Source organism: Aquimonas voraii, from assembly GCF_900101825.1.
Classification (GTDB): Bacteria; Pseudomonadota; Gammaproteobacteria; order Xanthomonadales; family Xanthomonadaceae; genus Aquimonas; species Aquimonas voraii.
Genome location: NZ_FNAG01000005.1, coordinates 114,883 through 172,171, shown reverse-complemented (window position 1 = coordinate 172,171; position 57,289 = coordinate 114,883). Strand labels below are relative to the sequence as shown.

Annotated in this window: 47 protein-coding genes, 1 tRNA gene and 1 riboswitch (1 of these 49 cut by a window edge); of the genes, 27 read left to right on the top strand and 21 right to left on the bottom strand. The window is 69.7% G+C overall.

Annotated features, from left to right (window positions below):
* Window positions 1-56: 56 nt before the first annotated feature.
* Window positions 57-728 (top strand): alpha/beta hydrolase, encoded by a 672-nt coding sequence (locus BLP83_RS10585; RefSeq protein WP_091242556.1) that lies wholly within the window; start codon window positions 57-59, stop codon window positions 726-728.
* A complete protein-coding gene (gene zapE / locus BLP83_RS10580; RefSeq protein WP_091242336.1) occupies window positions 725-1,837 on the top strand; it encodes a cell division protein ZapE in 1,113 nt (370 codons plus the stop codon). The genes BLP83_RS10585 and zapE overlap by 4 nt, the downstream gene beginning before the upstream one ends.
* Window positions 1,838-1,901: 64 nt before the next feature.
* Here zapE and BLP83_RS10575 read toward each other — a convergent pair whose 3' ends face one another.
* Window positions 1,902-3,563: a Na/Pi symporter gene (locus tag BLP83_RS10575; RefSeq protein WP_091242333.1), complete on the bottom strand. Its 1,662-nt coding sequence runs from the start codon at window positions 3,561-3,563 to the stop codon at window positions 1,902-1,904.
* Between the two features lie 9 nt (window positions 3,564-3,572).
* Window positions 3,573-4,115 carry a GNAT family N-acetyltransferase gene (locus BLP83_RS10570; RefSeq protein ID WP_091242330.1) on the bottom strand — a complete coding sequence of 181 codons (543 nt, stop codon included), beginning with the start codon at window positions 4,113-4,115 and terminating at the stop codon, window positions 3,573-3,575.
* Window positions 4,116-4,271: 156 nt separating this feature from the next.
* On the opposite strand from BLP83_RS10570, the gene BLP83_RS10565 reads away from it, so the two are divergent.
* Both BLP83_RS10565 and BLP83_RS10560 read left to right on the top strand, forming a co-directional pair.
* Window positions 4,272-4,886, top strand: coding sequence for a helix-turn-helix transcriptional regulator (locus tag BLP83_RS10565; RefSeq protein ID WP_176764127.1), 615 nt, complete (start codon window positions 4,272-4,274; stop codon window positions 4,884-4,886).
* 99 nt (window positions 4,887-4,985) lie between these two features.
* Window positions 4,986-6,083: a PQQ-dependent sugar dehydrogenase gene (locus tag BLP83_RS10560; RefSeq protein ID WP_091242326.1), complete on the top strand. Its 1,098-nt coding sequence runs from the start codon at window positions 4,986-4,988 to the stop codon at window positions 6,081-6,083.
* A gap of 60 nt (window positions 6,084-6,143) precedes the next feature.
* On the opposite strand, the gene BLP83_RS10555 is transcribed toward BLP83_RS10560, so the two are convergent.
* A tRNA-Met gene (locus tag BLP83_RS10555) sits at window positions 6,144-6,220 on the bottom strand.
* A gap of 210 nt (window positions 6,221-6,430) precedes the next feature.
* On the opposite strand from BLP83_RS10555, the gene BLP83_RS10550 reads away from it, so the two are divergent.
* The 3 genes from BLP83_RS10550 (at window position 6,431) to bfr (ending at window position 7,959) form a co-directional block, all read left to right on the top strand.
* The gene (locus tag BLP83_RS10550) at window positions 6,431-7,039 is read left to right on the top strand and encodes an RNA pyrophosphohydrolase (protein WP_091242554.1); all 609 of its coding nucleotides are present in this window, start codon (window positions 6,431-6,433) and stop codon (window positions 7,037-7,039) included.
* A gap of 78 nt (window positions 7,040-7,117) precedes the next feature.
* Window positions 7,118-7,300 (top strand): (2Fe-2S)-binding protein, encoded by a 183-nt coding sequence (locus BLP83_RS10545; protein WP_091242323.1) that lies wholly within the window; start codon window positions 7,118-7,120, stop codon window positions 7,298-7,300.
* A gap of 188 nt (window positions 7,301-7,488) precedes the next feature.
* The gene (gene bfr, locus BLP83_RS10540) at window positions 7,489-7,959 is read left to right on the top strand and encodes a bacterioferritin (RefSeq protein ID WP_091242320.1); all 471 of its coding nucleotides are present in this window, start codon (window positions 7,489-7,491) and stop codon (window positions 7,957-7,959) included.
* A gap of 131 nt (window positions 7,960-8,090) precedes the next feature.
* Here the strand turns inward: bfr and BLP83_RS10535 are convergent, their stop codons facing one another.
* Together BLP83_RS10535 and BLP83_RS10530 are read right to left on the bottom strand one after the other, a co-directional pair.
* Window positions 8,091-10,562: an ATP-binding protein gene (locus tag BLP83_RS10535; protein ID WP_245680013.1), complete on the bottom strand. Its 2,472-nt coding sequence runs from the start codon at window positions 10,560-10,562 to the stop codon at window positions 8,091-8,093.
* A gap of 2 nt (window positions 10,563-10,564) precedes the next feature.
* Complete coding sequence (locus BLP83_RS10530; RefSeq protein WP_091242318.1) at window positions 10,565-13,237, bottom strand: EAL domain-containing response regulator; 2,673 nt, start codon at window positions 13,235-13,237, stop codon at window positions 10,565-10,567.
* A gap of 206 nt (window positions 13,238-13,443) precedes the next feature.
* On the opposite strand from BLP83_RS10530, the gene BLP83_RS10525 reads away from it, so the two are divergent.
* The 4 genes from BLP83_RS10525 (at window position 13,444) to nudC (ending at window position 16,120) form a co-directional block, all read left to right on the top strand.
* The gene (locus BLP83_RS10525; RefSeq protein WP_143006645.1) at window positions 13,444-14,187 is read left to right on the top strand and encodes a DUF6776 family protein; all 744 of its coding nucleotides are present in this window, start codon (window positions 13,444-13,446) and stop codon (window positions 14,185-14,187) included.
* A gap of 52 nt (window positions 14,188-14,239) precedes the next feature.
* Window positions 14,240-14,653: a bactofilin family protein gene (locus tag BLP83_RS10520; RefSeq protein ID WP_091242550.1), complete on the top strand. Its 414-nt coding sequence runs from the start codon at window positions 14,240-14,242 to the stop codon at window positions 14,651-14,653.
* Between the two features lie 155 nt (window positions 14,654-14,808).
* Window positions 14,809-15,168, top strand: coding sequence for an iron-sulfur cluster insertion protein ErpA (gene erpA, locus BLP83_RS10515; protein WP_091242313.1), 360 nt, complete (start codon window positions 14,809-14,811; stop codon window positions 15,166-15,168).
* A 19-nt stretch (window positions 15,169-15,187) separates the two neighbouring features.
* A complete protein-coding gene (gene nudC, locus BLP83_RS10510; RefSeq protein ID WP_091242311.1) occupies window positions 15,188-16,120 on the top strand; it encodes an NAD(+) diphosphatase in 933 nt (310 codons plus the stop codon).
* Window positions 16,121-16,165: 45 nt separating this feature from the next.
* Here nudC and BLP83_RS10505 read toward each other — a convergent pair whose 3' ends face one another.
* The 5 genes from BLP83_RS10505 to BLP83_RS10485 form a co-directional block, all read right to left on the bottom strand.
* On the bottom strand, window positions 16,166-17,026 hold the full coding sequence (locus BLP83_RS10505) for a ParB/RepB/Spo0J family partition protein (RefSeq protein WP_091242308.1): 861 nt from the start codon (window positions 17,024-17,026) through the stop codon (window positions 16,166-16,168).
* A gap of 12 nt (window positions 17,027-17,038) precedes the next feature.
* Complete coding sequence (locus tag BLP83_RS10500; RefSeq protein ID WP_091242548.1) at window positions 17,039-17,827, bottom strand: ParA family protein; 789 nt, start codon at window positions 17,825-17,827, stop codon at window positions 17,039-17,041.
* Between the two features lie 68 nt (window positions 17,828-17,895).
* Window positions 17,896-18,555 carry a 16S rRNA (guanine(527)-N(7))-methyltransferase RsmG gene (gene rsmG / locus BLP83_RS10495; protein ID WP_425389004.1) on the bottom strand — a complete coding sequence of 220 codons (660 nt, stop codon included), beginning with the start codon at window positions 18,553-18,555 and terminating at the stop codon, window positions 17,896-17,898.
* A gap of 81 nt (window positions 18,556-18,636) precedes the next feature.
* Window positions 18,637-19,086 (bottom strand): SPFH domain-containing protein, encoded by a 450-nt coding sequence (locus BLP83_RS10490; protein WP_091242305.1) that lies wholly within the window; start codon window positions 19,084-19,086, stop codon window positions 18,637-18,639.
* A 224-nt stretch (window positions 19,087-19,310) separates the two neighbouring features.
* Entirely contained in the window at window positions 19,311-19,952 is a 642-nt protein-coding gene (locus tag BLP83_RS10485) for a TetR/AcrR family transcriptional regulator (RefSeq protein ID WP_091242304.1), read from the bottom strand.
* 104 nt (window positions 19,953-20,056) lie between these two features.
* Between BLP83_RS10485 and BLP83_RS10480 the strand changes: the two genes are divergently transcribed.
* The 4 genes from BLP83_RS10480 (at window position 20,057) to BLP83_RS10465 (ending at window position 26,567) form a co-directional block, all read left to right on the top strand.
* Window positions 20,057-21,187: an efflux RND transporter periplasmic adaptor subunit gene (locus tag BLP83_RS10480; RefSeq protein WP_091242302.1), complete on the top strand. Its 1,131-nt coding sequence runs from the start codon at window positions 20,057-20,059 to the stop codon at window positions 21,185-21,187.
* Window positions 21,188-21,193: 6 nt separating this feature from the next.
* Window positions 21,194-24,259, top strand: a complete 3,066-nt coding sequence (locus BLP83_RS10475) for an efflux RND transporter permease subunit (RefSeq protein WP_281187124.1) — start codon at window positions 21,194-21,196, stop codon at window positions 24,257-24,259.
* Between the two features lie 195 nt (window positions 24,260-24,454).
* Window positions 24,455-25,108, top strand: a complete 654-nt coding sequence (locus BLP83_RS10470) for a protein-L-isoaspartate O-methyltransferase family protein (protein WP_091242299.1) — start codon at window positions 24,455-24,457, stop codon at window positions 25,106-25,108.
* A 37-nt stretch (window positions 25,109-25,145) separates the two neighbouring features.
* Window positions 25,146-26,567 carry a TolC family outer membrane protein gene (locus BLP83_RS10465; RefSeq protein ID WP_091242297.1) on the top strand — a complete coding sequence of 474 codons (1,422 nt, stop codon included), beginning with the start codon at window positions 25,146-25,148 and terminating at the stop codon, window positions 26,565-26,567.
* Window positions 26,568-26,654: 87 nt separating this feature from the next.
* Here the strand turns inward: BLP83_RS10465 and BLP83_RS10460 are convergent, their stop codons facing one another.
* The 6 genes from BLP83_RS10460 to def form a co-directional block, all read right to left on the bottom strand.
* Window positions 26,655-27,083, bottom strand: a complete 429-nt coding sequence (locus tag BLP83_RS10460) for a CBS domain-containing protein (RefSeq protein WP_091242294.1) — start codon at window positions 27,081-27,083, stop codon at window positions 26,655-26,657.
* 204 nt (window positions 27,084-27,287) lie between these two features.
* Window positions 27,288-29,426 carry a sensor histidine kinase gene (locus tag BLP83_RS10455; protein WP_091242291.1) on the bottom strand — a complete coding sequence of 713 codons (2,139 nt, stop codon included), beginning with the start codon at window positions 29,424-29,426 and terminating at the stop codon, window positions 27,288-27,290.
* Window positions 29,423-29,977, bottom strand: coding sequence for a DUF4390 domain-containing protein (locus BLP83_RS10450; RefSeq protein WP_091242289.1), 555 nt, complete (start codon window positions 29,975-29,977; stop codon window positions 29,423-29,425). Before BLP83_RS10450 ends, BLP83_RS10455 begins: the two co-directional genes overlap by 4 nt.
* Window positions 29,943-31,229, bottom strand: coding sequence for a 16S rRNA (cytosine(967)-C(5))-methyltransferase RsmB (rsmB, locus tag BLP83_RS10445; RefSeq protein WP_091242542.1), 1,287 nt, complete (start codon window positions 31,227-31,229; stop codon window positions 29,943-29,945). Before rsmB ends, BLP83_RS10450 begins: the two co-directional genes overlap by 35 nt.
* A gap of 65 nt (window positions 31,230-31,294) precedes the next feature.
* Window positions 31,295-32,230, bottom strand: a complete 936-nt coding sequence (gene fmt, locus BLP83_RS10440; RefSeq protein ID WP_176764126.1) for a methionyl-tRNA formyltransferase — start codon at window positions 32,228-32,230, stop codon at window positions 31,295-31,297.
* 44 nt (window positions 32,231-32,274) lie between these two features.
* Window positions 32,275-32,784 carry a peptide deformylase gene (gene def / locus BLP83_RS10435; RefSeq protein WP_218121237.1) on the bottom strand — a complete coding sequence of 170 codons (510 nt, stop codon included), beginning with the start codon at window positions 32,782-32,784 and terminating at the stop codon, window positions 32,275-32,277.
* 218 nt (window positions 32,785-33,002) lie between these two features.
* Between def and BLP83_RS10430 the strand changes: the two genes are divergently transcribed.
* The 5 genes from BLP83_RS10430 to BLP83_RS10410 all read left to right on the top strand — a co-directional run bounded on the left by BLP83_RS10430 (window position 33,003) and on the right by BLP83_RS10410 (window position 39,668).
* A complete protein-coding gene (locus BLP83_RS10430) occupies window positions 33,003-34,154 on the top strand; it encodes a LysM peptidoglycan-binding domain-containing protein (protein WP_091242535.1) in 1,152 nt (383 codons plus the stop codon).
* A 5-nt stretch (window positions 34,155-34,159) separates the two neighbouring features.
* Window positions 34,160-35,284 (top strand): DNA-processing protein DprA, encoded by a 1,125-nt coding sequence (gene dprA, locus BLP83_RS10425; RefSeq protein WP_176764125.1) that lies wholly within the window; start codon window positions 34,160-34,162, stop codon window positions 35,282-35,284.
* A gap of 34 nt (window positions 35,285-35,318) precedes the next feature.
* Complete coding sequence (locus BLP83_RS10420) at window positions 35,319-35,795, top strand: DUF494 family protein (protein WP_091242285.1); 477 nt, start codon at window positions 35,319-35,321, stop codon at window positions 35,793-35,795.
* Between the two features lie 126 nt (window positions 35,796-35,921).
* On the top strand, window positions 35,922-36,983 hold the full coding sequence (locus tag BLP83_RS10415; protein ID WP_091242283.1) for an RDD family protein: 1,062 nt from the start codon (window positions 35,922-35,924) through the stop codon (window positions 36,981-36,983).
* A gap of 198 nt (window positions 36,984-37,181) precedes the next feature.
* Window positions 37,182-39,668, top strand: a complete 2,487-nt coding sequence (locus BLP83_RS10410) for a DNA topoisomerase I (RefSeq protein WP_091242279.1) — start codon at window positions 37,182-37,184, stop codon at window positions 39,666-39,668.
* A gap of 100 nt (window positions 39,669-39,768) precedes the next feature.
* On the opposite strand, the gene thiC is transcribed toward BLP83_RS10410, so the two are convergent.
* Window positions 39,769-41,664: a phosphomethylpyrimidine synthase ThiC gene (gene thiC / locus BLP83_RS10405; RefSeq protein ID WP_091242276.1), complete on the bottom strand. Its 1,896-nt coding sequence runs from the start codon at window positions 41,662-41,664 to the stop codon at window positions 39,769-39,771.
* Window positions 41,665-41,742: 78 nt separating this feature from the next.
* Window positions 41,743-41,839: riboswitch (TPP riboswitch) on the bottom strand.
* A gap of 68 nt (window positions 41,840-41,907) precedes the next feature.
* Complete coding sequence (locus BLP83_RS18320) at window positions 41,908-43,764, bottom strand: hypothetical protein (protein WP_143006642.1); 1,857 nt, start codon at window positions 43,762-43,764, stop codon at window positions 41,908-41,910.
* Window positions 43,765-44,094: 330 nt separating this feature from the next.
* Here BLP83_RS18320 and BLP83_RS18315 point away from each other — a divergent pair, with 330 nt between their 5' ends.
* From BLP83_RS18315 to BLP83_RS10390, 3 genes are all read left to right on the top strand, one after another.
* A complete protein-coding gene (locus tag BLP83_RS18315) occupies window positions 44,095-44,697 on the top strand; it encodes a YkvA family protein (protein WP_143006641.1) in 603 nt (200 codons plus the stop codon).
* Window positions 44,698-44,738: 41 nt separating this feature from the next.
* On the top strand, window positions 44,739-45,140 hold the full coding sequence (locus BLP83_RS10395; protein ID WP_091242273.1) for a hotdog fold thioesterase: 402 nt from the start codon (window positions 44,739-44,741) through the stop codon (window positions 45,138-45,140).
* A gap of 126 nt (window positions 45,141-45,266) precedes the next feature.
* On the top strand, window positions 45,267-46,109 hold the full coding sequence (locus BLP83_RS10390; protein ID WP_091242269.1) for a pirin family protein: 843 nt from the start codon (window positions 45,267-45,269) through the stop codon (window positions 46,107-46,109).
* Window positions 46,110-46,530: 421 nt separating this feature from the next.
* Here BLP83_RS10390 and BLP83_RS18310 read toward each other — a convergent pair whose 3' ends face one another.
* Window positions 46,531-47,736 carry a magnesium transporter gene (locus BLP83_RS18310; RefSeq protein ID WP_176764124.1) on the bottom strand — a complete coding sequence of 402 codons (1,206 nt, stop codon included), beginning with the start codon at window positions 47,734-47,736 and terminating at the stop codon, window positions 46,531-46,533.
* Between the two features lie 52 nt (window positions 47,737-47,788).
* Window positions 47,789-50,809, bottom strand: a complete 3,021-nt coding sequence (locus tag BLP83_RS10370) for a ligand-binding sensor domain-containing diguanylate cyclase (protein WP_176764123.1) — start codon at window positions 50,807-50,809, stop codon at window positions 47,789-47,791.
* Window positions 50,810-50,960: 151 nt separating this feature from the next.
* On the opposite strand from BLP83_RS10370, the gene BLP83_RS10365 reads away from it, so the two are divergent.
* The gene (locus BLP83_RS10365; protein WP_091242529.1) at window positions 50,961-51,788 is read left to right on the top strand and encodes an alpha/beta fold hydrolase; all 828 of its coding nucleotides are present in this window, start codon (window positions 50,961-50,963) and stop codon (window positions 51,786-51,788) included.
* A 32-nt stretch (window positions 51,789-51,820) separates the two neighbouring features.
* Here the strand turns inward: BLP83_RS10365 and BLP83_RS10360 are convergent, their stop codons facing one another.
* On the bottom strand, window positions 51,821-53,956 hold the full coding sequence (locus BLP83_RS10360) for a sensor domain-containing protein (RefSeq protein ID WP_091242258.1): 2,136 nt from the start codon (window positions 53,954-53,956) through the stop codon (window positions 51,821-51,823).
* Window positions 53,957-54,182: 226 nt separating this feature from the next.
* Here BLP83_RS10360 and hemW point away from each other — a divergent pair, with 226 nt between their 5' ends.
* The 3 genes from hemW to BLP83_RS10345 form a co-directional block, all read left to right on the top strand.
* Window positions 54,183-55,346 carry a radical SAM family heme chaperone HemW gene (hemW, locus tag BLP83_RS10355; protein ID WP_176764122.1) on the top strand — a complete coding sequence of 388 codons (1,164 nt, stop codon included), beginning with the start codon at window positions 54,183-54,185 and terminating at the stop codon, window positions 55,344-55,346.
* Window positions 55,347-55,470: 124 nt separating this feature from the next.
* Complete coding sequence (locus tag BLP83_RS10350; protein WP_091242254.1) at window positions 55,471-55,653, top strand: CPXCG motif-containing cysteine-rich protein; 183 nt, start codon at window positions 55,471-55,473, stop codon at window positions 55,651-55,653.
* A gap of 96 nt (window positions 55,654-55,749) precedes the next feature.
* Window positions 55,750-57,289, top strand: the 5' portion of a protein-coding gene (locus tag BLP83_RS10345; protein ID WP_091242251.1) for a DUF7452 domain-containing protein. The gene runs 521 nt beyond the window's last position; only the first 1,540 of its 2,061 coding nucleotides appear in the window; the start codon lies at window positions 55,750-55,752; the stop codon falls past the right edge of the window.

Here is a 57,289-nt window from a genome sequence, read left to right as displayed (position 1 = left end):
CAGCCGCTTGGACAGGCGCCCCGATCCCCTTCCTCCGTGATCCGCCGATGACCGCCGTGACTGCCCCCGCCCAGTTTCCGGACAGCACCGCCGAACTGCTCCTGCCCGGCCCGGCCGGCGCACTCGAAGTCGTCACCGATGTGCCGGAGCCGGAGCTGGCCCGGGCCGGCACGGCGATCCTCTGCCACCCGCATCCGCTGCACAGCGGAACCATGCACAACAAGGTGGTGACCATGGCCGAGCGCAGCCTGCGCGAGCTCGGCCTGCGTACGGTGCGCTTCAATTTCCGCGGCGTCGGGGCCTCGGAAGGGCAGTACGACGACGGCCGCGGCGAAACGCTCGACCTGCTGGCGGTGGCGGAGTGGGTGCACAAGGTGCGTCCGAACGACGCGCTCTGGCTCTGCGGCTTCTCCTTTGGCAGCTACGTGGCCCTGCTCGGCGCCCGCCATCTGCCAGTGAGACAGATGATCTCCATCGCACCGCCGGCCGGGCGCTGGGATTTCTCGGCCGTGCTGCCGCCGACCTGCCCCTGGCTGGTGGTGCAGGGCGAAGAGGACGACGTGGTCGAGCCGCAGGCCGTCTACGACTGGGTCGACAGCCTCCCGGAAAGGCCGACCTTGGTGCGCATGCCCGAGACCGGACACTTCTTCCACCGTCGCCTGATGGACCTCAGAGGCGCGATCAAGAACGGCGTGCGCGCCAACCTGCCGCCGCTGCTGAATCCGTGAGCGCGGCGGCGCCGGCCCAGGCTGCCCCGACAGGCCCGACCCGCGCCTATCTTGACGGCGCCGCCGCCGGCCGTTGGCTGCAGGACCCGGCTCAGCTCGCCGCCCTGCGCGAGCTGGAGCGCATCCACGCCGCCCTGCTCGATCCGCCGAAGGCCGGGCTGCTCGACCGCCTGCGCGGGCGCCGGCCGCCGCCGCCGCGCGGGCTGTACCTCTGGGGTGGGGTGGGCCGCGGCAAGACCTTCGTGGTCGATCTGTTCTACGAGCAGCTGCCGATTGCCGCCAAGCGCCGCGTGCACTTCCACCGCTTCATGACCGAGGTGCACGAACGCCTGCGCGCCCTGCCCGGCCGCTCGGATCCACTTGCCGAGGTCGCCGAAGACCTGGCCGACGAGATCCGGCTGCTTTGCCTCGACGAGTTCTTCGTGGTCGACATCGGCGACGCGATGATTCTCGGCCGCCTGCTGCAGCACCTGATCGCGCGCGGCGTGTGCCTGGTCACCACCTCGAATACGGTGCCGGACAATCTCTATCGCGACGGCTTGCAACGCGAACGCTTCCTGCCGGCGATCGCCCTGCTGAATGCGCACTGCGTGGTCCATGAGATCGCCAGTGCCACCGACTACCGGCTGCGTAATCTGCGCCAGGGCCGTACTTGGCTGGTGCCGGACGACGACAGCGCCGAAGCCGAGCTGCACGCACTGTTCGAGCGCCTGACGGTCGAGGCCGAGCCCGGCGGCGCGCCTTGCGAGATCAATGGGCGGACGGTCCCCTGCCGGCGCCAGGCCGAGGGCGTGGCCTGGTTCGACTTCGCCGCGCTCTGCGAAGGCCCGCGCGCGGTCGCCGACTACATCGAACTGGCGCGCGACTTCCACACCGTGCTGCTGTCCGGCCTGCCGCAGCTGGATGTGAGCCGCGACAATGCGGCGCGCCGCTTCGTGCACCTGGTCGACGAGTTCTACGACCGCGCCGTCAACCTCGTGGTCGCAGCCGCTGTGCCGATCACTGGAATCTACGTCGGCGAACGCCTGCGCCACGAGTACGAGCGCACGACCAGTCGCCTGATCGAGATGCAGAGCGAGGATTACCTCGGCCGCGAGCACCGTCCGTGAGGCGTGCGAGTGAGCGCTCCCGGCTCGATCGTGTCAGGTCCCGGAGGCCGATTCGCGCTGAAGCTCAGCCCGAGGCCGCTTCGACCACACCGAGGCTCGCAGGCTCCAGCAGATGGGCGTTGAGGGCCCGCAGCAAGGCCTTGGCCGATGAGTGCAGCTCGCGATTCACGTTGAAGAGCGTCGACAGCTCCAGCTCGTCCAGCTGTCGCTGGCCCGCGCTGCGATAGAGGTCCGCAAGCACGCGGTCGCGGGTCTCGCGGATCTCGTTGCGCAGATGCGAGAGTGCCTCGACCGTGCTGGTTTCGGACTGGTCAGGCTGCAGGCCGTCGAGGCGCTGGTAGAACTGCTCGGCCTGCCGTTCGAAGCGCTGCAGCCAACGATCGGTCGGCTCGCGCAGAGCCATGCGCAGATCAACGAGATTGCCGCGGATGTCCTTGATCGACTTGGCCGAGATCACCGCATCGCGCACCGCCTGCAGCTGGGCGTTCAGACGCCGCAGCAGCTCGGCCGGCAGTTCGCGGGTCTCAAGCTCCAGCACGTACTCGGCGAGTTCGCCCTCGAGTCGCTTCAGGCGCTCGTAGCGATCACCGTAGCTGCGCCTGCCGTCGGCCGGGTCGCGCGCGTCCACGTCCAGCCAAGGGCTGCGCTCGGGCGGGTGCAGGCGCAGGGCGTAGCGGTTGAGGCCGATCGCCATGCACAGGCCGCGCCGGGCCTCCTTCTCGACCGCTTCGACCGCCGCCTCGGGCACCTCGGGACCAGCGCCGTGCAGGTAGCGGTTGACCTGCAGTTGAGCGCCCTGGAAGCGCGCCTGCAAGACGCGCGCAGTCCTGCCGATGAGGGGCCAGACCAGCACGATGCCGAGCACGTTGTAGCTGGTGTGGAAAGCCACCAGCCGCAGCAGGGGATCGGCCAGTGCCGGCAGGAGGGCCAGCGCGCCCAGCAGTGGCTGGATCAGCAGCAGGGCCAGCAAAGCCTTGAACAGGTTGAAACCGACGTGGGCCGCGGCGACGCGTTTCTTGTCGGGACTGCCACCGAAGGCACCGATCAGGGCGGTGACGGTGGTACCGACGCCGGTACCGGCAGCAAAGGCTGCAGCCGCTTCCAGACCCAGCACCCCGCCGTGAAGGGCTGAGAGCGCGATCATCATCGCCGCCGAACTGGACTGGATCACCGCGGTCACGCCGATGCCGAGCAGGGCCATTGCCCACAGCGGCAAGTTGGCGAATGGACTGACATCGAACTGGGCCGCGAACTCATCCACGCCCTGCTTCATCAGGTCGAGGCCGAACAGCAGCAAGCCGAGCGCCACAACCAGGGCGGCGAACTCGCGCAGGCGCGCGCCCTTGGGCAGCAGCACACTGCCCAGCCCGCCCACCCCCAGCAGAGCCAGGGCGAGCGAGGACAGATCGAGCTTGAGGCCAAGCGTGGCGACCAGCCAGCCGGTGGTCGTGGTGCCCAGATTGGCGCCCAGGATGACTCCGATCGCGCCAGCCAGCGGCAGGATGCCGGCGCCGACGAAGGCCAGCACCAGCAGTAAGACAAGCGAGCTGCTCTGCACGATCGCGGTCACCGCGGTGCCGACGGCAACGCCGCGAAACGGAGTGTTGGCGTGATCGCGGACGAAACGACGGAAAGTGACGCCGGCCAGGGCGGAAATGGCCTCTTCCAGCAGCTTCATGCCGAGCATGAACAGGCCCAAGCCAGCGAGAAGGGGCAGCAAGTCCATGGGCGGGCTTCAGGCCGGAGGTGGGGCAAGTATGCCCGGCTCGGCGGCCGGCTCACCCTCGGCAAGACGTTTCTGCAGCCAGGCGACGTCCCACCAGCGGCCCTGCTTGTAGCCGGCGCGCTCGAACACGCCGACCGGCCGGAAGCCCTCGCGCTGATGGAAGGCGAGGCTGCGGGGGTTGGGCTGGACGATCACCGCCAGCGCATTGAAATATCCGCGGGCGGCAAGCCGCGGCAGGAGGCGGCCGTAGAGCGCGCGGGCCAGCCCCTGCCCCTGCGCGACCGGCGCGAGATAGACCGAGACCTCGCAACTGTAGCGGTATGCAGCGCGCTCTCGATGCGGGCCGCCGTACGCATAGCCGAGGGCCTCGCCTCCCTCTTCCGCCAACCACCAGTCCCAGCGCGCGCGCGACGAAGCGATCCGCCCGGCAAAGGTCTCGACGCTGGGACATTCCAGCTCGAAGCAGTGGCCCGGGGCCTCCACCCAGGGCCGGTAGATCGCCAGCAACCGCTCGGAGTCCGTGGTTTCGGCGGGGCGCAGGATCAAGCTCACGGTGTGCGGCTCCCTACCATGGTCAACAGGCGAATGTGATCGATCTCAAGCGTGGGCTGCGCCGCCGAGTCCAGACTGGCACGGTCTTCGGCGGACGATTGTGCGATGACCTGCGCCTCCTGCCAGCTCCAAACACCCACGCGGATTGCGCTTGCCGTGCAGCGACCGCTGTTGCGGCGTGGAGTGCTGGCCTGGCTGGACGAACGTTTTCCGCAGGCAGAGGTGGAGGTGGTCGAGGACATTTCCCAGCTGTTGCCGGCGCTGCAGCTGCGGCGCCCGCGTCTGCTGCTGACCGAGGCCTGGGTGCTCTCCCGGGTAGCGATTCCCCCGGCCCTGCTGCCGCGCGTGCTGCTGTTGGGCCCGGGTCCCCAGGTCTGCATGCCGCCGCGGCCAGAGCACCTTGCCTTCTGCGCGCAGATCGGCGACGGGCTCGATGAGTCGACCCTGTGCGTTGCCTTGGAGCAGGCGATCGGCTGCGAGCGCCCGCATGCCATCCACTGCGCCAGCGACGCCTGCGAACTCCGCATCCGCCTGCAGCCCGCCACGCTGGGCCTGAGCGCGCGCGAGATGGAAGTGTTCCAGCGCCTCGGGGCCGGTGAAGCGCCGCGCGAGATCGCGGCCGCACTGGGCCTGTCGGTGAAGACGGTCGAGCACTACCGCGCACAGATCAAGGACAAGCTCGCGTTGCGCGATTCGCGCGAATTGCTGGAGTTCGCCGTGCTCTGGCTGCGCGGCCTGGCCAGCCGCCCCTCGCAGCTGCGCGGCCAGTGAATCGGCGCGCCGGGCCTCGGCCCCTGCGCGCGCGCCTGCACCTGCCGGCCACCCTCGGCACCGCTATGCTGGAGCGCTCCCTGGTCCACAAGGCTTCGCATGCGCTCCGGTCTGCTGATGCTGCTCGCCCTGCTGTTCGCGCCGTCGACACGCTCGGAGACCGCCGAACTGCGCGTCGAGACCCTGGCCGAGGGCCTTGAGCTGCCCTCCTCGGTGGCCGAACTGCCCGATGGCCGCCTGTTGGTCAGCGAGCGTGCGGGGCGCCTGCGGCTGTGGACGCCCGCGGGCCTGTCGGCGCCGCTCGCCGGCCTGCCCAAGGTCCGCTTCGCCGGCCAAGGCGGCCTGCTGGAGGTGCTGCCCGACCGCGACTTTGCGGACAACCGCGCCGTATACCTGAGCTATGCCGCCGGCAGTCGTCGCGCCAATGGCACCCGGCTGGCGCGGGCGACGCTCGGTGAGGCCGGCCTGGTCGATCTGCGCGAGATCTTCGTCGCCCGCCCCGACAAGCCCACCGACGCGCACTTCGGCGGACGCATGGCGCAGCTCGCCGACGGCAGCCTGGTGCTGACGCTCGGCGACGGCTTCAGCCTGCGCGAGTCGGCGCAGGATCTGCGCAGCCACCTTGGCAAGCTCGTGCGGGTGAACCCTGACGGCAGCGTGCCGGCAGACAACCCCTTCGTCGGCCGCGAGGACGCCCTGCCCGAGATCTACAGCCTGGGCCACCGCAACGTGCAGGGCATCGCTTTCGATCCTGCGCGGGCGACCCTGTGGTCGCATGAACACGGCCCGCGCGGCGGCGATGAGCTGAATCGCATCGAGCCCGGCCAGAACTACGGCTGGCCGGTGACCACCGCGGGCCTCGACTACAGCGGCGCGCAGATCAGCCCCTTCATCGACTACCCCGGCATGCGTGCACCGGTGCACGGCTGGACGCCGTCGATCGCGCCATCCTCGCTCGCCGTCTACCGCGGCTCGGCCTTCGCGCAGTGGCAGAACGACCTGCTGGTGACCGCGCTGGCGGGACGCGCCCTGCATCGCCTGCGTCTGGACGCGGACGGCCGCGTGCAGGAGGAAGAAGTCCTGTTGCGCGATCTCGGTGAACGTCTGCGCGATGTGCGCGTGGATGCCCAAGGACGCGTGCTGGTGCTCACCGACGGCGCCAGAGCGCGCCTGCTTCGACTGTCGCCTGCGCCGTAAGCCTTCTCTGCTCTCCGCCATTCGCGCACAAAAAACCCCGCGTATTCGCGGGGTTGTATGTGGTGGCTATGGGTGGACTCGAACCACCGACCCCAGCATTATGAGTGCTGTGCTCTAACCGGCTGAGCTACATAGCCACGGGCCATCGAGCGCGCAGAGGCCACCCGAGGGCCGCGCATTTTGCGCGCGCAGGTGCGCGTGGTCAAGCGACAGGAGACGGCGCCGGGCCATGGCTCGCCGCGGTCCCGCGCTAGGGTTCAAGTTGCCGTGGGTCGAAGCGCGCGTGTTGTGGCGCTTCCTGCCGGTGTGGCACAGTCCCCGGCATCTTGAGTTTGGAGCCCCGTTCCGTGATTGATCCGGACGGCTATCGCCCGAACGTCGGCATCATCCTGATGCACTCCACCGGCCAGGTGTTCTGGGCGCGTCGGGTGACCCGCGATGGCTGGCAGTTCCCGCAGGGCGGCATGAACAGTGATGAAACCCCGCTGGAGGCGATGTACCGGGAGCTGGACGAGGAAGTGGGCCTGAAGCCCCACCACGTCGAGCTGCTCGGTGCGACCCCCGGCTGGCTGCGCTACCGCCTGCCGCGACGCTGCGTGCGTCCGGGCAAGCGCCCGCTGTGCATCGGCCAGAAGCAGGTGTGGTTCCTGCTGCAGCTGACGGCGCAGGAGTCCGAGGTCCGGCTCGACGCGCACGACACGCCCGAGTTCGACAGCTGGCGCTGGGTCGACTTCTGGTACCCGTTGGAGCACGTCGTCAGCTTCAAGCGGCGCGTCTATGCCCAGGCGCTGAAACACCTCGCGCCCTATGCCGAGCGGGCCAGCGGTGCGCAGCTGATGCCGCTGGCGCCGCCGACTCTGGAGGCCGATGTCGCTGTACCCCGGCGCGAGCGGCGAGCCGCTGCGCGTGAAGCGGCGGGCCTGGGCGGTCGCTCTCCGGTGGGCGCCGGACGCTGAGGGCACCGAAAGAATCGTTGTTGACACTCATTCGTATTTGCGTTGGAATGGCGCCAGTTCCCAGCTCGGGCCCCAGCCATGTACGTCTGCCTGTGCCACGGCGTCACCGACAAGGCGATCCGCGAGGCCGCACAAAGCGGCGTCGAGGGCTTGGACGAGCTCACGGCCACCACGGGCTGCGGCGGCAGCTGCGGTTGCTGCAAGGAGCTCGCGCTGCAGATCCTGGACGAACACCGCAGCGTCCTGCCGATGGTGGTTTGAGGGCCCCCGCACGGTCCTTCCTCCCATTGCCCGTTGGCAGCAGCCTGGCGCGGACCCGGCCGCGTCGCCTGGCAGATTCCGGCTCCTCCCCTTGACCGCCCGGGCGTGAGAATGCTTCCGATTGGGCTTTCGCCCTGAGCGAGCCAGCCCCGCTAGAGTAGGCGGCCAACCCACCCGGGAGACGCCCCATGAAAGGCGACAGCAAGGTCATCGAGCATCTGAACCGCGCGCTCTACAACGAGCTGACAGCGATCAACCAGTACTTCCTGCACGCCCGCATGCTGCACAACTGGGGGCTGAAGGAGCTGGGAGATCACGAATACCGCGAGTCGATCGACGAGATGAAGCATGCCGACACGCTGATCGAGCGCATCCTGTTCCTCGAAGGCCTGCCCAACCTGCAGCAGCTGGGCAAGCTGCTGATCGGCGAGAACCCGAAGGAAGTGCTGGAGTGCGACCTCAAACTGGAGCAGGCGGCTGTGCCCGATCTCAAGGCCGGCATCGCCCACTGCGAGCAGGTCGGCGATTACGTTTCGCGCGATCTGCTCACCGACATCCTTGAGTCGGAGGAAGAGCACATCGACTGGATCGAGACCCAGCTCGACCTGATCCAGCGGCTGGGCGAGCAGAACTATCTGCAGACCAAGCTCGGCGGCTGATCGCCGGCAGCGACGAGATCCAAGGGCCCGCTCCATGCGGGCCCTTGTGTTTCAGGGGACACGTCCATCAGCGGCGAAGGCGGCCGCGCATGCGCCCGGCACTTCGCATCGGGCGCAACCCGCGCGAACCGCTAGGACAGCAGGGCGCGCAGGGCACTCTCGACGCGCAGGAACTCGGCAACGAGACGCGCCACCAGCACCTGCGGCTGACTCAGGGTGCCGGCCCTGCCGCCGTGCTCGATCTGGCGCGCCAGTTCAGACATGTCTAGTGCCCCCAGGTTGGCGCTGGTCGACTTCAGCGAGTGGGCCGCGGCGATGAGGGTAGGCGTATCGCTGCTGTCGGCAGCCGCCTGCAGACGCTCCAGGGTGCGCGGGGTGTCTTCCAGGAAGACCCGGATCAACGACAGGAACTCGGGCCCCATCACCTCGCGCAGATCCTCGACCACTTCGGTGTTGAGCGCGGGCCCACTGGCGGTCGCAAAGCTCGGCGTCGCCGCAGCTGCTGGGCGTGCGCCGGTGGCCGGCGCAGCCGCCGCCGCTGGCGCCGCAGGACGCGGCGGGGCGGCAGCAGCGGGCGCCGGGCTGGGGCTGGCGGTGTCGCGATAAGGCGAACGCGCCAGCCAGGCGGCCAGCGTCGCATTGAGTCTGGCGCGGTCGAGCGGCTTGGTCAGGTAGTCGTCCATGCCGGCATCGAGGCACTTCTCGCGATCGCCGATCATGGCGTTGGCGGTCATCGCGATGATCGGCAGCCGCGGCAGCCCGGCTTCGGCCTCGATCTGGCGGCGCCGGCGCGCCGCCGTGTAGCCGTCCATGACCGGCATCTGGCAATCCATCAGGACCAGCGCGTAGCGGCCCTGCTTGAGGCGCTCCAGGGCTTCCTGACCGTTCTCGGCGGAATCGACCTCCAGGCCGGCGAGGCTGAGGATGCGCATCGCGACCTGGCGGTTCACCGGGTTGTCTTCGACCAGCAGGGCGCGACCGCTCAGGGCGCCGGCGGGCGCGAGCTGCGCGGCGACCGGGACCACCGGCGCCGGCGCACTCGGCACTGCGGCGGGGGCAGCGCGACGCGGCGGCTCCGCGGCAGCTGGCGGGGCCGCTGCGGGGCTCGGCCGCGGCGCAGGCACCGGGTCGATGTGGACATCGGCAAGCGTGCTCACCGGCAGGCTGGCGGTGACCTCGCCCTCCATGATCTTGGCCAGCTGCCGGCGCATCTCGGGCTCTGGAAGGGCGCGCGCCAGCGGCAGCGAACGCCCGCCCTCGGCGAGGTCGGCCGGCGCCGGCTCATCGCCCTTCAGGTAGACGATCTGCAGTTTGGCCAGTGCGTCCTCGCGCAGGATGCTGCGATGCAGGCCCACCGCCGTGGTGCGCACGCTGACCAGGTCCACAAGCAGGAGGTGGAAGGCCCAGTTGCCGGAGCGCTGGGCGGCGGCGCGCAGCTTGAACAGGGCGTCCTGCGCACCGCTGGCGTGGACCAGGGTCACGCCCCAGTTCGAGGCGGCGAGTGCGAGTTTGCGTTGGAGGGCGGCATCGGCGGTCACCAGCAGCACGCGCGAGCCGCCGAGTTCACGACGCTCGACCTCCATGTCGCCCACCGCCTTCAGCAGCGGCACCTGGAACCAGAAGGTCGAGCCACGGCCAGGCGTGCTGTCGACCCCGATCTGTCCGCCCATGAGATCGACAATACGTTTGCAGATGACGAGGCCGAGGCCGGTGCCACCGAAGGTACGCGTGGTGCTGGCATCGGCCTGCGAAAAGGCCTTGAAGAGGCGGGCTGCGGCCTCGGGGGCGATGCCGACGCCCGTGTCGGTGACTTCGAAGCGGATCTCGTGGTGGGTGCGCGTCTCGCCACGGCGGCTGACCATCACCGAAACGCTGCCGCGCTCGGTGAACTTGATCGCGTTGCTGAGCAGGTTGGTGAGGATCTGCCGCAACCGCACCGGATCGCCGCGCATCGCCAGACGCACCGCCGGATCGATCTGCATCGACAGGCGCAGGTTCTTCGCGTCGGCCGGGGTGTCCATCAGGCGCATGACGCCGTCGAGCACCTCGCGCAGGTTGATGCCGACGGTTTCCAGTTCGAGCTTGTTCGCTTCGAGCTTGGAGTAGTCGAGGATGTCGTCGACGATGCGGAGCAGCTGCTGGGCTGACTGCAGGGCGGTGTTGAGGTAATCGCGCTGGTCGTCGCTGAGGCGCGTGGACAGCAGGATGTCCAGCAGCGGGATGATGCCGTTCAGCGGCGTGCGGATCTCGTGGCTCATGGTGGCGAGGAACTCGCCCTTTGCCATCGTCGCCGCCTCGGCCGCGTGCTTGGCTTCCGAGAGCTCGCGCTCGAGCTTGCGGGCCTGCGCCAGCTCCTCCTTCAGGTGCGCGAGTTCGGCCGGATCCGCCAGCAGCGAGGGCTCGCGGCGGGGGCCCGTTGGCGCCGGGGCGGAAGCGGAGGCACTGCCGAGCAAGCCGCCCAGGGCGGCCGCCAGGCCCCCGCCGACGGCGAGCGCGGCGGGCAGCGCGCCCGTCACGTCCAGCGGCAGCAGTACCAGGAGGCCTGCAGCCGTCGCGATGAACCCACCGCCGACCACCAGTGCACGGGAAAGGGCGGGCGACACGCTCAGAGCACCGCCGCCTGGAAATCGAACTCCAACTCGCGCGCGGCCTGCTGCACCAGGTTGCCCTGGATGTAATCGATGCCGCTCATCCACAGGGTGGCCGCCGCCTGGGCGTCCTCGACGCGCTGACCGATCACCTGCAGCCCATGGCGGTGGCCCAGTTCCACCAGGCCGCGGAGTTCGTCACGCAGGGCCGGGGTCTGCGCAGCAGCCAAGTACTTGGGCGCCAGTTTGACGAAGGACAGCGGCAGTCGCTTGAGCAGGCTTTGAGCCGAACTCTCACCATCGAAGCGGCTCAGGCAGAACTGCACGCCCAGCGGCATCAGCTCGCGGCAGAAGGCCTCGACGGCCTCGGCGCGGGCCTCGACATCCTCCAGCGGCAGTTCAATCACCAGGGTCTCGCCCGGCACCTGGCGGGCGGCCAGCTGGGCGCGTATCCACTCCGCCTGGCCGGGCGACAGCAGGCTGCCGGCCGACTGGCTGACGAACAGGCGCACCGGCCGCGCGCCGCTGCGACGCTGGTCGATCATGCGTACGGCCTGGGTCAGCACCCAGCGGTCGACCTCAAGGATCAGGTCGGCGCTTTCGGCCAGCGGCACGATCGCCGCGGCCGGATGCAGACGGCCGTGGTCGTCGCGCAGGCGCAGCAGGGTCTGGTACTGGGCATCGTCACCCCCCTGCAGGGCCACGATAGGCTGGTAGAGCAGTTCGAAGCCGTCGGTGTCGATGGCGTTGCGGATCAGGCCCAGCAAGGCGCTGGTCTGCGCCTCGGCGGCGCGCTGCGGCGGGGCGAAGCGGTGCACGCCGCGGTCGCCGCTACGCGCCTCGCGGGCGGCGCGCTCTGCAGCATTGAGCATGGCGCCGGCGTCGGCGAAGTTGTGCTTGAAGGAGGCGATGCCGGCCACGGCGCGCAGCCGGATCGGCTTGCCTTCGGCCTTGAAGGGATGGGTGATGAGGGTGTTGCGCAGGTCCTGCGCAAGCCGTTCAAGAGCCGCCTCGTCGCGCTCGTGCGAGTAGACGACGAAGCAGCCGTCGCTGTAGCGGCAGGCCAGGTCGCCCTCACCGATCCCCTGACTGATCTGGCTGCCGGCTTCCGCCAGCAGCTGCTCCAGCGTGGTGAGGCCATAGCGCTCGCGCAGCTGCGGCGCGCCTTCGATCTCAAGGAACAGCAATCCGCCCGGCTGGTTGCGGACGTTGTCCGAGGCCAGGGTCTCGGCCAAGCGGTCGAGCATGTAGCTGCGCCGGTGCAGCCCGGTGACCGGGTCACGAGGATCGCGCAGCTGGGCGCGCTCCTGCACCGCGCGGGCGCGGCGCACGCGGTTGTTGACCGCGGCGATCAGGTGCTTGGGCCGGATCGGCTTGGACAGGAAATCGTCGCCGCCGGCCGACAGCGCCTCGAAGTGCTTGTCCTGGTCGCTCTCGCCGGACAGGAAGACGATCGGCGTGTGCAGGAACTCCTCACGCTCGCGGATCAGTGCGGTCAGCTCGGTGCCGTCGCAGTGAGGCATGTAAAGGTCCATCAGCACCAGGTCGGGCCGGAACTCCTCCATCGCCTGCAGCACATCGAAGGCCTCGTGCACCGAACGCACTTCCATGCCGGCGTTGCGCAGGATCGACTCCGCGAAAAGCGCCTGCGAGCGGTCGTCCTCGACCACGAGGATGCGGTAGGTGGCCTCGCCCGCCGACACCAGCAGCTCGGCCAGCTTGGCCATCACCGCCTCGGCGCCCTCCGGCCGCACCAGCAGGGCATCGGCGCCGGCACGCCGCGCGACCAGCCGCGCCGGGATGCTGTCCTCGTTCGAGATCACCAGCATGGGCAGACGCGTGGCGGTGCGCTCGCGGGTGGCGCGCAACACCGCACCCACGCCTTCGATCTCGTTCATGAAAGCGGCGTCCACGATCACCAGATCGGGCGCCAGCGCGTTGAGAATTTCCTTGAGCTCCGCGGGCGACTCCAGCAGCTCCAGCTCGTAACCCTGGGCTTCGAGGCGCTGGTCGAGTTCGCAGGCCAATTCGCCGCCATCGGTCAGGTGGTAGATCCGCCGGCCGCTGCCGGGCCGGACGGTGGGCGTCACCGCGCGAGCCGGTCTGGCCTGGGCGGCTGCGGTGTCCGCGGAGACTGGCGTACGCAGGAGGGGCGCAGACGGCTCAAGGTCCGCTGTCTTCGGCGTCGCGGAGGTCGCAGCAGGCACCAGGGCTTCCGCCGCGGGCGGGGCATCGCCCGCCCAGCGCCGCCAATAGTTTGGCGGGGGTGTCTCGGCATGCAGCGGGCCCTTGGGCTCGGTCGCAGCGGGCGCGGCCGCCACTTCCTCACGCGCGGCGGCACTCGGCAGCTCATCGACCACGGCTTCGCCCGCGTGCGCAGCCAGGCTGTCGAGCAGGGCCAGCAGATGACCGTTGCCGGCTTCGTCCGGCAGACCGCCGGAGTCGGCCAACTCGTCCAGCAGGGTTTCGAGCATCAGCAGCTGCTCGCTGGCTTCGAGCGCTCCGTAGCGACCGCTGGCGCCGGCGAGCCGCTGTACGTCCTCGTGCAGCAGGCTCAAGCCGTTGATGTCCCAGCCTTCAGCGCAGAATCGCCGGGCGCGCCGGCAGAGCGCCTCGATCCGCTTGGGCAGATGGCGCAGGAAGGCGAGTCGGAGTTCGGTGCGCTGCTGGCTTTCGTCCTGCGCGTACATGGCTTTCCAAGGCTGCGTTCACGGTAGACGCCCGCCGGAGACGCCAGATGTCCCGGGATGCGCCCGAACTATACCCACACGCACGGCGCGCGGGCAGCCATGGCGGAATGCAGTTTCTGTGCTCGCGGACCGGGTTGTGCCGGGCCCGTGTGTAAACCGGCGCTGCAGCCCCGATAATCGACGGCCCCGTCATGGCTGCGAAACGCATGAGTTCGGACAGTCCCTTCATCATCGTCCCCCGCGAGGCGGCCCGGCAGCGCCGGCGCTGGCCGCTTCTGGTCCTGCTGTGGGCGCTCTCCCTGATGGCTGTGGCTTGGAGCGTCGACCACTGGCGCCCCGGCCAAGCCGGGGCGCAGGGCGAGTCGCCCGCGGAGCTGCGCGAGACGATCTCCAGTCTGCAGGCGCGCCTGGACGACTTGCGTCAGCGCAACCTGAGGCTGAAGCGTTCGGACGACATCAGCCGCGAGGCCAATCAGCTGTTGCAACGGGACATCGCCGAGCGCGACGAGCGGATCGCCTCGCTGGAAGCCGATGTCGCCTTTTACGAGCGCCTGGTGGGCGGCAGCGGCCAGCGCCAGGGCCTCTCGATCCACAGCCTGAGCCTGCAGCCCGAGCCCAGCGGCGCCTGGCACTTCCGTCTGACCCTGACCCAGAACGTCAAGAAGACCCAGCTCTCGCGCGGCACGATCTCGATCCGGATCGAGGGCGTGAAGGATGGCGAGATGGCCGAACTGGGCTGGTCCGAGCTCACCGATGCAGACAGACCGCGGCCGCAGTTCGCCTTCAAGTACTTCCAGCAGATCGAGGGCAATGTCCTGCTGCCAGCCGGCTTCACTCCGCATCGGGTGCAGGTGGGCATCGAGGGCGAAGCCGGCCGAGCCGAGCGCGGCTTTGCCTGGGCCGAGGTCGTCCCCGGCGCCGATCAGACCGAGGCCGGGCCGACATCCTGAGGCCTCGACCCGCTGGAACCCCCGAATCCTTACTTCCAAGAGAGGCATGACCATGTTCGGAAGCGACAAGAGCAAGCAGGGACGCCCCAGCAGTACCGGCGTCGAAACCCTGATCGGGCCGCGCGTGGTGATCCGCGGCGATGTCCATTTCAGCGGCGGCCTCTACATCGAGGGCCGAGTCGAGGGCGCGGTGATCGCGGACGAGTCCGACCCGAACGCTCTGGTCACGCTGGCAGAGCGCGGCAGCATCGAGGGCGAGGTTCGCGCGCCACACGTCGTGGTGAATGGCCAGCTGCACGGCGACATCCACTCCAGCCAGCGGATCGAGCTGGCGGCCGCGGCGCGGGTCGAGGGCAATGTCCACTACCACACGGTGGAGATGCAGGCAGGCTCGATGCTGACCGGCCGGCTCATCCATGTCGGCGCCGAACCCAAGCGCCTCGGCGGGCCGGAAACCAGCGACTGAGGCGGTGGGCACCTGCCGGAACACCGCACAGCCCAGGCGAGAGAGCCGCGTTCAGCCGGAGACGACATCCGCCTGGCCGCGCTGGCTTAGGCTTGTAGGCTGAACGTTCCGTCGCCATCTCCGACCCCGTCCCCCCGCATCGCCCGAAGGCCGCCATGTCCAGCGCTCCGAGCTACCAGACCATCGACGCCCCCCTGCTGTTCACCGATTCGGCCGCGGCCAAGGTGCGCAGCCTGATCGACGAGGAAGGCAACCCCGAGCTGAAGCTGCGTGTCTACATCACCGGCGGCGGCTGCTCCGGATTCCAATACGGCTTTGAGTTCGACGAGAACCAGGCCGAGGACGACCTGGCGGTGGAGCGCAGCGGCGTCACCCTGCTGGTCGACCCGCTGAGCCTGCAGTACCTGATGGGCGCCGAGGTCGACTACACCGAGAACCTGTCCGGCGCGCAGTTCGTCATCCGCAACCCCAACGCCAAGACCACCTGCGGCTGCGGCTCTTCGTTCTCGGCCTGAGCCCGGGCTGCTTCGGACGATGAACCTGCCGCCGGAGCGTAGCCAGCGCAACCTGTTCACCGCGCTGGCCCTGGACCGTGCCGGCGAGCGTCGCGAGGATGCCGCGTGGCTGGCCGAGGCCTGGTTGCGCGGCCGCGTGCTGTGCGTCGACTTCGAGGGACGCGCACTGCTGGAGAACGGCCGCCTGCTGCACTGGCCCTCGACCCGCTTTGGCGAAGCGAGGCCTGTCGATGCGAGCTTCCTCGGCCTCGAGGGCGAAATGCCTTGGTTCGCCCTGCCCGCCCAGATGGGCGCAGAGATCGATGTGCCGGAACACAGCCAGTGGCTGGGCCTGCGTGAAGCCGCCGCCCAGCTCTCCACGTTCGAAAGCGGCCTGTTCGCCTATGCCAAGGCCCTGCTGCTGTGGCAGACCCGCGCCCGCTTCTGCGGCGCCTGCGGCCAACCCACCGTGCTGCGGCGCGCCGGCCACAGCGCGCGCTGCACTTCGCGAGACTGCGGCCTGGAAGTGTTCCCGCGCCTCGATGCGGCGATCATCGTGCTGGTCGAGCACGAGGGCCGCTGCCTGCTCGGTCGCCAGGCCGGCTGGCCGGCCAAGCGCTACTCGACGCTGGCAGGCTTCGTTGAGCCGGGCGAGTCGCTGGAGGACGCGGTGCGCCGCGAGGTCATGGAGGAAGCCGGCGTAGCCGTGGCGCACTGCCAATACCACAGCTCGCAGCCCTGGCCCTTTCCGGCCTCGCTGATGCTCGGCTTCATCGCCCAGGCATCGAATGCGCAGATCGCCATCGGCGAGGAGCTTGAGGACGCGCGCTGGTTCGAGCCCGAGGTGCTGATCGAGGCCATCGAACAGGGCGAACTGCGACTGCCTCCGCCGATCTCGGTGTCGCGCCGGCTGATCGAGGACTGGCTGGAGTCGCGCGGCTGGCCACTGCCGGCGCATCTCGCTCTGCGCTGAGCGGCGCGCGGCCGACCCCGCCCATGGGCAGCGGGATGGAGCGGATCAGCGGCGGATTTTCTCCAGGATGCCTTCCAGCTCGTCGAGGCTGAAGTACTCCACCACCAGCTTGCCGCGGCCGCCGCGGCCGTGCTGCACGGCCACCTTGGCCGAGAGCAGCTCGCCAAGCTCGCGCTCGAGGTTCTGGATGTCAGGATCCGGCTTCTTCGGCGCCGGCGCGGGCTGGCTCTCGCCGCGCTGGATGGCCTGCACGCGGCGCTCGATCTCGCGCACGGACCACTGCTCCTCCGCGGCCTGGCGCGCCAGCGCCTCGGCCTTGTCCGCCGGCAGGGTCAGCAGCGCGCGCGCATGGCCCATCTCGATGCGACGCGCCTCGACCAGCTTGCGGATCGGCTCGGGCAGTTCCAGCAGGCGCAGCAGATTGCTGACCGCGGCGCGCGAGCGGCCGACCGCTTCCGCCGTCTGCTGGTGGGTCAGCTGGAACTCGTCGATCAGGCGCTGCAGGGCCAAGGCCTCCTCCAGCGGATTGAGGTCCTCGCGCTGGATGTTCTCGATCAGCGCCATCGCCAGCGCGGCATGGTCGTCGCTCTCGCGCACCACGCAGGGCACCTCGCGCAGCTCGGCGAGCTGGGCGGCGCGCCAGCGGCGCTCGCCGGCGATGATCTCGTAGCGGTCGCGTGCGATCGGGCGGACGATGATCGGCTGGATCAGGCCCTGCGCGCGAATCGAGTCCGCCAGCTCCTGCAGGCGCTCGCGATCCATGTGGCTGCGCGGCTGGTACTTGCCCGGCTGCAGGGCTTCGATGGGCAGCTCGCGCAGGCGCTCCGGCTCCGCGTTGGAGCGTTCGTTGCCGCCGCCCAGCAGGGCATCGAGGCCGCGGCCGAGGCCGCGCTTCTTGGCACTCATGTCAGGCCTTGGTCAGTGGTGTTCGGTGTGCGCCGCGGGATGCTTCTCGCGACGGATCATCTCGCCGGCCAACCCGAGGTAGGCGATGCTGCCGCGCGAGGCCCGGTCGTAGCTGATGATGCTCTGACCGTGACTGGGCGCCTCGGCCACACGCACGTTGCGCGGGATCATGGTGCGGAAGACCTTGTCGCCGAAATGCTGGGTCAGCTGCGCGGACACATCGTTGGCGAGGTTGTTGCGCACGTCGTACATGGTCCGCAGGATGCCCTCGACTTCCAGCTGCGGGTTCAGCCGCGACTTCACCGCGCGGATCGTGTCCATCAGCGCCGACAGGCCTTCCAGCGCGAAGTATTCGCACTGCATCGGCACCAGCACGCCATGGGCAGCGGTCAGCGCGTTCAGGGTCAGCAGGTTCAGCGAGGGCGGGCAGTCGATCAGGATGTACTGGTAGCGGTCTGCAACCTGGGCCAGGCACTCCTTCAGGCGCTGCTCGCGCGCCATGGCGTCCATCAGCTTCACTTCGGCCGCGGTCAGGTCGGTGTTGCCGGGCAGCACGTCGAAGCCGCCGGAGGAACCAACGATGGCCTCGGCGATCGGTACTTCCTCGAGCAGCACATCACAGCCGGTGTGGGGGACCTCGTTCTTCTCGACGCCGCTGGCCATGGTGGCGTTGCCCTGCGGGTCCATGTCGACCAGCAGCACGCGCTTGCGCGCCTCGGCCAGCGCCGCCGCGAGGTTGACCGCGGTCGTGGTCTTGCCGACGCCGCCCTTCTGGTTGGCGATTGCGATGATCCGGGCCATCTCGACTCCGTGCTGTGCTGCCGTGCCGTCCGCCTGCGCCATCGCCGCAGGATGCGTGCCGTCGCCGCTCATGCCATCTCCCGCTTCAGCACCAGCAAGTGGCGCTCGCCTTCGACCTCGGGCACCTCCAGCCGGCGCGAGCGCTCCAGCCTCCATGTCGGGGGCAGCGCCGCCAGCTCCTCGGCGGGCCACTGGCCCTTCATCGCCAGCAGCCGGCCCTCGGGCTTGAGCAGGTGCCCGCCGAAGGCGATGAGCTGGGCAAGACTACCCAAGGCGCGCGCCGAGAGACAGTCATAGCGGCCGGGCTCATCGACCTGCTCGGCGCGACAGTCGAACACGCGCACGTTGGCAAGCTTCAGCTGGCGAACGACCTCGCGGAGGAAGCGCGCCTTCTTGCCCACGGGCTCGACCAGGCTGACCGCGAGCTGCGGGCGCACGATCGCCAGCGGAATCCCGGGCAGGCCGGCACCGCTGCCGATGTCGACCAGGGCGCCCTCGGCGGGAAGATCGGCGAGGATGCTCAGGGAGTCCAGCAGGTGCAGGCCCAGCATCTGCTGTGGATCGCGCACGGCGGTGAGGTTGTAGGTGCCGTTCCAGCGCTGCAGCAGCGCCAGGTAAGCCAGCAGGGGCTCCGCCAGGCTTGCATCCACGCCCAGCCGCAGCAGGCCCTCGCGCAGCCGTGGCGCGAGCGCGGCGATCTCGCCGGGCAGTTCGGGAAGGGTAGTCAAGCGGGGGAGGGTGCCTTGCAGGGGGGCGCAAGTATCGGCACGCCGCCGGAGTGACGCAAATCGCTGCCGCCGGAGCTGGGCTCAGGCGCTGGCCGGAAGCACGCAGCGAACCACCCGCAGGCCACGGCTCGCCAGCGCCTCGTTGAGCTGCTGACGCACCTGCTGGTCGAGCCCCGGGGCGTCGGTCTGCGGCAGCGGCAGTCGGCTCAGCGTCTCGCTGGCGGTGCGCTGCACATACTGGTCGATCGACTCCAGTGCTTCGCCGGTCTGCCGCGGATCGATGATCTGGTAGTACACCGCACCGCGCACCGAGGCCTGACCCACCGGCACGGTGTGACCGATCAGGCGCACACGTTGGCCCACGCGCTCGATCAGGGGCAGGACGAAACCCAGTCCCGGAGGCAGGGTGCGGGCATAACGGCCGAAGCGGCGGACCGTGTAGGCGCAGCCCTCCGGCACCCAGCGCAGGCCGGCCAGCAGAAAGGCCAACAAACCCAGCGGCGCGGCGATGATCAGGGCTGAAAAGCTCATTGCATCAAACCTTTGCGAGGCGATTTGCAGAATCACGGTGAGCTTGCGAGGCCAACAGCCTAACCCGCCTGCGATTAACGGCAAATTTACTCCCGAAGAATGCAACCAACTGTGACGCGACGTGCAGATGCGCGCGCAGGCCCCCCCCCGATCGCCAGCACAGGCACGGGAAGAACGTATGCAGGTGGACAACCGGCGGCCAAGCCGCCAAGCAGCGCGGCGACTCAGGCCCGAGGGCTGTAGGCACGCAGGAACAGCTCCAGCACGCTTTCGATGTGCTCGGGGCCTTCGCACTCGCTGCCGCAGAGCGGACAGCCGATCAACTGGCGCATGTGCGCCTCGCCCTTGATCAGGCAGAAAAAATGCCCGGCGGCACGGCGCGGGTCGGGCACATCCAGGCTGCCGGCACGAGTGGCCGCGGTCAGGAAGGCCTCGAAGGCATCAAGAATCCTGCGCGGCCCGGCGGCGTAGAAAAGCTCGGCGAGCTTGCCATTCGACTCGCCCTGTGCCGCCATCATCCGGTAGAAGCTCACCGACTCGGGCGACAGGATCAGACTGTGGAAGCCGGTCGCGATCGCCCGCAGCTGCTCGCGCATCGGACCGCGGCCAGGCTCGGCGCGGAACACCGACTCCGGCAGCTGCTCCTCGCACTTGGCCTTGACGGTCTCGGCGAACAGCGTGTCCTTGTCGCTGAAATGGCTGTACACCGTGAGCTTCGACACCCCGGCCTCGGCAGCGATGGCGTCCATGCTGACGCCATCGAAGCCGCGCAGCGGGAACAGGCGCTTGGCGGCATCGAGGATGGCGGCGCGCTTCTCGGGGTCCTTGGGACGGCCTGGGCCTTTGGCGGAGCGTTGGACTTGCATGGATCTAGTCTAGCGGCACTCACAAATAGAATACTGGACTGGTCAGTATTTTAATTCTAGGCTTCGCCCCACGAATCCCGTTCTTCTCCTATCGAGTCCTCGCCATGGACACGCTTTCGCGCGCCTCCTGCGCCCCCGCCGCGCTGATCCCCGCCCTGAAACTGCTGGCCCTGAGCCTGCTGCTGGTCGGCTGCAGCCCTGAGCCCAACCTGCCGGACCCGGTGCGCCCCGCCATCGTTGTGCAGCCACAGGCCGACGAAGCCGGCTTCAGCGCCTATGCCGGCGAGGTGCGCGCGCGCCACGAGCCCGCCCTGGCCTTCCGCGTCGGCGGCAAGATCAGCCGGCGCCTGGTCGAGGTCGGCGAACGCGTGGCCCGCGACCAGCCCCTGGCCGAACTGGAACCCCAGGACCTCGGCCTGCAGGTCGAGGCCAATCGCGCCCGGCTGGCGGCAGCCGAGTCGGAGCGCGCGCTGGCGCAGTCCGAGTTCACGCGCCAGCAGTCGCTGCGCGAGCGTGGCCTCACCAGCGCTTCTGCTTTCGATGGCGCGCAGGCGCGGCTGCGCGCCGCCGAGTCGCAGGTCGAGGCGGCACGCGCCCAGCTTGAAGTGGCGCGCAACCAGGCGGGCTACGCGGTGCTGCGCGCTCCGGCAGCCGGGGTGATCGCGCAGCGCCTGGCCGAGGCCGGCCAGGTGGTCGCCGCTGGCCAGCCGGTGTTCGTACTGGCCGAGGACGGCGAGCGCGAGGTGGTGATCGCGATCCCGGAGCACGCGATTGCCGACGTCAGCCTCGACCAGCCGGTGCAGATCCAGCTGTGGTCGCAGCGCGAGCGCGCGCTCAGCGGCCGCATCCGCGAACTGGCGCCGGCGGCCGATGCCGCCTCGCGCACCTACGCCGCCAGCGTCGCCATCGCCGACACCACCGAGGGCGTCGAACTCGGGCAGAGCGCGCGGGTGTTCCTGAACGGCGCCAGCAGCGCCGAACTCAAGCTGCCGCTGGGCGCGGTCTCGGCCAGCGAAGGCCAGGCCTTCGTGCTGCGCTTCGAGCCGGCCAGCGGCACTGTGCACAAGCGAGCGGTCAAGCTGGGCGCCTACGGCGAGACCAGCGTGCCGGTGCTGGAAGGCATTGGCGCGCAGGACTGGATCGTCGCCGGCGGCGTGCACCTGCTGCGCGACGGCCAGGCGGTGCGCCCAGTCGACCGCGACAACCGTCCGCTCGATCTTGCTGCCGGGCAGTAAGCCATCATGATCGGCTTCAATCTCTCCGAATGGGCCCTGCGCAACCGCAGCCTGGTGGTCTACGCCATGCTCGGGCTGGCGCTCTTGGGCATCGTTTCCTACGGCCGGCTGGGCCAAAGCGAGGACCCGCCCTTCACCTTCAAGGTGATGGTGGTGCGCACCCTGTGGCCGGGCGCTTCCGCCGAGGAAGTCGCGCGCCAGATCACCGACCGGGTCGAGCGCAAGCTCATGGAGACCGGCAACTACGAATTCATCCGCGCCTACTCGCGCCCGGGCGAGTCGCTGGTGCAGTTCGTCGCGAAGGATTCGCTGCGCTCGAAGGACCTGCCCGAACTCTGGTACCAGGTGCGCAAGAAGGTCGGCGACCTGCGGCCCAGCCTGCCGGCTGGCATTCAAGGACCGTTCTTCAATGACGAATTCGGCGACACCTTCGGCAACATCTATGCGCTGTCGGGCGAGGGCTTCGACTACGCCACGCTGAAGGACTACGCCGAGCGCCTCGAGCTGGAGCTGATGCGCGTGCCCGACGTCGGCAAGATCGAACTGCTCGGACTCCAGCAGGAGCGCATCTGGATCGAGCTCAGCAACACCAAGCTGGCCGCGCTCGGCCTGCCCCTGGCAGAAGTGCAGCGCGCGCTGGACGAGCAGAACGCAGTCGCCGACGCCAGCTTCTTCGAGACCCCCGGCGAGCGCGTGCGCCTGCGCGTGTCGGGCCGCTTCGACGATGTCGAGGACATCCGCGGCTTCCCGCTGCGCGTGGGCGACCGTGACTTCCGCATTGGTGATGTGGCCGAGGTGTTCCGCGGCTTTTCCGACCCGCCGGAACCGCGGATGCGCTTCATGGGCAAGGACGCGATCGGCATCGCCGTATCGATGCGCCGCGGTGGCGACATCATCCGCCTCGGCGAGCGCCTCGAGGACGAATTCCAGCGCCTGCAGCAGACCCTGCCCGTGGGCATGAGCCTGCAGAAGGTTTCGGATCAGCCGGCAGCCGTGCGCGCCTCGGTGCGCGAGTTCGTGCAGGTCTTGGCCGAGGCCGTCATCATCGTGCTGCTGGTGAGCTTCTTCTCGCTCGGCTTCCGCACCGGCCTGGTGGTGGCGCTGTCGATCCCGCTGGTGCTGGCGATGACCTTCGCCGGCATGCACTACTTCGGCATCGGCCTGCACAAGATCTCACTGGGTGCGCTGGTGCTGGCACTGGGCCTGCTGGTCGACGACGCGATCATCGCGGTCGAGATGATGGCCATCAAGATGGAGCAGGGTTTCGACCGCCTGCGGGCCGCCGCCTTCGCCTGGACCTCGACGGCCTTCCCGATGCTGACCGGCACGCTCATCACCGCCGCCGGCTTCCTGCCGATCGCCACCGCCAACTCCAGCACGGGCGAGTACACGCGCTCGATCTTCGAGGTGGTGACCCTGGCCCTGGTGGTGTCGTGGATCGCCGCCGTGGTGTTCGTCCCCTACTTGGGCGACCGCCTGCTGCCCGACTTCCACAAGGGCGGCCAAGCGCATGCGCCCGATCCCTACCAGAAGCCCTTCTACCAGCGCTTCCGCGGTGTCGTGGCCTGGTGCGTCGAACGCCGCTGGACAGTGATCGCGGTGACGGTGCTGGGGTTCGCCGGCTCGCTGGCGCTGTTCCGGCTGGTGCCGCAGCAGTTCTTCCCAGCCTCGTCGCGGCTGGAGCTGATGGTCGACTTCAAGCTGGCCGAGGGCAGCTCTCTGGCGGCTACCGAGGCCGAGGCGCGACGCTTCGAGGCGCTTCTCGCCCAACGCGAAGACATCGAAAACTACGTGGCCTACGTCGGCACCGGCTCGCCGCGCTTCTATCTGCCGCTGGACCAACAGCTGCCGCAGACCGGCTTTGCGCAGTTCGTGCTGCTGACCCGCTCGATCGAAGAGCGCGAAGCCCTGCGCGGCTGGCTGCTGGAGAACCTGCCCCAGCTGTTCCCGCAGGTGCGCACCCGCGTTTCAAGGCTCGAGAACGGTCCGCCGGTGGGCTACCCGGTGCAGTTCCGCGTCTCCGGCGAGCACATCGACGTGGTGCGCAGGCACGCCCACGCCGTGGAGGAGCGCATGCGTGCACATCCCGCCCTGTTCAACGTGCACCTCGACTGGGAGGAGCCGAGCAAGATCGTGCGGCTGGAGATCGAACAGGAGCGCGCCCGCGCGCTCGGCGTCAGCTCGGCCCAGCTCGCCCTGTTCCTGCAGGGCTCGCTGTCGGGCACGCCGGTCAGCACCCTGCGCGAAGACAATGAACAGGTCCAGATCCTGCTGCGCGGGCCGGCCGAGGAGCGCGCCAGCCTGTCCATGCTGGGCAGCCTGGCGGTGCCGACCAGCCGCGGCGGCAGCGTGCCGCTGAGTCAGATCGCGCGACTGGAGTACGACTTCGAAGAGGGCATCGTCTGGCATCGCAACCGCCTGCCGACGGTGACCGTGCGCGCGGATATCGTCGACGGCGTGCAGCCGGCCACCGCGGTCGCCGAACTGGCACCGCGGATGGCCGAGCTGCGGGCCGCACTTCCGTCCGGCTACTTGCTGGAGGTTGGCGGATCGGTCGAGGATGCCGGCCGCGGTTCGCGCTCCATCGCGGCCGGCATGCCGCTGTTCTTCGGAGTGGTCTTCACCCTCCTGATGCTGCAGCTGCGCAGCTTCGGCAACTCGGTGATCGTCCTGCTGACGGCGCCGCTGGGCCTGATCGGCGTCACCGCCTTCCTGCTGCTGTTTGGCCGGCCCTTCGGCTTCGTCGCCATGCTGGGCACCATCGCCCTGGCCGGCATGATCATGCGCAACTCGGTGATTCTGGTCGACCAGATCGAACACGATCTCGCAGAGGGCGTCTCGCCGGTAGAAGCGATCGTCGAGGCGACAGTGCGGCGCTTCCGGCCGATCGTGCTTACGGCGTTGACGGCGATCCTGGCGATGATTCCGCTGTCGCGCAGCGCTTTCTTCGGACCGATGGCGGTGGCGATCATGGGCGGCCTGCTGGTAGCCACGGCGCTCACCCTGCTGTTCCTGCCCGCCCTGTATGCCGCTTGGCACCGGGTCCGTCCGCTGTCGGCCACCCGCGCATGACTCGGCCCCTGCCTTCGGTCACGGTGACTTTCCGCACTGCGGTCGGGGCGACGGGTCGGGCAAGGTGCGGCGTGCATGGATGCGGGGTTCGGGCCGCCCCGCGCCGCGGCGTCATTTGGCGGAGCACAAGGCCAGCGCCTACAATCGGCGGTTACGCGCCCGCGCGACGCGGGCCCCCGCAGGCAGGACACGAACATGGCAGTTGATTTCGAGCAGGCCCGTTTCGCGATGGTCGAGCAGCAGGTCCGCCCCTGGGAGGTGCTGGACTTCCGCGTGCTCGACGTCATCGGCTCGGTCAAGCGCGAGGATTTCGCGCCCGCCCGGCACCGCAAGCTCGCCTATGCCGACCTCGCCCTGCCGCTGGAGCACGGGGAGTTCATGCTGAAGCCGGTGATCGAAGGCCGCCTGCTGCAGGCGCTGGACCTGGCCCCGGAGCATGAAGTGCTGGAAATCGGCACCGGCTCTGGCTACCTGACCGCCTGCCTCGCCCGCTTGGCGCGCGCCGTCCACAGCATCGACCTGCACCCTGACTTCATCGACCGTGCCCGCACCCGGCTGCAGGCCGCTGGGCTGGTCAACGTGAGTCTTGAAGCCGCCGATGCGCTCCAATTCCAGCCCGGCCGCCAGTTCGACGCCGTCGCCATCGGCGGCGCCGTCGCCGAGCTGCCCGAGCGCTTCCTGAGCTGGGTGCGCCCGGGCGGCAGGCTGTTCGTCATCCGCGGCCACAGCCCCGTGCAGGAAGCGGTGCTCTATACCCGCGCCGAGCACGGCTGGGCGCTGGAAAGCCTGTTTGAAACCGACGTCCCCTACCTCCACGGCGCCGAGCCGGTGCAGCGCTTCGCGCTGTAGCCCGCCCCTCGCGCCCACGCTCGCCAAAGGAACTGCCATGCGACTGCCCAGCCTGCGTCCCCTGAGTTTCGCCCTCGCCCTTGCTGCCGCCAGTAGCGCGGGTGCCGCCGATCTGATGCAGGCCTACGAGCTCGCCCGACAGAGCGACCCGCAGCTGGCCGCCGTCGAGGCGCAGCGCATGGCCACCGGCGAGGGCGTGGTACAGAGCCGTTCGGCCCTGCTGCCGCAGTTGGGTGCCTCGGCGGGTTTTTCCGACAGCTCGGGCAAGAGCTCGCGCTTCACTTTCACGGAAAACCCGGACGGCGGATTTCTGTTCGGTCGTGAGGTCTCGCGCAGTGAGACACGGTCGAAGGACTGGGGTATCAATCTGCAGCAGAGCCTGTACGACCACAGCAACTACACACGCCTGCGGGCCAGCCGCTCGCGGGCCAGCGCCGCCGATGCCGACTACGATGCGGCCGTCGACGGCTTGGCTCTGCGCGTCGCCCAGGCGTACTTCACCACGCTGACGGCAGTCGACAGCTTGGTGTTTGCTCGCGCCGACGAGCGCGCCGTGAAGCGCCAGCTGGACCAGGCCGAGCAGCGCTTCGAGGTCGGCCTGACCGCGATCACCGATGTGCACGAAGCACGCGCCCGCTACGACGCCTCGCGCGCCGCCGCGATCAATGCTGCCAATGCGCTTGACGATGCCCGCGAGGCCCTCGCCGAGCTGACCGGGCAGTACCTGCAGAACCTGCAGGGCCTCGACGAGAACTTCAGTCCCGTGATGCCGGAGCCCGCCGATCTCGACCAGTGGGTGCAGACAGCGCTCAACGAGAACCCCGTGCTGCGCTCGCGCGCCCTGGCGCTTGAAGCGGCCCAACAGGACATCGCGACCGCGCGCTCCGCCCACCTGCCGACGCTGGGACTCACCGCCGGACGCAGCGGCGGCCCCACCAGCTGGGGGGAGGCGATACTGGCCTCGGGTCTCACCCGACCGACCAGCAGCGACAGCCTGGGCAGTTCGATCAGCTTGAATCTGAGCATCCCCCTGTACACCGGCGGCCGCGTGCAGTCCCAGGTTCGCCAGGCGGTGTACACGCGTGACGCCAACGAGGACCGCCTGGAGCAGGAGCGCCGCGCGGTCACCCGCCAGACCCGCAACGCCTACCGCGCGGTGCTGGCCGGCATCTCCGAGATCGAGGCCCGCGCCCAGGCCCTGGTGTCGGCGCGCAGCGCGCTGGAAGCCACCGAGGCCGGCTTCGAAGTGGGTACCCGCACCATCGTCGACGTGCTGCTCTCGCAGCAGGTGCTGACCAGCGCACAGCGCGACTACTCGAATGCCCGCCACAACTTCCTGGTCAACGGCTTGGCGCTCAAGCAGGCCGCCGGCGTGATCGACGTGCAGGACATCGCCGCGGTCAACCGCCTGCTGGTGCGCGACGCCGAGGCCGCGCTGGCCGAGTTCCAGAACGACTGAGACGGGCTCCAAGGCAGAGCATCCGGACGGGGCGCCCTTGCGGCGCCCCGTTCGTTTCAGCGGTGGCCCCGACGCGAGGCGCCAGCCTCAGCCGGCGATGTACTGCTGCAGCTGCTCGATTTCCTGCGCCTGCTCGCGGATCACCCACTTCAGCAGGTCGCCAATCGAGATCAGCCCGACGACCTGCCCGGCTTCCACCACCGGCAGGTGGCGGATGCGCTTCTCGGTAACGATATGCATGCAGCGGCGGATGTCCTCGCCGGGGCCCACCGTGAGCACCGGGCTCGACATGATGTCGGCGACGGGGGTGTCCTGCGAACTGCGCCCTTTCAGGATCACCTTGCGCGCGTAGTCGCGCTCGGTGGCAATGCCGACCAGTTGGTCGCCACGCATCACCAGCACCGAACCGATGGCGTGCTCGGCCATCAGCCGGATCACTTCCAGCACCGGCGTCTGCTCGGTCACGCAGACGACCTGCGCAGTCTTGCCCTCAAGGATCTGTCGGATGCTGTGCACGCCGTGGCCTCCCCATGGTGGACATGTGGGAAGGACTATACGCCCACAGGGAGGCGGGGATTGGGGATTGGGGATTGAGCCTGCGCGCAGCGCACGGCACTGGGAGCGCCGCTGCTGGCCGCGGTTCGCCGTTCTGCAAGGAATGCAGGCGACCGCAGGTACTCCAGATCGCCCTCAGCCCAAGCGAATCCCGGATCCCGGCTCTCAACACGGCAGCCGCAGAACGAAGCGGGCCCCGCCTTCCGCGCGGTTCTCGGCCAACAGCTGGCCGCCGTGCTCCTCGGCAATGCGGCGGCAGATCGCAAGCCCGAGGCCCGAGCCCTTGGGCTTGCTGCTCCGGTAGGGCTCGAACCAGTCGCCGGCGAAGCCCTCCGGCAGGCCGGGGCCATCGTCCTCAACGCTCAGGTCCAGCCAGTCGCGGTCGCCCAGGCGTTGCAGGGCGAGACGGATGCAGACCGTCAGCGCGGGACGCTCCGCGCTGGCCTCCAGTGCGTTCTTCAGCAGGTTGTGCAGCACCTGGCGCAGGCGCCCGGCATCGACCCGCGGGCGCGGCAGCGGGCTGGCGAACTCGCGGCGCAGCCGCAGGCGCGGATCGTGCTCGTAGAGCTCCAGCACTTCGTCCACCAGCGCGACGATGTCGGTCTCCACCAGGCTGAGCTGCGGCGGGCGCGCGTACTCGCCGAAGGCATTGACCAGAGCCTTGAGGGCATCGACCTGGGCCACGATGGTGTGAGTCGCCCGATCAAGCACCTCGGCTTCGGCCGCGGCCAGCTGCGGCAGCACCCGGCGACGCAGGCGCTCAGCCGAGAGCTGGATCGGCGTCAGCGGGTTCTTGACCTCGTGCGCGAGTCGGCGCGCCACTTCGGACCAGGCGGCGTCGCGACGCGCACGATCGATGTGGCTGGTGTCGTCGATCACCAGCACCTGGCCGGCGTCGGGCAAACGCGCGCCGCGCACCAGCAGCAGGCGACGTAGACCGCCTTCTTCGACCGCGCATTCCTCGCGCCACTCGGGCGCGCCTTCGCGCAGGCGCTGGGCGGCCAGACCAAACACATCGGCCAGGGTCGGGCAGCCCCGCTTGAGCGCCTCCAGCGGCCGCCCCTGCAGCTCGCCGAGGGGTGCCGCGGCCAGTTCGGCGGCAGCCGCATTGGCGCCGCGCAGGATGCCGTCGGCGTCGAACACCAGCACCGCCGAGGACAGGCGCGCCAGCACGGTCTCGAGAAAGGCGCGCTGGCGTTCGGTCTCGGCGGCGCTGGCGGCGGCGCGCTCGCGGCTTGCCGCCAGCTCGACCGTCATGCGGTTGAAGCTCTCGACCAGGAAGCCCAGCTCATCGCCGCGCGGCGGTACGTCCAGCGGCTCCAGACGCCCCGCGGCGACCGCGCGCGTCGCTGCCGACAGTCGACCAATCGGCGAGACCAGACGCCGAGCCAGATCGAAGGCGATGAGCACGGCAAGAAAGACCGAGAGCAGGGCCACCAGGCTCAGGATGAGGACGAAGGTCAGCTTGAGCTGCTCGCGCAGGAACAGCGCCTGGCGGGTGCCGAAGGCGGCGGCCTCGACCTTGCCGCTGAGCTCGACGAGACGCGGCGGCAGCGCGAACAGCGCCTGCAGCACCTGGCCGGTCTCGAAGTCGGGGTCCTGCAGCACGCGCAGATAATCGGCCTCGCCCACGCGGATCTGGTCGATCAGGCGCCCGCGGGCGCTGAGCGCAGCGCGCGCGTCCTCGTCGGGCGGCGAGGGCAGCAGCAGACCGGGCGCGGCCGCGGCGATGTGGCGGATGCGGCCATCGCCGTCGAACAGCGCCAGCTGCGCGGCGTCGATCTCATCCAGCGACTGTTCGATGGCGCCGGCGAGGTCGAAGCGGTCGCGGCGCATGCGCTCCAGCGCGCGCCCGGCGCGCTGCAGGGCATCGCTGCGGCGGTCCTCCAGCTGCAGACGCGCTAGCTCCAGCGCACTGTCCATGGCTTCGACGCTGTTTGCGCGCAGCCAGCTGTCGACGCTGGCGCCGACGAAGCGCGCGGAGAACGCGAACACCAGCAGCACCGGTGGCACCGACAGCGCGAGCAGCAGGATCAGCAGGCGTCGCGTCAGCCGCGCACCGGGCTCGCCGGAGCGCAGCTGCCTGCGCAGCTTGAGCAGACGCCCGAGGATGGCCACTGCGAGCAGCAGCACGGCCGCGCCGGCACCGAGGAAGACCCAGGGATAAAGACCGGCGAAGCGGGTGCCGAGACCCTCCGCGCTGGCGGCGAGATAGAGCGCCGAGAACACCAGCACCAGCACACCCAGCGCCAGCAGCAGCGGGCCGGCGCGACGCGGCAGGGGAAGCTTGCGGCCCAGCGTCACGGGGCGGCCACCGCGGGCAGACGATAGGTGCCGGACACAAGCCGCCAGTCCTGCAGGCCGATCAGAGCCGGAAAGCGCAGCGGCGCCGGCAGGGCCGAGCGTTCGAGCTCCACGCGCAGCTGCAGCTCGCATTTGTCGGCCCGCGCCGGCAGCTCGATGCGGATGCGGTCCAACGCCGCCAGCAGGGAGCCACGGCGGGCGAAGCGACGGCCCTGCGCCTCGCCTTCCCAGCGCATTTCATACTCGCCGGCCAAGGGGTAGTAGCGCAGCCACAGGCTGCGAATGGCGCGCTCGGCGGATTCGCAGTACTGCAGGTGGTAGTCGAGACGCAGGCCGATGCCGTTGGCCAGCGCCTCCAGCATCAGCGGCTGGAATTCGAGTTGCTGCTGCACTTCGAGCTGCAGGCTGTCGCCACGCTGCAGGCGGCGGGCGTCTTCGATCCGGGCGCGCGGGGCATCGACGGCGCCACAGCCGGCCAACAGCATGAGCAGGCCGGCGGCGCTCCACCGCAGGCGCTCAGCGCTTGCGCAGTGCAGCGACGAAGAAGCCATCGCCTTCGCCCTCGCCGGCGAGGCGCTGGGCGCCGGCACCGCTGGCCCGGCCGAAGCGCGCGTCGAGCGGCAGGGCTTCGGCATCGGCATGGGCCGCGAGGAAGGCATCGATCTGGCGCTCGTTCTCGTCTTTCAGCACGGAGCAGGTCGCATAGACTAAGCGCCCGCCCGGGGCGAGCAAAGGCCAGAGCGCGCGCAGCAAACGCGCCTGCTGCGCCACCAGCGCCGGAATGTCCTCGGCATGGCGGTGCAGCAGGATATCGGGCTGGCGGCGGATCACGCCGGTGCCACTGCAGGGCGCGTCCAGCAGGATCGCGTCGAAGGCCTGCCCGTCCCACCAGCGCGCGGGCTCGGCCGCATCCGCGGCGCGCAGCTCGGCATCAAGACCAAGACGCTCGAAGGTCTGGCGCACACGCTCCAGGCGCTTGGGATCGCAGTCCAGCGCCAGCAGGCGCGCGCCGGCTTCGGCGATCTGCGCGGCCTTGCCGCCGGGTGCCGCGCAGGCGTCGAGCACCCGTTGGCCAGGCTGCAGGGCAAGCGCGGCGACCGCGTTCTGGGCGGCGATGTCCTGCACCACGAAGCGACCACGCGCGAAGCCCGGCAGGCGGGTGGGATCACCGGCGTCATGCAGGCACAGGGCCGCGCCATCCACGCGCTCCACCGCTTGCCCTGCGGCCCTGCAATCGTCCGCCAGTTGCGCAGCGGCAGCGGCACCGCCGCGAGCGCGCAGCCACAGCGGCGCCTGCCGCAGGTTGGCCTGCAGCAGGGCGTCGAAGTGTTCGGGCCAGTCGCGCTGCAGGGCCTCCACCAGCCAGGGCGGATGTGCCTCCGCTGCCTGCTGGGCCTCGCTGCCGGCGGGCAGCTGAGCGCGCTCGCGGAGGTAGCGGCGCAGTACGGCATTGACCAGGCCTACATGCCTCGGGAAGCCGAGCACGCGCGCGGCTTCGGCCGACGCGGCGACGGCGGCGTGTTCGGGCAGGCCCAGCGCCTCCAACTGGGCGAAGCCCACCGCCAGCAGCATGCCGACGCCGCGCGCCGAGGGCGGCAGGGGCTTGTCGAGCAGGGCTTCGAGCAGGATCGCATCGCGCGCGCGCCGACGCAGAGCGGCGTGGCAGAGGGCTTCGCACAGCGCGCGGTCACGGCTGTCGCGCAGGGCCGGCAGACGATTGGCCAGCACGGCCTTGAGCGAACGCCCCGCCGTCACTTCGGTCAACACGCGCGCCGCGGTGGCGCGCACCAGCGCACCCGGCACGGCGGTTTCGCGGCCCGCGGCCTTCGCCGTCTCCGCGCGCGGACGCTGGTCCGGACGCTCGGGCTTCAAGGCAGCAGCGGCGTGCGCCGCGCGTTGAGGTAGTCGGCCACCGGCTGGGCGCGTCCACCCTCGCGCTGAACCCGGGTGAGGCGCAGCAGGCCGGCGCCGCAGGCGATGTCGATGCCAGCCGCGCTGGCTGCCACCACGCTGCCGGGCGCAGCCATGCACTGCTGGTCGAGGGCCTGTGCTGCATGCACGCGCAGGCGCTCGCCGCCCAGTTCGCAGTCGGAGATCGGCCATGGGTTGAAGGCACGCACGCGGCGCTCGAGCACGACCGCAGGCTGGCTGAAGTCGAGCCGCGCTTCGGCCTTGTCGAGCTTGTGCGCATAAGTGACGCCCTGCTCGGGCTGCGGCTGCGGCGGCAGCGCCTCGCCCGCGCGGAGTCGGGCGAGGCCTTCGACCAGCAATTCGGCGCCGATCACGGCCAGACGATCGTGCAGGCTGCCGCCGGTGTCATCGGCGTGAATCGGCGTGCGCCGCTCCAGCAGCACCGGCCCGGTGTCGAGGCCGCGCTCCATCTGCATGAGATCGACGCCGGTCTCGGCATCCCCGGCCTCGATGGCGCGCTGGATCGGTGCCGCGCCGCGCCAGCGCGGCAGCAGCGAGGCATGCAGGTTCCAGCAGCCGAAGCGCGGGATGTCCAGCACCTTCTGCGGCAGGATCAGGCCGTAAGCGACCACGATCATCAGGTCGGGCTCGAGCGCGGCGAGCCGCGCGCGCTCCTCGGGATCCTTGAAGTTGAGCGGCTGGCGCACCTCGATGCCGCCCGCCAGCGCGCACTGCTTGACCGGGCTCGGCTGCAGCTGGCGACCGCGGCCGGCCGGCCGATCCGGCTGGGTGTAGACCGCCATCAGCACATCCGGGCCGGACAGCAGCCGCTGCAGCGGCGGCACGGAAAACTCCGGCGTTCCCGCGAACACCAGGCGCAGGGGCTTCTTCATGGGAACGTGTCTCCGCGGGTGCGAGGCACCCGCTGCAGGTTCGATCAGGCGGCGCCGCGACGCTGCTTGGCCAGCTTCTTGCGCACCATCTCGCGCTTCAGTGGCGACAGGTAGTCGACGAAGACCTTGCCCTCGAGGTGGTCCATCTCGTGCTGGATGCAGACAGCCAGCAGGCCATCGGCCTTCAGGTCGAAGCTCTGGCCGTGGCGATCGAGCGCGCGCACGGTGATCTGGTTGGCGCGGGTGACGTCGGCGAAGATGCCGGGCACCGACAGGCAACCTTCCTGGTAGACCTGATGGCCGTCGCTTTCGATGATCTGCGGGTTGATGAACACGCGCGGCTGGGATTTGTCCTCGCTCACGTCCATCACCATGAAGCGCAGGTGGCGATCGACCTGGGTAGCCGCCAGGCCGATGCCGGGCGCGGCGTACATGGTCTCGAACATGTCGTCGATCAGCTGCTGCAGCTCGGGGGTGAAATCCGCGGGCAGCACTTCGCGGGCGCGGGTGCGCAGGCGCGGATCAGGAAATTCGAGGATGGGAAGCGTGGCCATGGCCGCTACCTTGGCGCGAAGGCGCCTGAAATCAAGGGGATTCGACGCGCGACTATAGCAGCGGCCTGCTGAACACGGCGCCGGCGCTGGACGCTGCCGGCACACCGCCTCCGCCGGCATGCGACGCGCCATAGTGTGAACCTGAACCGTTTCTAATCCACAAATCTTTACGCTATAGTGCCGACAAACCTGCTTGGTAAATCAGGTAGATGGCCGCCATGCTTAAAAAACTGCTTTCAGTTTTCGCCGTCGCCGTGCTGACCTTTGCCACCTGCGTGGCGGCCCAGCAGCTGCGCGACGACCACCCCGACACCTACGTGGTGCAGAAGGGCGACACCCTGTGGGACATCGCCGGCCGCTTCCTGAAGCAGCCTTGGCTGTGGCCGGAGATCTGGCAGGCCAACCCGCAGATCGAGAACCCGCACCTCATCTACCCGGGCGATGTCATCAGTCTCGCCTACCTCGATGGCCGCCCCGTGCTCGGCGTCAATCGCCGCGATCCGCAGATCCGCCGCGAGGCCGACGACGCGATCCGCACGATCCCGCTGCACGAGGTCGAGTCCTTCCTCAAGCGCATGCGCGTGCTCGATGAAGAGCCCAAGGACCTGCCCTACGTGCTGGCCATCGAGGAGAACCGCCTGCGCGGCGCCTCCGGCCAGGTGATCTACGCCCGCGGCGCCGAGTTCGAACCCGGCCAGCGCTGGGCCATCGTGCGCCCGACCGTGCGCTACGCCGTCCATCCGCACCCGATCAACGGCAAGCCGCGGCTCAAAAGCGACGAGTGGAACGCCCGCGACGGCCTGACCCCGCGGACCGCTGGCATCGAGTGGGCCTATTACGCGGCCTCGGACAACGGTTTCGAGGTGCTCGGCTGGGAAGTCGCGGACGTCACCACCGCCGAGGTGACGGTCGCAGGCGATCCCGCCACCCTGCTGCTGGCTCCTGAAGGCAAGGAAGTCCGCGCCGGAGACCTGCTGATGCCGGTGCAGGAGCCCGCCTTCGACCTGTACTTCACCCCGCGGGCCCCGGAACGCGTGCCGGACAACATGCGCGTGCTGGCCGTCACCGACTACTACCGCATCGCTGGGCCTCGCAATGTGGTGGCACTGTCCGCCGGCGCCCGCGACGGCATCGAGAACGGGCAGGTGTTCGCGCTCTACGACGAAGGCGACAGCGTCGCCGACCGCATCGCCAACCGCAACGAACTCTCCGCCAACCTGCCCTCCCGCAAGGTCAAGCTGCCGGATGAGTTCATCGGCCACGTGATGATCTTCCGCACCTTCGACAAGGTCAGCTATGGCCTGGTGATGGACGCGATCCGCCCGGCCGGCGTGAACAACATGGCCAAGGCGCCCGACCGGCTGCCCTGACGTCCTTGAAACTGCGTCCCGAGGTCTGGTTCGCTGCCGTACGCGCCCCGCTTCCGGGGCGCGTTCTGCGTCTGGCCCTGGAAGACGCCCAGGTCGCGCAACGGCTGCAGTCCGGCCAGGCCTCGGCGCTGCGCAGCCTGGGCGTCAGCGAGACGGCTGCCGAGGCCTTCCTGCGCCGCGATCCCGCGCGCGAGGCCGCGGATGCGGAGTGGCTGGCCGCCGCCGGCAACCGCCTGATCGAACTCGGCGAAGCCGACTACCCCGCCCTGCTGGCCGAGCTGTCCGCGGCACCACCGGTGCTGTTCGTCTGCGGCAATGCCGACCTGCTGTGGCATCCGCAGATCGCCATCGTCGGCAGCCGCAACCCGACGGCGGGCGGGCGCGACCTCGCGGGCGACTTCGCCGCCACTTTCGCGCGCAGCGGGCTGATCGTCACCAGCGGGCTCGCGGAGGGCATCGACGCCGCCGCCCACATGGCCGCCCTGGACGCGGGACAGCCCAGCGTCGCCGTGGTCGGTACCGGACCGGACATCGTCTATCCCGCCCGCCACCGCGCCCTCGCCGCGCGCCTGCGCGAGCAGGGCTGCATCGTCAGCGAGTTCGCTCCGGGCACCTCCGCGCGCGCCGACCACTTCCCGCGTCGCAACCGCATCATCGCCGGGCTGGCGCTGGGCACCCTGGTGGTCGAGGCCGCGCAGCGCAGCGGGGCCCTGATCACCGCCCGCTACGCCAGCGAAGCGGGCCGCGAGGTGTTCGCCATCCCCGGTTCCATCCACAACCCGCTGGCCCGCGGCTGCCACCGGCTGATCCGTGAGGGCGCCGCGCTGGTGGAGACCGCCGGCGAGGTGATCGAAGCCCTCGGCCCGACCGCCCAACGGCTGGCGATGAGCCTGCGCGGTCGCCTGCAGTCGGCACCACAAGGCTCAGCAGCCGCCGCCGACCCAGCGCCCGAGGCCGACCCCGAACGCGCCCGCCTGCTTGCAGCCTTGGGACACGACCCGGTCGGCATCGATCTGTTGGCCGAGCGCACCGGGTTGACCGTGGGGGTGCTGTCCTCCATGCTGCTGATGCTGGAACTGGAGGGGGTGGTCAGCGCACAGCACGGCCGCTACGCCCGGCGGCCTTCCTGATTGAATAGCGCGCGCCGGCGCAGGTAGAGGCTGGATGAAAGAGACCTTGTTGGACGTACTGCTCTACCTGTTCGAGAACTACTTCTACGACGACCCCGATGCGGTACGCGACCGGGAGTCCCTGCAGGCCAGCCTGATCCAGGCCGGATTCAGCCCCGCCGAAGTGAGCAAGGCCTTCGACTGGCTCGATGGCCTTGAGCAATTGCGCGAGGGTTCCGGCAGCCTTGCTCCGGTCGCAGGTCCTCTGCGTCTCTACGCCCCGCAGGAGCTGGAGCGGCTCGACCTCGAATCGCGCGGCTTCCTGATGTTCCTTGAGCAAATCGGCATCCTCGATGGCAGCCTGCGCGAGCAGGTGATCGACCGCGCGATGGCGCTGGACCAGGCCGAACTTGACCTCGACGACCTGAAGTGGGTGGTGCTGATGGTGCTGTTCAATCAGCCCGGGCATGAGGCCGCGTTCGCGTGGATGGAAAGCCACCTGTTCGCGCTCGACGGCGAAGCCCTGCACTGAGCCGGTCACCCGGAACTCGGACTCGCATTCGAGCGGGTGTCCTTCCATCGCCGCGGCGACGATTGTTCTTGACCTTCGGATCACGGCGGTGAAGCATCCCGCGGCCTGACCTCCGGGAAGCCCCGCATGAACCCGCCCGCCGCCGCGCGCACCTGGTACTACGTCGATGCACAGGGCCAACAGCAGGGCCCCGTGAGCGCCGCCGTGCTGGTCGGACATGTGCGCCAGGGGCGCCTGCTCCGGGACAGCCTGGTCTGGCGCGAAGGCTGGAGCGACTGGCAGCCGCTGTCGGCGGCCAGCGCCGAGCTCGGGCTGGATGCCCTGGCGGCGCCCGAGCCGCCGCCGGCGCCCACGGCAATGCCCGCATCTGCCGCCGCCGCGCCGACGGCATCGCCCGCCGCCGCGGCCAATTCGCCCTATGCCCCCGGCGCGGCCCGGCTGGATGTCGAGGTCGCCTGGGCCAATAGCGGCGATGTGGTCTACGCAGGTTTCCTGCGCCGCTGGGCAGCCCTCTTCCTCGACGCCTTCCTCGTCGGCCTGGTCGCCCAGATTCTGGCCGCCGTCGCAGGTGGGATCTTCGCTTTGAGCCTGTTTGGTGGCCTGGACGAACGTGATGGCCCATTCGACCCCGGCATGGTCGCGTTCTACTTCGTCTTCTACCTCATCTATTTCTTGGCCGCCGGCCTGTACTACTCGCTGATGGAGAGCTCCTCCCTGCAGGCCACGGTCGGCAAGCTGGCCTTGGGCATCAAGGTCACCGACCTTGAGGGGCGCAGGCTCAGCTTCGCCCATGCTCTGGGCCGCTGGTTCTCGGCGGCGCTTTCGTATCTGACCCTGTGGATCGGCTTCTTCATGGCCGGCCTCACCGAACGCAAGCGTGCCCTGCACGACTTCGTGGCCGGCACCCTGGTGGTCGACAAGTGGGCCTTCACCGCGCATCCGGAGCGCCAGCAGCGCGGCCTGGGTGGCTGTGTGATCGTATTCCTGATCGTGGTGGTGGGCTTGGGCGGCATTGCGCTCCTGGGCATGCTGGCGGCGATTGCGATTCCCGCCTACCAGGACTACACCGAGCGCGCACGCAGCCGTGGCGCGCAGCTTGCACCGCCGGCCGTGGAGGCACCCGAGCTGTCGTTTGCCCGCGCGGAACTGCCGGGCGGGGGCCGGCTCTGGCTGGAAGCCAAGGCTTGACTTGCGAAGGGACGCTGTGTTGACACTGAATTAAGGCGGGATGGGCGCGCAGCCCATGCCCTCGCGGCGCGCCGAGACGGCCGCCGGCCGATCACGGCCGCTTCAACCCCTGCGGGTTACCTGCACCACACACTTGAATGACGGGCGCATCGACAGGACGCGGCGCCCGCGTCCTCCTCACGCCTCTGATGGACTGAAATGGCCAAGAACCTGCTTATCGTCGAATCCCCCGCCAAGGCCAAGACGATCAATAAATATCTCGGCAAGGACTTCCAGGTCCTGGCTTCCTACGGCCACGTGCGCGACCTTGTTCCGAAGGAGGGCGCGGTCGATCCCGAGCGCGACTTCGCGATGCGCTACGAGCTGATCGACCGCAACGAACGCCATGTCGACGCGATCGCCAAGGCCGCGAAATCCGCCGATGCCCTGTTTCTCGCGACCGACCCGGACCGCGAGGGCGAAGCGATCAGCTGGCACATCGCCGAGGTGCTGCGTGAACGCGGCCTGCTGAAGGACAAGACCCTGCAGCGCGTGGTGTTCACCGAAATCACCCCACGCGCCATCAAGGAAGCGATGTCGAAGCCGCGCGCGGTCTCGGACAATCTCGTCAACGCCCAGCAGGCGCGGCGCGCCCTCGACTACCTGGTCGGCTTCAACCTCTCACCCGTGCTCTGGCGCAAGGTGCAGCGCGGTCTGTCGGCGGGCCGCGTGCAGAGCCCGGCGCTGCGCATGATCGTCGAGCGCGAAGAGGAGATCGAGGCCTTCGTGCCGCGCGAGTACTGGACCGCCGAGGCCCAGCTCGCCCACGCAGTCACGCCCTTCAACGCCAAGCTGGTCAAGCTCGACGGCAAGAAGGTCGAACAATTCACCCTCACCAATGCCGCCGACGCCGAGGCCGCGCGCGGTCGCCTGGTGCAGGCCGCCGGCAACGCCCTGCACGTCAGTGACGTGCAGAGCCGCGAGCGCAAGCGCCGCCCGGCGCCGCCCTTCATCACCTCGACCCTGCAGCAGGAGGCGGCGCGCAAGCTCGGCTTCTCGACCAGCCGCACCATGCGCGTCGCGCAGAAGCTCTACGAGGGCGTGAGCCTCGGCGAGCAGGGCACGGTCGGCCTGATCAGCTACATGCGTACCGACTCGACCCACCTCTCGCAGGAGGCCGTCGCCGAGCTGCGCGAGGTGATCGCCCGCGAGTTCGGCGCCGACGCGCTGCCGGCGGCGGCCAACGAGTACCGCACCAAATCAAAGAACGCGCAGGAAGCGCATGAAGCCATCCGTCCGACCTCGGCCAAGCTGACGCCGAAGTCGGTGGCCGCCTATCTGAACCCTGACGAACAGAAGCTCTACGAGCTGATCTGGAAGCGCGCCGTCGCCTGCCAGATGGTGCCGGCCACGATGAACACGGTCAGCGTCGAGCTGGCCGCGGGCCGCGACCACGGCTTCCGCGCCACCGGCACCACGGTGATCGATCCGGGCTTCCTTGCGGTCTACGAAGAAGGCACCGACCAGAAGTCGGCGGACGCGGACGATGAAGGTCGCAAGCTGCCGGCGATGAAGCCCGGCGACATCGTGCCGCTGTCGGCGATCGTCATCGACCAGCACTTCACCGAGCCGCCGCCGCGTTTCTCCGAAGCGAGCCTGGTCAAGGCGCTGGAAGAGTTCGGCATCGGCCGGCCTTCGACCTATGCCAGCATCATCCAGACCCTGCTTTCCCGCGAGTACGTGATGCTCGACAACCGCCGCTTCCGGCCGACCGATGTCGGGCGCGCGGTGGCGAAGTTCCTGGCCGGGCATTTCACCCAGTACGTCGACTACGACTTCACCGCCAAGCTCGAGGATGAACTCGATGCGGTGTCGCGCGGCGAGGAAGACTGGCTGCCGCTGATGGAGCGCTTCTGGAAGCCCTTCAAGGCGCTGGTCGAAGACAAGATCGAGACCGTCGACCGCAGCGACGCCAGCGGCTCGCGCGTGCTCGGCAACGATCCCAAGACCGGCCTGCCGGTCAGCGTGCGGCTGGGCCGCTACGGGCCCTTCGCCCAGATCGGCACCAAGGAGGACGCCGACAAGCCCAAGTTCGCCTCGCTGCGCGCCGGCCAGAGCATGCACACCATCACGCTCGAAGAAGCGCTGGAGCTGTTCAAGCTGCCGCGCAATCTCGGCACCCACGAGGGCGAGGAAGTCACGGTCGGCGTCGGCCGCTTCGGGCCTTTCGTCAAGCTGGGCAGCACCTATGCCTCGCTGAAGACCGAGGACGATCCGTACACGATCGAGCTGCCGCGCGCGGTGCAGCTGGTGGCAGAGAAGCTCGAAGCCGCGGCCAACCGTCTGATCAAGAAGTTCGAGGGCAGCCCGATCGAGATCGTCAACGGCCGCTACGGGCCCTACATCACCGACGGCGAGAAGAACGGCAAGATCCCGAAGGATGTCGAGCCAGCCTCGCTGAGCCTCGCGGACTGCGAAGCCATCATGGCGACGGCACCCGCTCGCGGTGCCAAGCGCGGCCGCTTCGGGGCCAAGAAGACGACCGAAAAGGTCGCTGCGGCCAAGGCCCCCGCCGCGGTCAAGAAGGCGCCGGCGAAGAAGGCGGCGGCGAAGAAAACCGCAGCGAAGAAGGCACCGGCGAAGAAAGCGGCCGCCAAGAAGGCGCCGGCGAAGAAAGCCGCAGCCAGTGAGGCGCCACCGTTCTGAGCCTGACGGCGGCGCGCGTCGAAGCGCGCTCCGGCATTCAGGCTGTCTCTTACGCACAGGGCCCGCTTCGCGGGCCCTGTGCGTTTACGGCTGAGGCCGCTTACGCCTTGCGATACACCTCCGCCCCCTGCGCGCGGAATTCCTCGGCCTTCTGCTGCATGCCCTGCTGCAGCGCTTCCTGCTCGCTGATGCCCTGCGCCGCGGCGAAGTCTCGCACGTCCTGGGTGATCTTCATCGAGCAGAAGTTCGGTCCGCACATCGAGCAGAAGTGGGCCTGCTTGTGGGCGTCCTTGGGCAGGGTTTCGTCGTGGAATTCCTGCGCCTTCTCCGGATCGAGACCGAGGTTGAACTGGTCTTCCCAGCGGAACTCGAAGCGCGCCTTGGAGAGCGCGTTGTCGCGCATCTGCGCGGCCGGATGCCCCTTGGCGAGATCGGCCGCGTGGGCCGCGATCTTGTAGGTGATGATGCCGTCACGCACATCCTGCTTGTTGGGCAGTCCGAGGTGCTCCTTGGGCGTGACGTAGCAGAGCATGGCGGTGCCGTACCAGCCGATCATGGCTGCGCCGATCGCGCTGGTGATGTGGTCGTAGCCGGGCGCGATGTCGGTGGTCAGCGGGCCCAGGGTGTAGAAGGGCGCCTCGCCGCATTCGCGCAGCTGCTTGTCCATGTTCTCCTTGATCAGCTGCATCGGCACGTGGCCGGGGCCTTCGATCATGGTCTGCACGTCGTGCTTCCAGGCGATCTTGGTCAGCTCGCCCAAGGTCTCGAGCTCGCCGAACTGGGCGGCGTCATTGGCGTCGGCGATGCTGCCCGGACGCAGGCCGTCGCCCAGCGAGAAGGCCACGTCGTAGGCCTTCATGATTTCGCAGATCTCCTCGAAGTGGGTGTAGAGGAAATTCTCCTTGTGATGCGCCAGGCACCACTTGGCCATGATCGAGCCGCCGCGGCTGACGATGCCGGTGACGCGCTTGGCCGTCCACGGGATGTAGGCCAGGCGCACGCCGGCGTGGATGGTGAAGTAGTCCACGCCCTGCTCGGCCTGCTCGATGAGCGTGTCGCGGAACAGTTCCCAGGTCAGCTCTTCGGCGCGGCCGCCCACCTTCTCCAGCGCCTGGTAGATCGGCACGGTGCCGATCGGCACCGGCGAATTGCGCAGGATCCACTCGCGGGTCTCGTGGATGTGCTTGCCGGTGCTGAGGTCCATCACCGTGTCGGCGCCCCAGCGGATCGACCAGACCATCTTCTCGACTTCCTCGGCGATCGACGAGGTCACCGCGCTGTTGCCGATATTGGCGTTGATCTTCACCAGGAAGTTGCGGCCGATGATCATCGGCTCGCTTTCGGGGTGATTGATGTTGTTGGGCAGGATGGCGCGGCCGCGGGCGATCTCGTCGCGCACGAATTCGGACGTGATCAGGCCGGGCAGCGCGGCACCGAAATCCTGGCCCGCGTGCATGCGTCCGCGCGCCAACCCCTGCGCGCGCACCTGCTCGACCAGGGCCTCGCGGCGCTGGTTCTCGCGGATCGCGACGAACTCCATCTCCGGGGTGATGATGCCGCGCTTGGCGTAGTGCATCTGGCTGACATTGAGGCCGGCCTTGGCGCGGCGCGGCGGCCGCAGGCTGGGAAAGCGCACGCTGTCGAGCTTGCTGTCGTGCAGGCGCTTCAGGCCGTACTGCGAGCTGATGCCCGCCAGCACTTCGGTGTCGCCGCGTTCGGCGATCCAGGCCTCGCGCAGGCGCGGCAGACCGGCGGTGAGCTCAATGCGCGCATCGGCATCGGTATAGGGGCCGGAGGTGTCATAGACGCTCAGCGGGGCGTTCGGCTCGGCGCCGAACAGGGCCGGGGTGTCGGACTGGCGGATCTCGCGCATCGGCACGCGCAGGTCGGGGCGTGAGCCGGTGACGTGGATCTTGCGCGAGCCCGGAATCGGGCGGGTGACATCGGCCGACAGCGCCTCGGCGGCGCGCTGGAAATCTTCGGGCAGGGCGTTCATGCGGCGGTCCTTGGAATCTGAAAGGTCCAAGCGGCGGCGCCGGTGCGAGGCGCGGTGGGCCCGGGTCGGGCCGCCACCGCGCATCGAATCGAAGCTCCCTACGCCGGTGTGAGCCGGATCAGGTTCAAAGGGACTCTCTCAGCCCGGCTGCCGCCGGACACCCCCGCTTGCGGACGGCATTGAAGCATGAAGCGGCGGCGACGGCCATTGCGAACCCGGCGCGCAGGCCGGCCGGGGTTCGCTTCATGGCGATTCGAAGCCATCGGCGAACACGGCGGTCTGCGGCTGCCTCTCCACTGCGCCGATGTCGGTCCAGGCCAGGCTGCCGGCGCGGGTCTGCTGGTTGAAGGGCGCGCCGCGGAAGTCGCTGCCGGTGTCAGCGGGTGAACAGCGGTCGATCAACAGCTCGCTGCGCGGTGCATAGGTCTGTGGATCGAGGTCAAAGGCGGCCGCGGGCAGGGTCGTGAAGCCGCCGAGCGTGGGATCGGCTTCGACCAGGTGTGTGGCGAAGTCGGCGGTGGACTGGAAGAAGCCGCACCAGCCGCGGGTGAAACGTCCTGCGCTGTCGTTGCCGCCGATATTGGCCGGCGCAGGCGTGACGGTGGAGGCGAGGATGCTGGCGTAGGCGGCGGCCGTGCCGGCGTCGTCGAGGCGGAAGAAGCGATCGAGCCCACTGCGCATGATGATCGTGCTGTTCACCAGTCGAACATGGCCGCCGAGGCTGGCGGCGAACAGCGAAGGTCCATTGACGCCACTGGGATCGACCACGCGGTTGTCATCCAGCACGCTGGCCTCGATGCGCATCTGTGCGGTATCGGTGGCGCTGATCAGCGTCGGGAACGCGAGGTTGTCCTGCACCGAGGCGCGCCGCAACAGCAGTCGTGCGCCCGTGCTGGCGCTGAGCAGACGCCCGGACTGCGGCACGCCGGCCACGCTGTCAGGGGCGTTGCCGTGCAGGCTGAGGCGGGGCACGGGATTGAAGAAGCTGCAGCTGACCTGATCGCCCGAGGGCCGCAGCTCAAGCTCCAGGGCGTTGCTGACGCTGAGGCCCAGGGCCCCGCGCCCGGCCTGCTGCAGGATCACCAGGTTCTGCAGGCGGAAGCGGCTCTCGCCCGGCGGTCGCGTCGACGTGCCGATGCGATAGCTGCCGCTCAGGCACAGGCCGGCGTTGAAGCCGCCGTTGCTGCTGATCGCGAGCAGACCCGAGGTGTTGTCGGCCGCACCCAGCACGCGCACGCCTGCGGTGGCCGGCTGGCTGGCGTCGAGCGTCCCGATACCGGCGGCGCAACCTCCCGTCTCGGCGGTGCTCTGGTTGCCGACGATCCAGACCGTCCCGGTCGGCCGAGGCTGCAGCCCGCCGCCGCCTTCGAGGCTGCCGTAGCAGTGGAAGGCCGCGCCGCTGGCGGCCTGGTTGAAGCCGATGAGGGTGTCGCGGACGACGATGCTGCCGTGCCGGCTGACATTGGCGCCACCACCGGGCGGAAAGCCACCGCAGTACAGACCGCCACCGCGGTTGCTGGCGCTGTTGCCGGAGATTTCCGCGCCCTCCACGAGGAACAGATCGACCCGCGCCAGCGGCTCCTCCAGGGTCACCGCGCTGCCGGTGAGGGCCACACCGCCGCCGTCGACCGCGCTGTTGCCGCGGATGCTGGCCCCCAGACCCAGCAGCACCGAGGCCGCACCGCGAATCGCCAGGCCGCCGCCGGTGCTGTTCTCAACCGTGCCCGTGGCGTCACCGCCGGTCAGCACCAGCCGACGCAGCTGGAAGCTGCCCACGCGGCCGTTCAGGCGCAGCTCCAGCACCGGGCGCTGGGCGCCACCGCTGCCATCGAACACGGCGCGATGGGCGTCCTGGGTGGGGTCGCCGGACAGCCCCGCGCTGCAGCTGTCATAGCCGCCCTCCAGGAACACGGCGGTCTGGTTGACCGTCGGGGCGTAGACGATGCCGTTCGGCACCGCGTAGGCGCCCTTGTTGATCAGGACGGAGTGCTGACCCGCCTGACCCTGCAAGGCGAGCAGCGCCGCCTGCAGGCTGGAATGCGTGCAGGCGGCGTCGCTGCCAACCCGGAGCACCAGGGCGAAGGCGGGGGCAGCTGCCATCCCTGCCGACAGCGCGAACAGACAGACGCCGAGGCGGGCCGCGCTCCGGGCGAAAGCGTGATGGGGCCGAGGAAGCGTGAGCATGGTGGACCTCAGTTCGGTGTGCGTCCGCGCGCGATCGCGCGGGCGACACTCACCCACACGCAGGACAGCGGTTGCGGAAGACATCGCTGCTCCAAAGCTGAGGGACACGCGCGAAGACCCAGCCGGGCCGGCGATGACGTTCGTCAATTGACCGCCCCCGGGGGGCTGGCTAGGCTGCGCAGGCTCCGGGGCGTGCGCTCAGCCGGCCCCGACCTCACCGCCGCTCTCCCCTGCCAAGGAACCGCCATGCCCCTCAGCATCACCATCGACCTCAGCGACAAGGACATCGAGCGCTTCCGCGCGGCCCAGGCTTCGGCCGAGGCCAGCGCCAAGTCGGCGGACGAAATCGTCAAGGCCGCGGCGGAGCTGCTGAAGTCGGCCGAGACCGGCGCCCTGCCGGACTTCATCCGCCAGCGCCTCGAAGGCCTGGATTCACTGATCGCAATGCTGAACGACGAAGGCTTCGCCCTGCCGGAGGACGACCGCAAGCATGTGGTCTCGGCCCTGGTCTACTTCGTCAATCCGCAGGACGCGATCCCCGACCACACCCCGGTGCTGGGCTACCTCGACGACGCGATCATGATCGAGCTCTGCCTGCGCCAGCTGCACAACGAGATCGAGGCCTACGAGGACTTCTGCGACTTCCGCCAGCACGAGGCCGAGCGCCGCGGGCTCGATCCTGCCAAGGTCGGCCGCGCCGACTTTCTGGAAGCCCGTCGCGAAGAGCTGCTGAACCGCATCCACCGCCGTCGCGAGCGCGACTACGGCGTGGGCTATGGCGGCAGCAGCGGCTACGGCCGCGCCGGCTACACCCGCAGCTGGCGGCCGAGCCTGATCAAGGTCCGCTGAGTTTGGCGCGGGTTTTTCTGCGTCAAGTCGACGCTGCCGCGATGAACGCCGGCAGCGCCGACACCCTGGTCCAGCACCTCGGCATCGAGGTGCTGGAGGTGGGCGAGGACTTCATCCGCGGCCGCATGCCGGTCGATCACCGCACCCACCAGCCCTTCGGCCTGCTGCACGGCGGCGCCTCGGTTGCACTGGCGGAGACGCTGGGCAGCATGGCGGCCAGCCTCTGCGTCGACCCGGCCACGCAGATGGCAGTCGGACTCGAAATCAATGCCAACCATCTGCGCGCGGTCACCACGGGCTGGGTGATCGGCACCGCCCGGCCGATCCACGTCGGCCGCAGCACCCAGGTCTGGGACATCCGCATCGAAAACGAGACCGGCCAGCCGGTGTGCATCTCGCGCCTGACCATGGCCGTGGTGCCGCGGGCGATGGGCGCGCGCTGAGCGCGGCCGCATCCGTCGCTGCGCGCGAGCGCACCTTCACCACAACGCAGCGTTGCAGCGGCGAGGCTTGAGCGCAGCCGCCGCCCGCAGCATCTTGGCGGCCATCCCACCGGTTCGGAGAGCCCCATGACCCAGCCCCGCCGCGTCACCCGCCTCGTGCGCGGAATGCCCACTTCGGACGGCGCCGGCGTGCGCTTGACCCGGGTGATCGGCATTCCGGAACTGCGCAACCTCGATCCCTTCCTGATGCTGGACCACTTCGGCTCGGAAGAGGCCGCCGACTACATCGCCGGCTTTCCCAACCATCCGCACCGCGGCTTCGAGACCGTCACCTACATGCTCGAAGGGCGCATGCGCCATCGCGACAACCAGGGCAACGAAGGCCTGCTGGTGTCGGGCTCGGTGCAGTGGATGACCGCTGGCCGCGGCCTGGTGCACTCGGAAATGCCCGAGCAGGAGGAGGGGCGCATGTCGGGCTTCCAGCTGTGGATCAACCTGCCGGCGGCGCAGAAGATGTGCGCGCCGCGCTACCAGGACATCGCGCCGGAGCGCATCCCCGAGGTCGAACCGCTGCCCGGCGCTCGCGTGCGCGTGCTGGCCGGCGAGTACGGCGGCGTGCGCGGGCCGGTCGATGCGCAAGCGACCTCGCCGCTGTACCTCGACATCGCCCTGCCGGCAGGCGCCTCGCTCGAAGTGCCGGTGCCGCCGGGGCACACCGCCTTCGCCTACGTCTTCGAAGGCCGCGCCGAACTCGACGGTCAGGCGGTCGGCAGCGATGTGATGGCCCTGCTGTCGGACGGCGATCGCCTGCAGGTGGCGGCAGCGGCGGCGCCGGCGCGCCTGATCCTGGTCGCCGGTCGCCCGCTGCACGAGCCGATCGTGCAGTACGGGCCCTTCGTGATGAATCATCCGCACGAGATCCAGCAGGCCATGCTCGACTACCAGGCGGGCCGCTTCGGGCCGGTGTGAGGCAAGGCGAAGCGTATCGTCCACGCGCCCGGCCAAGGCCTCATGTCGCGGCGGTGGGTCGACACCCACCCGATGGGCGGCGCGAGGCCGGATCCGCTTGCCGACTCTGCGTCTCCGATAGCGAACGCCGCGCGCGTTCTGCGCCTTGCCCAGGGTAGACCCTGGCCCACCACGTGTCTGCGCCTCGCCTCGGACATGCGCTTGAGACTCGCCTCCGAGCGGAAGGGCCCGCCGCCGTCTGGTCGTCCAGCCTTCGCAGACCTTCCAAGGCGCGCGGCAGATCCGCAGACTCCGCGTGCAGATGCGAGCGGCCGAGCAGGCGGTCCAGCGCCTTGATCGGCGCAGGCGAGCGCTCGGCGCCTGGCCATTCTCGGGCCAAGTCGGTCAAGCGCCAGGCCAGGACCCACTGCAGCTGAGGGAGCTACAGCAGCACCAGGCTCGCGAGCCCCAGAAACAAACCCATGCTGAGCACGTCGGTGGCGGTGCTGAGCAGGATGGCCGACGCGGTCGCCGGGTCGGCGCCGGCCTTCTTCAGGGCCAGCGGCGCCATCGCACCGGCGACGCCGGCAAGTGCGCAGCCAATGCTCATCGCGGTGAAGGTGACCCCGGCGAGCAGCAGCGGATCGCCGCCCGGGTTGCGTCCGGCCGCCCAGTACATCGCGCCTGCAGCGAGCGCACCCGTGATGACGCCGTTGGCGAGGCCGAGAAGGGCCTCCTTGCCGGCGAGCTTGAGCGGGCGGATCTGCCGCGTCTCGCCCAGGGTCATCGCCCGCAGGGTGACCGCCAGCGACTGCGCGCCGAGGTTGCCGCACTGCCCGGCCAGCACCGGCAGGAACAGGGCCAGCACCACCAGCTGTTCGATCGCATGCTCGAAGGCGCCGACCACGCCGGCCGCGACGAACACGGTCAGCAGGTTGATCAGCAGCCACGGGTGACGGAATCGGAAGCTGCGCCAGAGCGGCGTGGCGAGGCGCTCCTCGCGCTCGACGCCGACCATGGCGCCGGCCTGGGCCGAGATCTCGAAGGCCTGCTGCTCGAACAACACCGCGCCCGGCACCAGGCCGATCAGCCGACCTTCGCCGTCGCAGACCGGGTAGACCGGGTAGTGCCGGGTCACCACCTCGCGCATGGCCTCTTCCAGCGACATCTCCGGCCGCAGGCTGAAAGGCGCGCGCAGCATGATGTCGGCGAGCGTCTGTTCGGGCCGCGCGAACACCAGTTCGCGGAAGGCCACCACGCCCAGCAGGCGCTGCTGCGCATCGACCACGAAGACGTAGATCACCATACGCCGCTGCACGATCTCGCGCAGGGCTTCGATGGCGGCATCGACGCGCAGCGCGGGCGCGAAGACGGCAGGGGCCGATTCCAGCAGTCGACCCACGCAGCCCTCGGGATAGTCCAGCGCGCGCGCATCCGGCAGGCCGGAGACGCCGGCGGCGCGGATCGCCGCGCGCTGGCCTTCGCTGAGCTGCTCCAGCACCTCGGCGGCCTGGCCGTGGGTGAGGTGCACCAGCGCCTCTGCGGCTTCGGTGGGATCGACCCGGCTCAGCCGGCGGGCGGCGCTGGCGGCATCCAGCAGGCGCAGGCTGGCGGTGTCGACCGCGGGGTTCGGCTCGGCGGGGTTCATGCGGACCTTGGGCGGATGGGCGGACAGCGCGCCGCAGTCTACACAGCGCGCTTCAGCCGATCCGCAGCACGCGCGGCCGCTCAAAGCGCAGGCTGCCCTGCTGGGCCAGTGCGTCCAGCGCTTGGGTTTCGCCGGCCGCCGGCAGCGCCTGCCCGGCCGCGAGTTCAAGCTGGGCGCCCTCGACCCGGTTGCGACCATTGGCCTTGGCACGGTACAGGGCACGGTCGGCCAGTTCCAGTGAGAGCTGCCAGTCGCCGCGACCACCCTGCAGCGGGTGCTCGGCCACGCCGATCGAACAGGTCACGCGCAGGGCCTGTCCGCCAAGCGTCTGGAAGGCGGCCTGGGCGAGGGTGACCCGCAGCTGTTCGGCTTCGGCAAGCGCGTCCTCCAGGCCAAGACCCGGCCAAACCACCAGGAACTCCTCGCCGCCCCAGCGCGAGAGCAGGGCATTCGGTGCCAGCCGCGCGCGCAGCAGGGCGGTCGAGGTGATCAGCACCTGGTCGCCGGCGGCGTGGCCGTAGCGGTCGTTCAGCGCCTTGAAGTGATCGAGGTCGATGAGCATCAGCGCGTAGGACGGCCATTCGGCCAGCAGACGCATGGCGGCGCGGCGGTTGGCGCAGCCGGTCAGGGCGTCGGTGCGGCTTTCCTCAAGCAGCGCGGCATTGGCGCTGCGCAGGCGCTCGTTGGCACGGTCCAAGGCTTCGGTGCGTTCGCGCACCGCCTCGGCGAGCGCGCGGCGCTGGCGTTCGCCGCGCTCCAGGCTGTAGCGCCAGAGCTGGCCGAACAGCAGCAAGAGAGCCAGGGCCGCGCCCAGGTGCACTTGGCGCTGTTCGTGCCAGGCGGGCACCACCGTGATGTCCAACGGCGGCTGGGCACGCTGCCATTCACGGCCGGGGAAGCGGCCCTCCAGCAGGAAGCGGTAGTCGCCCGGCGGCAGGCCGGTGTAGACCGCGCGCAGGCCGTTGGCCTCGGTCCAGCCCCGCTGGTAGCCATCGAGCCGGTAGCGGAACTCGATCTCGTTGGCGTGGCGCAGGCTGACTCCGGCGAACTCGATGGCGAGATCGCGCGGCGGCTCCTCGATGCGCACGCGTTCGGGGAAATCGACTTCGCCGGCGGCGGTTTCGACCGACTCGATGGCGAGGCCCGGCCAGTCGGCCGCCCGCTGGATGCGCTCGGTATCCAGTCGGATCAGACCATTGGTGGTCGGGTAGAACAGCTGGGTACCCAGCCGCGCGCTGCGGGCGTGGCCACCGCCGTTGCAGCAGCCCATGCGCTGGTCACCGCGGGCGCGGTTGACCGCCCGCACCACCACTTCGGCCTGCAGGCCGGCCTCACCGTCGGGGTCGAGCAAGCGTGCCAACGGCAGCCGGTAGGCGCCGTCGTTGGTGCTGATGTAGACGTGGGCGCCAACCAGGTCGGAGGTCCAGCCGTTGGCCGAGGGCAGGCCGTCCGACTGGCCGAAGGCACGCAGCTCGCCGCCGCGGTAGAGGGCGATGCCCTTGTCGAGCGTCGTCAGCAGCAGGCCACCGTCAGGCAGGGTGCGCAGACTGGAGATGAAGCTGCCGTCCACCGGACTGGCCCAGTCCGGGCTGTCCCAGTGGCGTCCACGCAGTCGTCTCAGGCCGCCTTCGGTGCCGACCAGCAGGCTGCCATCGTCCTGCAGCAGCAGGCTGCGTACGCGGGCCTCAGGCGAACCCGAGGGTGCGCCGAAGCGCGACAGAGCGCCCTCCTTCCAGCGCCAAAGGCCGTCCAGGCTGCCGATCCACAGCGCGTCGCCGTCGTCGGCGAAGCTGGTGATCTGCGCGGCGGCCAGCGGTGCAAACGCCGGATCGGACTCGATCCTGCCCGCGCGCAGGCGGGCAAGGCCGGCGCGGGTGCCCAGCCAGATCGCCCCCAGCGGGTCGCGGTGCAGGCTGTAGACGGCCGGATCGGGCAGCGGGTCGCCGCGGGTCACCTGCGCGAAGCCGGTGCCGGGCCGCCAGTGGGCGAAGCCGGCATTGGTGCCGACCCAGAGCCCGCCCGCATCGTCGGCCAGCACGCTCCACAGCAGAGTGTCGTGCAGGCCTTGGCGGCGGCCGATGACACGCAGGGCCGAATCGCTGATGCGCAGCAGGCTTTCGCGCTGGCTGCCCAGCCAGAGGTCGCCCTCGCGATCTTCGAACATCACGTGCAGCCAGGGTCGGGCGACGAAGGCGTCCTCGCCGACTTCTTCCAGCGCCCCATCCGGACGCAGGCGCTGCAAGGATTCGACGCTGGCCGCCCAGAGGTTGCCGTGGCGATCGGCGTGCAGGGTCGGCACCGCCTGGCCGCTGAGCGCCGGGAACAGCCGGTCCCAGGCGCCGTTGCCAAGATCGAAGCGCCAGACGCCATCGCGGCTGCCAAGCACGATGTCGCCCTGCCATACCGCCAGCGCCAACGGCCGGGTGTCGTCCTCGGGCAGCGCAAAGCGGCGCGCCGCGTGGCCGTGTTCGAGCAGGAACAGGGCGCCATCCGCGGCCGCCCAGAGGCGATCGACCGCATCCACCGCCAGGGCCTGCACCGATTCGCCGCCGAGGTATTCGGGCCGGCCGGGGCGACCGGGGCTGCGCAGGCCGTCGACGGTGGCGGCCAGCAGTTGGCCATCCCAGTGCTGCAGAGCGCGCACCGAGGTCGGCGCGGTGGCGATCGGCACCTCTTCGAAGCGCCCCCGTTGCTGGCGCAGCAGGCCCCGCGGCGTGCCGAACCAGACCTCGCCGTCCGGGCCCGCCCGGCTGACATTGGGCATGGTCAGGTCGAGCCCGGTAGTGACCCGATTGAAGGTGTGGAAGCGGCGGCCGTCGAAGCGGGCGATGCCGTTCTGGGTGCCGACCCAGAGATAGCCCTGGCTGTCCTGGGCCAGGGTCAGCACGGTGATCTGCGGCAAGCCGTCCTCGGCGGTCCAGCGCTCCAGCAGGTAGTCGCCGAAGTCGCTGCTGGGGTCGAGCGCTGGCGCGGGTGCAGCCAGCGCCAGGCCGAGCAGCCAACCGCAGGCGCGCAGCCAGCCGGCCGGGCGGGACCCGGCGGGGGAGGTGCGGCAGTGCGGATCGACGGCCATGTCCGCCATCATGCAAGCAGCATTCCCGGTTTGCCGGGCCAGGCCCGGCAAGCGGCTACCATAGACGCCCTTTTGCCAAGGCGTCGCCCGCTTGAAGCTTCCCGACTACCCGTTCCAGCCGCGCCGTTTCGACCGCGGCGACGGCCTCGAAATGAGCTACCTGGACGAGGGCCAGGGCCCGGCCGTGGTCATGGTCCACGGCAATCCGACCTGGTCCTACTACTACCGGCACCTGGTACTGGCCCTGCGCGGCAGCCACCGCTGCATCGTGCCCGACCACATCGGCATGGGCCTGTCCGACAAGCCCGACGACAGCCGCTACCGCTACACGCTGGACAGCCGCATCGATGATCTGGATCGCCTGCTGGCGGCGATCGAGCCCGAACGGTCGGTCACCCTGGTGCTGCACGACTGGGGCGGCCTGATCGGCCTGGGCTGGGCCCTGCGCCATCCAGAGCGGGTCGCGCGGCTGGTGCTGCTCAACACCGCCGGCTTCACCATGCCGGCGGACAAACGCCTGCCCGGCCTGCTCAAGCTGGGCCGCGACTCCAGGCTGGGTGCGCTGCTGATCCGCGGCTTCAATGCCTTCTCGGCCGGCGCGACCCGGCTGGCGGTGAAGAAGCCAATGCCGGCGGACGAGCGCCGTGCCTTCACCGCGCCCTATGACAGCTGGGCCCACCGCATCGCCACCCTGCGCTTCGTGCAGGACATCCCGCTTGGCGCCGGCGACCCGGCCTGGAACACCGTGGCCGAGATCGGCCGTCGCCTGCCCGAGTTCGCGGACCGCCCCGCCCTGCTGCTGTGGGGCATGCAGGACTTCGTCTTCGATCACACCTGCCTGCGCGAATTCCGCCGCGCGCTGCCCCGTGCCGAAGCCCGCGAGTACGCCGAGGCCGGCCACTACGTGCTGGAGGACGCACGCGCCGAGGTGCTGGACGAGGTGCAGGCCTTCTTCAGGGCGCATCCGGTCGCGGGCTGAGTCGGCGTCGCCGGCTGGGTCCAGGCGCGGTTTCAATCGCCGCCGAGCTGGACCCGGCCACCGCCCGCGTCCTTGGCGCGGTACATGGCGCGGTCGGCGCGGCGCAGGATCTCGTCCGCGCTGGCGCCGGGGTCATCGAGCATGACCACGCCGACGCTGACGTCGAGCCGCACCTCGGCGCCGCCCAAGCGATAGCCGGGGGCGATGGTTTCGACCAGGCGTTCGGCCAGATGCGCGGCCGCCGCGGGCTCGTGGACATCGGCCAGCAGCACCACGAACTCGTCGCCGCCGAAACGGGCGACCACGTTGCCGTGGCCGCCCTGCAGGCCGATGTCGTCGGCGCGCAGGGCCGCGCGCATGCGCAGGGCCGCCTTGCGCAGCAGGTCATCGCCGGCATCGTGGCCGTAGCTGTCGTTGATCTGCTTGAAGCGGTCGAAGTCGACGAACAGCAGGGCGGCGCCAGCGCGCTGGCCGGCACGCAGCTCGCGCAGCACCTGCTGCAGGCGCTGCAGCAGCAGACCGCGGTTGGGCAGGCCGGTCAGCTCGTCGGTCAGCGCGGCGCGCTGCAGCTGCTGTTCGAACTGGCGCCGCTCGGACAGGTCCTGCACCACCGACCAGACCTGCTCGGCGCCGTCCGGCTGGGTGATGCGGATGCCCGACAGCAGCACCGGCAGGCGGCGCCCGCTCGCATGCAGGAACTCCTTCTCGTAGGGCCCGTAGGCGCCGGTCTGCATCAGGCTGCGCAGCTGTTCGGCCTCGGCTTCGGCGTAGTCGCGCGGGGTGATGTCCCAATAGCTCGCGGCCAGCAGCTGCGCACGGGAATAACCGAGCATGCGCAGCAGCGCGGCGTTGGCGTCGAGGAAGCGCCCACCGACCAGATCGTTCAACGCCACGCCCAGGGGCGAACGCTCGAACAGACCCTGCAGCAGCACCTGGGTGCGCGCCAGCTCGGCCTCGGTGCGCTTGCGCTGGCTGATTTCGGTATGAGTGCCGTAGACCCGCAGCGGCTGGCCGGCGGCGTCGCGCAGGGCGACCCGCCCGCGCACCAGCACCCACACCCAGTGACCCTCGCGATGGCGCAGGCGCAGCTCGCATTCGTAATGTTCGCCGCGGCCGCTGAAATGTGCCTGGGCGGCGGCATCCACGATCGCGATGTCATCCGGGTGCAGGCGCGGCAGGATGCGCTCGATGCTGAGCGGCTGCAGCGCATCCACCGTCTCGCCGATGATCTCGGCCCAGCGCGCGTCGACCTGCAGGGCGCCGCTGTCGACCTGCCACTCCCAGACGCCGGCGCGCGTGCTTTCAAGGCTGGCCAGCAGGCGTTCGCGCTCGGCATGCATCTGCGCCTGCACGGCTTTCTGCGCGGTGAGATTGATGAAGCTGTTGACCACCGAGCGCTCGCCGCTGTCGTGGTCGGTCATCAGCTCGGTGTTGACCTCGATCCAGCGGCGCTCGCCGCCGGGCAGACGGATGCCCATGACGTCGCCGCGCACGGCCACGCCGTCGCGCAGAACGCGCATGCCGGGATGCTCGCTGCCCGGGTAGGCGCTGCCGTCCTCGCGGATCGCGTCCCAGTCGCCACTCTCCGAGCTGGCGGACAGCAGCTGGGCGCGGCTGCGGCCCAACAGGCGCTCGGCCTCGGCATTGCAGTCGACGATCCGACCCGAAGCGTCCTGCACCACGATGCCGGCGATGGTCGAGTCGATCAGTCGACGCAGCCGGCGCCGCTCGCGCACCTGCGCACTGACGTCATGCAGCACCAGGGCGAAGCCGGCGGCGGCGGCGCCGTGCTCGCGCAGCGGCTGCAGGTCGGCCTCCAGCCACAGGCGCCGGCCATCCGGCGTGCGCACCGACAGCGTGGTGTGGGTGGCGGCCTGCTGCTGCAGGGCCATGCGCAACAGGGCGGTGTCATCCGGCTCGTCGGCCGGCGCGCCCGGCGCCAGAACAGACATCAGGGGCTGGCCCAGCCAGGCATCGCCCGCGCACAGGCCCAGCCCATCAAAAGCCGGATTGGCCCAGAGCAGACGACTGTCCTGGTCCAGCAGCGCCAGCGCCGTGCGGGTGGAATGGGCGAACAGGCGCAGCATTCCGCGACCGAGCGTGCCGGCGTCGAACTGCGGCGGCAGTTCCAAGGTGCGCCCCGAGCGCAGCGTGGTGTTCGCGTCCAAGCCCCCGACCCCCTCAATGGCCTGCAGGCAGCGCACGGCGCACCCGCATGGCCGTCCCAGCCTGCGGCGCGACGCCGCAAACCCGGCAGCGCGTGCAAGTTCCAGGCCGCCGCTTCACGTCGGCGGCGGCGCCTTGTACCCACAGGCGCGCAAAGACGCAGCGAAGCCGGCCCGGGCGCCCTGTGCGGCGCCCAACCGCGCTGGCATGCTGGGCGGCCGTCCGACGATGCCAACGCCCGTGCTCAGCCTGCCGCCGCTCGCGCTCTACATCCACATCCCCTGGTGCGTGCGCAAATGCCCCTACTGCGACTTCAACTCTCACCGCGTGCCCGAGGCGCTGCCGGTGGTCGACTACGTGCGCGCCCTGCTGGCCGACCTCGACCAGGAGCTGCCGCAGGTCTGGGGTCGGCCGGTGTCGAGCATCTTCTTCGGCGGCGGCACGCCCAGCCTGTTTCCGGGGGCCGCGATCGGCGAGATTCTTGAGGGCGTCGCCGCCCGCCTGCGGCTGATGCCGGGGCTCGAAGTCACGCTCGAAACCAACCCCGGCACCGCCGAGTTCGACCGCTTCGAGGCCTACCGTGCGGCCGGCGTGAATCGCATCAGCTTCGGCGTGCAGAGCTTCGACAACGCCCGCCTCGCCGCGCTCGGCCGCATCCACGACAGCGGCCAGGCCAAGCGCGCTTTCGAGCTCGCCCGCGCCGCCGGCTTCGACAACATCAACCTGGACCTGATGTACGCCCTGCCCGGGCAGACGCTCGACGGCGCGCTGTCGGACCTGGAGCAGGCCATCGCGCTCGCGCCCGAGCACCTGAGCCACTACCACCTCACGCTGGAGCCCAACACCCTGTTCGCCGCCAAGCCGCCACCGGGCCTGCCCGACGAGGACAGCGCCTGGGACATGCAGGCGGCCTGCCAGCAGCGCCTGGCCGAAGCCGGCTACGCGCAGTACGAGATCTCGGCCTACGCGCGGCCCGGCCGCCGCAGCCAGCACAACCTCAACTACTGGCAGTTCGGCGACTACCTGGGCATCGGCGCCGGCGCCCACGGCAAGATCACCCTGCCCGCCGAAGACGCCATCCTGCGGCGCTGGAAGCTGAAGCATCCGCAGGCCTACCTGGACGCCGCCGCCGGGCCGGCACGCATCGGCGGCGAGCAGCACATCGGCGCCAGTGACCTGCCCTTCGAGTTCATGCTGAACGCGCTGCGCCTGCTCGAAGGCAGCAGCCTCTCGACTTTCGAGGCTCGCACCGGCCTGCCGCGCAGCGCGCTCGATGCCGCCTTCGCCCAGGCGCAGGCGCGCGGCTGGCTGGACACCGACGGCGAGCGTTTCCGCGCCTCGGCGCTGGGGCAGCAGTACCAGAACGACTTGATCGGGCTTTTTCTGGCTTGAAGCGGGGAATCGTGAGCTGGGAATCGGCAATCGTCAGAAGCGCAGCTTCACCGCGCGCTTCGTCTGCGCGCGCTTCACACCGCCGGCTTCCACCATTCCCGATTCCCGATTCCCGGCTCCCAACATGCTCACCGAACGCCATATCCACTGCCCCTGGTGCGGCGAGGGCTTCGATGCCTTCGTCGATCTGTCCTACGGCGAGTCCGAGTACACCGAGGACTGCCCGGTCTGCTGCCGCCCGATCAGCCTGAGCCTGCGACTGGATGACGAGGGCGAACTCGAGGACCTCGGCGTCGACCGCGAGTAGCGTCGAGCTGTCCTTTGCCGGCGCCGGACTTCGTATTGCAGGGTCACAGGTCGGCAACAGGCCGACCGTGTGCCCTGTCCTCACGGAGCTGCACGCATGTCCGCCTCGCGTTCGTCCGCCCTCGCCCTTCTCACCGTACTGCTGGGTGGCCTCCCGGTTGCCCACGCCGGCTCTTTCGTATTGACCTGGCCCGGCAGCGGCGCCTGCGCGGGCTCCCTGCAGGCCTGTGTCGACAGTGCGCCGGCCGATGCCATTCTGGATCTCGTTCCCGGCGTCGCGATCGACGAGAACATCAGCATCGGACGCAGCCTCACGCTGCGCGGCCGCAGCGCCTCGCGCGTCCAGTTCGCCGATGGCCGAAGGATCACCGCCAGCAGCAGCGGCAGCGCCGACCTTGTGCTGCGCCTGCAGGACTTCGGCATGCAGAACGGTCGCATCCAGGTGAACCATGCCAGCAGCGGTCGCGCGCAGATCGAAGTCAGCGGCCTGCGCATGCGCGCCAGCCTCGCCACGGCGCACAGCGGCATCATCGTTGACCTCGGCTCCTCGGCCAGCACCGAGGTGCATGAGGTTCGCGTGGTGAACAATGACCTGGAACTGGTCGCCCCCAGCCTGTTCGATGCGGGCGTCCAGCTGTCCCTGTTCGGCAGCGGTCGGCGCGCGCGGATCGAGGTGAGCCACAACCGCATTCGGGCCGGCGCCCAGGGCCAGGGCCAGGGCGTGTTCGTCGACATCGCCGGCGGCGCCGATGCCGACGTGATCGCCCACGCCAACGAGATCCAGGGCCTGTTCGCGCGCGCGCTGCGGATCAGCGAGGGTCGCTTCAGCAGTACGGCTTCGACCATTCGCGCCGACGTCGTCAGCAATGCCCTGGTCGGCGGAGGAAACTTCACCGGCGGCGGTCTCGACGTGGTCACCAACAACGGCAGCATCGAGCTGGAGGCGATCAACAACACCATCGTCTTCGGCAGCGGCCTGGTGCTGAGCCACTGGGGTGGCTCGGGCGGTACGCCGGTCGGGCAGGTGACGGGCGGCATCTTCAACAACCTGATCGCCAATACCCGGTTTGGCTTGCAGAACACGCCCAGCGCGGGCGGCAATGCCACCGCCGACTGGAACCTCAAATGGCAGAACAACCCGGCCGGCGCACACACCCCCGGTGCCAACGATCTCAGCGTCGATCCGCAGCTGCGCTCGATGCTGGCGCCACGGCTGAGTGCGACCTCGCCGGCACGCGACGCCGGCAACGGCTTCGCCCTGCTGCGGGTGCCTGCTTCAGTGCAGAGCCATGACGCCGACGGCCTGCGCCGGTTCGTCAACGCCGTGGATATCGGAGCCTTCGAATTCGGGCATCGCGCACTGCAGCGGCGCAAGACCACGAGCGCGGCCAGCCCGCAGTTTCCGCTCATCGACGCCGAGCTCGACCTCGACAGCAGCCGCCGCATCTTCCTCACCCGCAACTTTGGCGCGGGCCCGGTGACCAACAATGCACCCGTCGGCGTGAGCTTCTTCGACCAGTGGTTCATCACCAATCTGGGCGGCCAGAACATGGCCCAAGGCGTCGCCTTCAACCTGTTCGCGCCGATCGGCACCAGCACCAACGGCGTGTTCCAGCACCTGGCCAGCGGCAGCAACA

Coding starts and splice junctions, on each gene's coding strand:
- BLP83_RS10575 (WP_091242333.1), bottom strand. CDS start 3,563: ATGGACTTGCTGCCCCTTCTCGCTGGCTTGGGCCTGTTCATGCTCGGC.
- BLP83_RS10560 (WP_091242326.1), top strand. CDS start 4,986: ATGCGCTCCGGTCTGCTGATGCTGCTCGCCCTGCTGTTCGCGCCGTCG.
- BLP83_RS10545 (WP_091242323.1), top strand. CDS start 7,118: ATGTACGTCTGCCTGTGCCACGGCGTCACCGACAAGGCGATCCGCGAG.
- bfr (WP_091242320.1), top strand. CDS start 7,489: ATGAAAGGCGACAGCAAGGTCATCGAGCATCTGAACCGCGCGCTCTAC.
- BLP83_RS10530 (WP_091242318.1), bottom strand. CDS start 13,237: ATGTACGCGCAGGACGAAAGCCAGCAGCGCACCGAACTCCGACTCGCC.
- BLP83_RS10525 (WP_143006645.1), top strand. CDS start 13,444: ATGAGTTCGGACAGTCCCTTCATCATCGTCCCCCGCGAGGCGGCCCGG.
- BLP83_RS10520 (WP_091242550.1), top strand. CDS start 14,240: ATGTTCGGAAGCGACAAGAGCAAGCAGGGACGCCCCAGCAGTACCGGC.
- erpA (WP_091242313.1), top strand. CDS start 14,809: ATGTCCAGCGCTCCGAGCTACCAGACCATCGACGCCCCCCTGCTGTTC.
- nudC (WP_091242311.1), top strand. CDS start 15,188: ATGAACCTGCCGCCGGAGCGTAGCCAGCGCAACCTGTTCACCGCGCTG.
- BLP83_RS10505 (WP_091242308.1), bottom strand. CDS start 17,026: ATGAGTGCCAAGAAGCGCGGCCTCGGCCGCGGCCTCGATGCCCTGCTG.
- BLP83_RS10500 (WP_091242548.1), bottom strand. CDS start 17,827: ATGGCCCGGATCATCGCAATCGCCAACCAGAAGGGCGGCGTCGGCAAG.
- BLP83_RS10490 (WP_091242305.1), bottom strand. CDS start 19,086: ATGAGCTTTTCAGCCCTGATCATCGCCGCGCCGCTGGGTTTGTTGGCC.
- BLP83_RS10485 (WP_091242304.1), bottom strand. CDS start 19,952: ATGCAAGTCCAACGCTCCGCCAAAGGCCCAGGCCGTCCCAAGGACCCC.
- BLP83_RS10480 (WP_091242302.1), top strand. CDS start 20,057: ATGGACACGCTTTCGCGCGCCTCCTGCGCCCCCGCCGCGCTGATCCCC.
- BLP83_RS10475 (WP_281187124.1), top strand. CDS start 21,194: ATGATCGGCTTCAATCTCTCCGAATGGGCCCTGCGCAACCGCAGCCTG.
- BLP83_RS10470 (WP_091242299.1), top strand. CDS start 24,455: ATGGCAGTTGATTTCGAGCAGGCCCGTTTCGCGATGGTCGAGCAGCAG.
- BLP83_RS10465 (WP_091242297.1), top strand. CDS start 25,146: ATGCGACTGCCCAGCCTGCGTCCCCTGAGTTTCGCCCTCGCCCTTGCT.
- BLP83_RS10450 (WP_091242289.1), bottom strand. CDS start 29,977: ATGGCTTCTTCGTCGCTGCACTGCGCAAGCGCTGAGCGCCTGCGGTGG.
- fmt (WP_176764126.1), bottom strand. CDS start 32,230: ATGAAGAAGCCCCTGCGCCTGGTGTTCGCGGGAACGCCGGAGTTTTCC.
- def (WP_218121237.1), bottom strand. CDS start 32,784: ATGGCCACGCTTCCCATCCTCGAATTTCCTGATCCGCGCCTGCGCACC.
- BLP83_RS10430 (WP_091242535.1), top strand. CDS start 33,003: ATGCTTAAAAAACTGCTTTCAGTTTTCGCCGTCGCCGTGCTGACCTTT.
- BLP83_RS10420 (WP_091242285.1), top strand. CDS start 35,319: ATGAAAGAGACCTTGTTGGACGTACTGCTCTACCTGTTCGAGAACTAC.
- BLP83_RS10415 (WP_091242283.1), top strand. CDS start 35,922: ATGAACCCGCCCGCCGCCGCGCGCACCTGGTACTACGTCGATGCACAG.
- BLP83_RS10410 (WP_091242279.1), top strand. CDS start 37,182: ATGGCCAAGAACCTGCTTATCGTCGAATCCCCCGCCAAGGCCAAGACG.
- thiC (WP_091242276.1), bottom strand. CDS start 41,664: ATGAACGCCCTGCCCGAAGATTTCCAGCGCGCCGCCGAGGCGCTGTCG.
- BLP83_RS18320 (WP_143006642.1), bottom strand. CDS start 43,764: ATGGCAGCTGCCCCCGCCTTCGCCCTGGTGCTCCGGGTTGGCAGCGAC.
- BLP83_RS18315 (WP_143006641.1), top strand. CDS start 44,095: ATGCCCCTCAGCATCACCATCGACCTCAGCGACAAGGACATCGAGCGC.
- BLP83_RS10395 (WP_091242273.1), top strand. CDS start 44,739: ATGAACGCCGGCAGCGCCGACACCCTGGTCCAGCACCTCGGCATCGAG.
- BLP83_RS10390 (WP_091242269.1), top strand. CDS start 45,267: ATGACCCAGCCCCGCCGCGTCACCCGCCTCGTGCGCGGAATGCCCACT.
- BLP83_RS18310 (WP_176764124.1), bottom strand. CDS start 47,736: ATGAACCCCGCCGAGCCGAACCCCGCGGTCGACACCGCCAGCCTGCGC.
- BLP83_RS10370 (WP_176764123.1), bottom strand. CDS start 50,809: ATGGCCGTCGATCCGCACTGCCGCACCTCCCCCGCCGGGTCCCGCCCG.
- BLP83_RS10365 (WP_091242529.1), top strand. CDS start 50,961: ATGAGCTACCTGGACGAGGGCCAGGGCCCGGCCGTGGTCATGGTCCAC.
- hemW (WP_176764122.1), top strand. CDS start 54,183: ATGCCAACGCCCGTGCTCAGCCTGCCGCCGCTCGCGCTCTACATCCAC.
- BLP83_RS10350 (WP_091242254.1), top strand. CDS start 55,471: ATGCTCACCGAACGCCATATCCACTGCCCCTGGTGCGGCGAGGGCTTC.